Annotated in this window: 48 protein-coding genes, 2 tRNA genes and 1 pseudogene (2 of these 51 only partly in view); 28 read left to right on the plus strand and 23 right to left on the minus strand. The window is 52.7% G+C overall.

Annotated features, from left to right (window positions below; all coding sequences use genetic code 11):
- Nucleotides 1–476, plus strand: the 3' portion of a protein-coding gene (locus tag EC840_RS02760; RefSeq protein WP_112287873.1) for a LuxR C-terminal-related transcriptional regulator. 175 nt of this gene lie to the left of the window's left edge; the window shows 476 of its 651 coding nt (coding positions 176–651); the start codon falls outside the window, past its left edge; the stop codon is at nt 474–476.
- 131 nt (nt 477–607) lie between these two features.
- Here the strand turns inward: EC840_RS02760 and EC840_RS02765 are convergent, their stop codons facing one another.
- A complete protein-coding gene (locus tag EC840_RS02765; protein ID WP_129638704.1) occupies nt 608–1,159 on the minus strand; it encodes a tyrosine-type DNA invertase in 552 nt (183 codons plus the stop codon).
- A 585-nt stretch (nt 1,160–1,744) separates the two neighbouring features.
- On the opposite strand from EC840_RS02765, the gene flhB reads away from it, so the two are divergent.
- The 4 genes from flhB to EC840_RS02785 all read left to right on the plus strand — a co-directional run bounded on the left by flhB (nt 1,745) and on the right by EC840_RS02785 (nt 7,172).
- On the plus strand, nt 1,745–2,899 hold the full coding sequence (flhB, locus tag EC840_RS02770) for a flagellar biosynthesis protein FlhB (protein ID WP_120162748.1): 1,155 nt from the start codon (nt 1,745–1,747) through the stop codon (nt 2,897–2,899).
- On the plus strand, nt 2,892–4,976 hold the full coding sequence (gene flhA / locus EC840_RS02775) for a flagellar biosynthesis protein FlhA (RefSeq protein ID WP_112287876.1): 2,085 nt from the start codon (nt 2,892–2,894) through the stop codon (nt 4,974–4,976). Before flhB ends, flhA begins: the two co-directional genes overlap by 8 nt.
- A 1-nt stretch (nt 4,977) precedes the next feature.
- Nucleotides 4,978–5,394 carry a flagellar protein FlhE gene (locus EC840_RS02780; RefSeq protein WP_129638705.1) on the plus strand — a complete coding sequence of 139 codons (417 nt, stop codon included), beginning with the start codon at nt 4,978–4,980 and terminating at the stop codon, nt 5,392–5,394.
- A gap of 200 nt (nt 5,395–5,594) precedes the next feature.
- A complete protein-coding gene (locus EC840_RS02785) occupies nt 5,595–7,172 on the plus strand; it encodes an ABC transporter substrate-binding protein (protein ID WP_132963929.1) in 1,578 nt (525 codons plus the stop codon).
- A gap of 199 nt (nt 7,173–7,371) precedes the next feature.
- Here the strand turns inward: EC840_RS02785 and putA are convergent, their stop codons facing one another.
- Nucleotides 7,372–11,358: a trifunctional transcriptional regulator/proline dehydrogenase/L-glutamate gamma-semialdehyde dehydrogenase gene (gene putA, locus EC840_RS02790; protein ID WP_132963930.1), complete on the minus strand. Its 3,987-nt coding sequence runs from the start codon at nt 11,356–11,358 to the stop codon at nt 7,372–7,374.
- A 524-nt stretch (nt 11,359–11,882) separates the two neighbouring features.
- On the opposite strand from putA, the gene putP reads away from it, so the two are divergent.
- The 8 genes and pseudogenes from putP (at nt 11,883) to phoH (ending at nt 19,948) form a co-directional block, all read left to right on the plus strand.
- Entirely contained in the window at nt 11,883–13,367 is a 1,485-nt protein-coding gene (gene putP / locus EC840_RS02795; RefSeq protein WP_132963931.1) for a sodium/proline symporter PutP, read from the plus strand.
- 293 nt (nt 13,368–13,660) lie between these two features.
- Nucleotides 13,661–14,512 carry an iron uptake transporter permease EfeU gene (gene efeU / locus EC840_RS02800; RefSeq protein WP_112287884.1) on the plus strand — a complete coding sequence of 284 codons (852 nt, stop codon included), beginning with the start codon at nt 13,661–13,663 and terminating at the stop codon, nt 14,510–14,512.
- A 32-nt stretch (nt 14,513–14,544) separates the two neighbouring features.
- Nucleotides 14,545–15,684: an iron uptake system protein EfeO gene (efeO, locus tag EC840_RS02805; protein ID WP_132964101.1), complete on the plus strand. Its 1,140-nt coding sequence runs from the start codon at nt 14,545–14,547 to the stop codon at nt 15,682–15,684.
- A gap of 157 nt (nt 15,685–15,841) precedes the next feature.
- Entirely contained in the window at nt 15,842–17,149 is a 1,308-nt protein-coding gene (efeB, locus tag EC840_RS02810; RefSeq protein WP_132963932.1) for an iron uptake transporter deferrochelatase/peroxidase subunit, read from the plus strand.
- A gap of 272 nt (nt 17,150–17,421) precedes the next feature.
- A pseudogene (locus EC840_RS25715) lies at nt 17,422–17,649 on the plus strand (AMIN domain-containing protein); the annotation flags it as partial.
- Entirely contained in the window at nt 17,647–18,477 is an 831-nt protein-coding gene (locus EC840_RS02815; RefSeq protein ID WP_243701011.1) for an N-acetylmuramoyl-L-alanine amidase, read from the plus strand. The pseudogene EC840_RS25715 and the gene EC840_RS02815, both read left to right, overlap by 3 nt.
- A gap of 205 nt (nt 18,478–18,682) precedes the next feature.
- Nucleotides 18,683–19,096: a hypothetical protein gene (locus tag EC840_RS02820; protein WP_120163465.1), complete on the plus strand. Its 414-nt coding sequence runs from the start codon at nt 18,683–18,685 to the stop codon at nt 19,094–19,096.
- 63 nt (nt 19,097–19,159) lie between these two features.
- Nucleotides 19,160–19,948 carry a phosphate starvation-inducible protein PhoH gene (phoH, locus tag EC840_RS02825; RefSeq protein ID WP_112289210.1) on the plus strand — a complete coding sequence of 263 codons (789 nt, stop codon included), beginning with the start codon at nt 19,160–19,162 and terminating at the stop codon, nt 19,946–19,948.
- 74 nt (nt 19,949–20,022) lie between these two features.
- Here the strand turns inward: phoH and EC840_RS02830 are convergent, their stop codons facing one another.
- From EC840_RS02830 to EC840_RS02845, 4 genes are read right to left on the minus strand one after another with little or no spacing between them, the layout of a single operon-like run.
- Complete coding sequence (locus tag EC840_RS02830; RefSeq protein WP_243701002.1) at nt 20,023–20,868, minus strand: amino acid ABC transporter ATP-binding protein; 846 nt, start codon at nt 20,866–20,868, stop codon at nt 20,023–20,025.
- Between the two features lie 12 nt (nt 20,869–20,880).
- Nucleotides 20,881–21,798 (minus strand): amino acid ABC transporter permease, encoded by a 918-nt coding sequence (locus tag EC840_RS02835; protein ID WP_129638710.1) that lies wholly within the window; start codon nt 21,796–21,798, stop codon nt 20,881–20,883.
- A 27-nt stretch (nt 21,799–21,825) separates the two neighbouring features.
- Nucleotides 21,826–22,329 (minus strand): GNAT family N-acetyltransferase, encoded by a 504-nt coding sequence (locus tag EC840_RS02840; RefSeq protein WP_132963933.1) that lies wholly within the window; start codon nt 22,327–22,329, stop codon nt 21,826–21,828.
- A gap of 15 nt (nt 22,330–22,344) precedes the next feature.
- Complete coding sequence (locus EC840_RS02845; protein ID WP_181955548.1) at nt 22,345–23,274, minus strand: ABC transporter substrate-binding protein; 930 nt, start codon at nt 23,272–23,274, stop codon at nt 22,345–22,347.
- 364 nt (nt 23,275–23,638) lie between these two features.
- On the opposite strand from EC840_RS02845, the gene ispG reads away from it, so the two are divergent.
- The gene (ispG, locus tag EC840_RS02850) at nt 23,639–24,760 is read left to right on the plus strand and encodes a flavodoxin-dependent (E)-4-hydroxy-3-methylbut-2-enyl-diphosphate synthase (protein WP_132963934.1); all 1,122 of its coding nucleotides are present in this window, start codon (nt 23,639–23,641) and stop codon (nt 24,758–24,760) included.
- A 172-nt stretch (nt 24,761–24,932) separates the two neighbouring features.
- Here ispG and EC840_RS02855 read toward each other — a convergent pair whose 3' ends face one another.
- Nucleotides 24,933–26,165 (minus strand): M20 peptidase aminoacylase family protein, encoded by a 1,233-nt coding sequence (locus EC840_RS02855; RefSeq protein WP_129638712.1) that lies wholly within the window; start codon nt 26,163–26,165, stop codon nt 24,933–24,935.
- 250 nt (nt 26,166–26,415) lie between these two features.
- Between EC840_RS02855 and EC840_RS02860 the strand changes: the two genes are divergently transcribed.
- The 5 genes from EC840_RS02860 (at nt 26,416) to EC840_RS02880 (ending at nt 31,787) form a co-directional block, all read left to right on the plus strand.
- Nucleotides 26,416–27,402, plus strand: coding sequence for an MsnO8 family LLM class oxidoreductase (locus EC840_RS02860; protein WP_132963935.1), 987 nt, complete (start codon nt 26,416–26,418; stop codon nt 27,400–27,402).
- 9 nt (nt 27,403–27,411) lie between these two features.
- Complete coding sequence (locus EC840_RS02865) at nt 27,412–28,767, plus strand: LLM class flavin-dependent oxidoreductase (protein ID WP_132963936.1); 1,356 nt, start codon at nt 27,412–27,414, stop codon at nt 28,765–28,767.
- A 153-nt stretch (nt 28,768–28,920) separates the two neighbouring features.
- Nucleotides 28,921–29,898 (plus strand): oxidoreductase, encoded by a 978-nt coding sequence (locus tag EC840_RS02870; protein WP_132963937.1) that lies wholly within the window; start codon nt 28,921–28,923, stop codon nt 29,896–29,898.
- 197 nt (nt 29,899–30,095) lie between these two features.
- Nucleotides 30,096–31,067 (plus strand): chemotaxis protein, encoded by a 972-nt coding sequence (locus tag EC840_RS02875; protein WP_120163458.1) that lies wholly within the window; start codon nt 30,096–30,098, stop codon nt 31,065–31,067.
- Nucleotides 31,068–31,166: 99 nt separating this feature from the next.
- Nucleotides 31,167–31,787 (plus strand): hypothetical protein, encoded by a 621-nt coding sequence (locus EC840_RS02880; protein WP_132963938.1) that lies wholly within the window; start codon nt 31,167–31,169, stop codon nt 31,785–31,787.
- Nucleotides 31,788–31,833: 46 nt separating this feature from the next.
- Here the strand turns inward: EC840_RS02880 and EC840_RS25430 are convergent, their stop codons facing one another.
- The 4 genes from EC840_RS25430 to EC840_RS02900 all read right to left on the minus strand — a co-directional run bounded on the left by EC840_RS25430 (nt 31,834) and on the right by EC840_RS02900 (nt 33,966).
- Nucleotides 31,834–32,022: a hypothetical protein gene (locus EC840_RS25430; protein WP_243701003.1), complete on the minus strand. Its 189-nt coding sequence runs from the start codon at nt 32,020–32,022 to the stop codon at nt 31,834–31,836.
- Nucleotides 32,023–32,494: 472 nt separating this feature from the next.
- Complete coding sequence (locus EC840_RS25435) at nt 32,495–32,662, minus strand: hypothetical protein (RefSeq protein WP_243701004.1); 168 nt, start codon at nt 32,660–32,662, stop codon at nt 32,495–32,497.
- A gap of 16 nt (nt 32,663–32,678) precedes the next feature.
- Nucleotides 32,679–33,602, minus strand: a complete 924-nt coding sequence (locus EC840_RS02895) for a hypothetical protein (RefSeq protein WP_132963939.1) — start codon at nt 33,600–33,602, stop codon at nt 32,679–32,681.
- 288 nt (nt 33,603–33,890) lie between these two features.
- Nucleotides 33,891–33,966 (minus strand) — tRNA-Asn (locus tag EC840_RS02900).
- A 264-nt stretch (nt 33,967–34,230) separates the two neighbouring features.
- Here EC840_RS02900 and EC840_RS02905 point away from each other — a divergent pair.
- Both EC840_RS02905 and katG read left to right on the plus strand, forming a co-directional pair.
- Complete coding sequence (locus tag EC840_RS02905) at nt 34,231–35,256, plus strand: LLM class flavin-dependent oxidoreductase (RefSeq protein WP_132963940.1); 1,026 nt, start codon at nt 34,231–34,233, stop codon at nt 35,254–35,256.
- A 263-nt stretch (nt 35,257–35,519) separates the two neighbouring features.
- Nucleotides 35,520–37,730: a catalase/peroxidase HPI gene (gene katG, locus EC840_RS02910; protein WP_243701005.1), complete on the plus strand. Its 2,211-nt coding sequence runs from the start codon at nt 35,520–35,522 to the stop codon at nt 37,728–37,730.
- Nucleotides 37,731–37,816: 86 nt separating this feature from the next.
- On the opposite strand, the gene EC840_RS02915 is transcribed toward katG, so the two are convergent.
- From EC840_RS02915 to EC840_RS02950, 8 genes are read right to left on the minus strand one after another with little or no spacing between them, the layout of a single operon-like run.
- Nucleotides 37,817–39,217: an FAD-binding oxidoreductase gene (locus tag EC840_RS02915; RefSeq protein WP_132963941.1), complete on the minus strand. Its 1,401-nt coding sequence runs from the start codon at nt 39,215–39,217 to the stop codon at nt 37,817–37,819.
- A 26-nt stretch (nt 39,218–39,243) separates the two neighbouring features.
- On the minus strand, nt 39,244–40,059 hold the full coding sequence (locus tag EC840_RS02920; protein ID WP_129638730.1) for an ABC transporter permease: 816 nt from the start codon (nt 40,057–40,059) through the stop codon (nt 39,244–39,246).
- Between the two features lie 4 nt (nt 40,060–40,063).
- On the minus strand, nt 40,064–40,891 hold the full coding sequence (locus EC840_RS02925) for an ABC transporter ATP-binding protein (protein WP_120163445.1): 828 nt from the start codon (nt 40,889–40,891) through the stop codon (nt 40,064–40,066).
- A complete protein-coding gene (locus EC840_RS02930; protein WP_112289233.1) occupies nt 40,888–41,871 on the minus strand; it encodes an ABC transporter substrate-binding protein in 984 nt (327 codons plus the stop codon). Before EC840_RS02930 ends, EC840_RS02925 begins: the two co-directional genes overlap by 4 nt.
- Nucleotides 41,872–41,884: 13 nt before the next feature.
- Entirely contained in the window at nt 41,885–42,766 is an 882-nt protein-coding gene (locus EC840_RS02935) for a creatininase family protein (RefSeq protein WP_132963942.1), read from the minus strand.
- A gap of 21 nt (nt 42,767–42,787) precedes the next feature.
- The gene (locus tag EC840_RS02940; protein WP_132963943.1) at nt 42,788–43,258 is read right to left on the minus strand and encodes a RidA family protein; all 471 of its coding nucleotides are present in this window, start codon (nt 43,256–43,258) and stop codon (nt 42,788–42,790) included.
- Nucleotides 43,248–44,528, minus strand: a complete 1,281-nt coding sequence (locus tag EC840_RS02945) for a cytosine deaminase (protein WP_132963944.1) — start codon at nt 44,526–44,528, stop codon at nt 43,248–43,250. Before EC840_RS02945 ends, EC840_RS02940 begins: the two co-directional genes overlap by 11 nt.
- A 20-nt stretch (nt 44,529–44,548) precedes the next feature.
- Complete coding sequence (locus EC840_RS02950; protein ID WP_132963945.1) at nt 44,549–45,523, minus strand: PDR/VanB family oxidoreductase; 975 nt, start codon at nt 45,521–45,523, stop codon at nt 44,549–44,551.
- 212 nt (nt 45,524–45,735) lie between these two features.
- On the opposite strand from EC840_RS02950, the gene EC840_RS02955 reads away from it, so the two are divergent.
- From EC840_RS02955 to EC840_RS02980, 6 genes are all read left to right on the plus strand, one after another.
- Nucleotides 45,736–46,659: a LysR family transcriptional regulator gene (locus tag EC840_RS02955; RefSeq protein WP_132963946.1), complete on the plus strand. Its 924-nt coding sequence runs from the start codon at nt 45,736–45,738 to the stop codon at nt 46,657–46,659.
- A 260-nt stretch (nt 46,660–46,919) separates the two neighbouring features.
- Nucleotides 46,920–47,909: an ABC transporter substrate-binding protein gene (locus EC840_RS02960; RefSeq protein WP_132963947.1), complete on the plus strand. Its 990-nt coding sequence runs from the start codon at nt 46,920–46,922 to the stop codon at nt 47,907–47,909.
- 11 nt (nt 47,910–47,920) lie between these two features.
- A complete protein-coding gene (locus tag EC840_RS02965; protein ID WP_132963948.1) occupies nt 47,921–49,348 on the plus strand; it encodes an amidohydrolase family protein in 1,428 nt (475 codons plus the stop codon).
- 27 nt (nt 49,349–49,375) lie between these two features.
- Nucleotides 49,376–50,380 carry a 2OG-Fe(II) oxygenase family protein gene (locus EC840_RS02970; RefSeq protein WP_132963949.1) on the plus strand — a complete coding sequence of 335 codons (1,005 nt, stop codon included), beginning with the start codon at nt 49,376–49,378 and terminating at the stop codon, nt 50,378–50,380.
- Between the two features lie 168 nt (nt 50,381–50,548).
- A complete protein-coding gene (locus tag EC840_RS02975) occupies nt 50,549–51,088 on the plus strand; it encodes a DUF2058 domain-containing protein (RefSeq protein ID WP_112289242.1) in 540 nt (179 codons plus the stop codon).
- A 278-nt stretch (nt 51,089–51,366) separates the two neighbouring features.
- Nucleotides 51,367–52,719 carry a DUF262 domain-containing protein gene (locus tag EC840_RS02980; RefSeq protein ID WP_132963950.1) on the plus strand — a complete coding sequence of 451 codons (1,353 nt, stop codon included), beginning with the start codon at nt 51,367–51,369 and terminating at the stop codon, nt 52,717–52,719.
- Nucleotides 52,720–52,928: 209 nt separating this feature from the next.
- On the opposite strand, the gene EC840_RS02985 is transcribed toward EC840_RS02980, so the two are convergent.
- From EC840_RS02985 to EC840_RS02995, 3 genes are all read right to left on the minus strand, one after another.
- A tRNA-Asn gene (locus EC840_RS02985) sits at nt 52,929–53,004 on the minus strand.
- 145 nt (nt 53,005–53,149) lie between these two features.
- Complete coding sequence (gene mtfA, locus EC840_RS02990; RefSeq protein ID WP_120163434.1) at nt 53,150–53,926, minus strand: DgsA anti-repressor MtfA; 777 nt, start codon at nt 53,924–53,926, stop codon at nt 53,150–53,152.
- 239 nt (nt 53,927–54,165) lie between these two features.
- Nucleotides 54,166–55,725: an EAL domain-containing protein gene (locus EC840_RS02995; protein ID WP_240783304.1), complete on the minus strand. Its 1,560-nt coding sequence runs from the start codon at nt 55,723–55,725 to the stop codon at nt 54,166–54,168.
- A 347-nt stretch (nt 55,726–56,072) separates the two neighbouring features.
- Here EC840_RS02995 and EC840_RS03000 point away from each other — a divergent pair, with 347 nt between their 5' ends.
- Entirely contained in the window at nt 56,073–57,101 is a 1,029-nt protein-coding gene (locus EC840_RS03000) for an alpha/beta hydrolase (RefSeq protein WP_132963951.1), read from the plus strand.
- An 87-nt stretch (nt 57,102–57,188) separates the two neighbouring features.
- Here EC840_RS03000 and EC840_RS03005 read toward each other — a convergent pair whose 3' ends face one another.
- A protein-coding gene (locus tag EC840_RS03005) for a phenolic acid decarboxylase (RefSeq protein ID WP_112289251.1) crosses the window boundary here: on the minus strand, nt 57,189–57,671 show its 3' portion. The gene runs 24 nt beyond the window's last position; only the last 483 of its 507 coding nucleotides appear in the window; its start codon lies off the right edge, out of view; it ends in the stop codon at nt 57,189–57,191.

Consider the following 57,671-nt stretch of genomic DNA (forward strand, 5'->3'; position numbering starts at 1 on the left):
TGGTGACGGATCTGCAAAGCGCGCAGGAAAACCTGCACCAGGGGCTGGATATTCTGCTAAATCTCAGTGAGCAATTTCCCCGTCTGAATATGGTGGTCTATACGCTTTGCCATAACGGCAACGAACTGCGTAAGCTGGTAAACCAGCGCAATATCAGTCTGATTGCACGCGGTGAATCGCTGAGCGACACAGAGGATTATTTCAGACAGGCATTTGCCCGAAAGCGCGTTTTAAGCCCGCGGATCTGTTGCGACCTGGTGCGTCTGACTGAGCAAAACATTCAGGTTTCCGCGCGGATCACGCGAAGCGAAACTGAGGTGCTGCGACATCTTTATAACGGCATGGATCTGCGTGAAATTGCGCAAGCTAAGCAGCTGAGCATCAAAACCATCAGTGCGCACAAATGCAATGCGATGCGTAAGCTGGGAGTGAAAACCGATTCCGAGCTGTTCCTGATGTTGAAAAACATGTGCTAAAAAACAGGTCTTAGAAAAAGTCTTCAAAAAGGTGATGAACAGGCCGTGAAGGGGAGAGGTCTGCGGGCGGGGGGAAATGCCCCTTCATAATTAAAAGCGGGCATTTCCGTTTGGGGCGCAGATCAACACGGCTAAATATTGATGGCCCTGAACCGCTCTGCATTACTTGCCGTATAAATAACGGTATTTTGAATATTTCTGTGGCCGAGATAATCCTGAATCAGCCGGGTGTCACATCCTTTATCTGCCAGCGCAAACCCGCAGGCATGGCGGAGCATATGAGGATGAACATTGACATTGATACCGGCTTGCTTTCCATAGTTGCGTATTAAACGATAGATCTGCTGGCGGGAGATCTGACCACCGTGTCGTGAGAGAAATAACCACTCAGTGTCTGAATCAAGATATTGCGAACGGACTTTCAGCCAGTCTTTAATTGCCTTTACCTCGCGGATTTGTAACGGGTGATGAACCGAAAAACCATTTTTCAGCCGGGAAATGTGAATTATATTCGTTGCCAGCTCAATGTCGTTTACCCGTAACTTTATTAATTCACTGACGCGAAGGCCATGAATGAAACACATTAATAACATGCATTTATCTCTGACTGCGTTCTTTCCGACCGCAGTTGCGGCGACCAGTTTCTCAATTTCCAAATGAGTGAGATATTTTCTCCCTGCCATTGTCCTAATCCTTTGAGCAATTCTTTTATTTTACAGGTTGTTGTGCTTCATACGCGATGGTGAGCTATTTAAGCATTAGATTATACATTCAGCAAATGAATTATTCAGACTATGTATTATTCGCCGGCTTATGTAATTAAATTTCGGGATTTAGATCCCAAAAATATAATGTAATAAGGAAATCATTATGCATGAAATTAGTTTTTTTGCCTGCGTCGTTTAATTTAAAAGTTATTTAAACAGGCCCCATAATTAATTGTTTTGTTTATCAATCTTAGAGGATCCCAGGATTATTCCTATTACGCGAGCCCCGTCTGACTGGCGGGTAAATCATAAGCGTCCGGCGCGATGATATTTCCGTGATTGTCACAAAATAGCCAAATGTAAATTTTACCGGCGACGACTCAGCACCCTACGCTATTTTCACTTTCCTGAACCAGGCACGCCGTCCCGTTTGATTTAGGGAAAAGACCTCAAAACCTCCCTTTGTTCTCCCCATCGAACCTGCTGATGTTTGTCATGCTAAGCCTGAAATTGTGCCTGTCGCGTTTTTATGCGCCGGGTAAATGCTGACAGGAACCGCCGGTGGCTGAAGAAAGCGATCTCGAAAAAAGTGAGGCCCCCACCGCACACAGGCTTGAAAAAGCACGTGAAGAAGGGCAAATCCCGCGCTCGCGCGAACTGACGTCCGTTCTGATGCTCGGCGGCGGTTTAACGCTGCTGTGGATGTCCGGTGAATCGATGGCTCGCCAGCTTGGCGTGATGATTTCTCAGGGGCTGAAATTCGATCACGGCATGGTCAGCGATGACCGTCAGGTTTTGCAGCAGATGGCGACGTTGCTCGGACGCGCGGTCTGGGCGTTACTGCCGGTGATCGGCGGTCTGATTTTGATCGCCCTTGCTGCACCGTTACTGCTCGGCGGCCTGATGTTCAGCGGTAAATCCTTTGAATTCAAATTCAGCCGGATGGATCCGATTGCCGGTTTCAAACGTTTATTCTCCGGACAGGTGCTGGCCGAACTGCTGAAAGCCATCCTCAAAGCATTACTGGTAGGTACCGTCGCCGGATTGTATTTGTGGCATAAATGGCCGGACATGATGCGCCTGCTGGCGCAACCGACCATCCCGGCGCTCGGTGAAGCACTGAATATGGTGGTGTTCTGCGGACTGATGGTGGTACTCGGACTGACGCCGATGGTCGGATTCGACGTGTTCTGGCAAATCTGGAGCAACCTGAAAAAACTGCGCATGAGTAAGCAGGATATCCGCGACGAGCATAAAAGTCAGGAAGGCGACCCGCACGTGAAAGGACGTATCCGTCAGCAGCAACGTGCCATGGCAAAACGCCGCATGATGGCCGATGTGCCGAAGGCCGACGTGATTGTCACCAACCCGACGCACTATGCCGTCGCGTTGCAGTACAGCGAAAACAAAATGAGTGCGCCGAAGGTTCTGGCGAAAGGTGCAGGTGAAGTGGCGCTGCGCATCAAAGAACTCGGTGCCGAACATAAAATTCCGATGCTGGAAGCGCCGCCTCTGGCACGTGCGCTTTACCGGCATAGTGACATTGGTCAGCAGATCCCGGCGGCATTATATGCGGCTGTGGCGGAAGTGCTGGCCTGGGTTTATCAGCTCAAACGCTGGAAGCGTGAAGGTGGTCTGATCCCGAAAAAACCTCAACATTTGCCAGTGCCTGACGGCCTGGATTTTGCAGCAGGAGAGAGTGATACCCATGGCTAATCTGGCCGCGATACTGCGTTTACCCGCCAACTTTAAGTCCGGACAATGGCAGGTGCTGGCAGGCCCCATTCTTATCCTGATCATCCTGTCGATGATGGTGCTGCCGTTGCCACCGTTCATCCTCGACTTGCTGTTTACCTTCAACATTGCACTTTCCATCATGGTGCTGCTGGTGGCGATGTTCACCCAGCGTACGCTGGACTTCGCCGCGTTCCCGACCATTCTGCTGTTTTCCACCTTATTACGTCTTTCGCTGAACGTGGCCTCGACGCGTGTGATCTTAATGGAAGGTCACACCGGCGGCGCGGCAGCAGGACGGGTCATCGAAGCCTTCGGCCACTTCCTGGTCGGCGGGAACTTCGCCATCGGTATTGTGGTGTTTATCATCCTCGTGCTGATCAACTTCATGGTTATCACCAAAGGTGCCGGACGTATCGCCGAAGTGGGTGCGCGTTTCGTGCTCGACGGGATGCCGGGTAAACAGATGGCAATCGACGCGGATCTTAACGCCGGTCTGATTGGCGAAGACGAAGCGAAAAAACGCCGCAGCGACGTGACGCAGGAAGCGGACTTCTACGGCTCGATGGACGGTGCGAGTAAATTCGTGCGCGGTGACGCCGTTGCCGGTCTGATGATAATGATCATTAACGTGGTCGGTGGCCTGCTGGTCGGTGTGCTGCAACACGGTATGGATCTCGGTCATGCGGCGGAAAGCTACACCCTGCTGACCATCGGTGACGGTCTGGTCGCGCAGATCCCTGCGCTGGTTATCTCCACCGCTGCCGGTGTTATCGTCACCCGCGTTGGTACCAACGAAGACGTCGGCGAGCAGATGGTCACCCAGCTGTTCCGCAATCCACGCGTAATGATGCTGAGCGCCGGTGTTCTGGGCTTGCTCGGTATGGTGCCGGGAATGCCAAACCTGGTGTTCCTGATGTTTACTGCCGGTCTGTTAGCACTGGCGTGGTGGACGCGCGGACAGGAGCAGAAAAAACCTCAGGCGAAAGAAGCAGTTCCGGCGGCGGCTGAAAGCGGCAAACAGATGGTGGAAGCCAGCTGGCAGGACGTGCAGCTTGAAGATCCGCTGGGGATGGAAGTGGGTTACCGCCTGATCCCGATGGTGGATTTTGCGCAGAACGGCGAGCTGCTGGGACGTATCCGCAGTATCCGTAAGAAATTCGCGCAGGAAATGGGCTATCTGCCGCCGGTCATTCATATCCGCGACAACCTCGAACTGCCGCCAGCGGGCTATCGCATTCTGATGAAAGGCGTGGAAATTGGCACCGGCACCGCACATCCGGGGCGCTGGATGGCAATTAACCCGGGCAGCGCGATTGGCGAACTGCCGGGCGAACCGACGGTGGATCCGGCATTCGGGCTGGCGGCGGTGTGGATTGAACCCGCCATGCGCGAACAGGCACAAATTCAGGGCTTCACCGTGGTGGAAGCCAGTACCGTAGTCGCGACGCACCTCAATCACCTGATCAGCCTGCACGCTAAAGAGCTGTTTGGCCGTCAGGAAACGCAGGAACTGATGGAGCGCGTCACCAAAGAAATGCCGAAGCTGACGGAAGATTTCATTCCGGGCGTCATTTCCCTGACCAACATGCATAAAGTGTTGCAGAATCTGCTCTCCGAGCGGGTCTCTATCCGCGACATGCGTACCATCGTTGAAACGCTGGCAGAGTACGCGCCGAATCAGCCGGATCCGAACGAACTGACGTCCGTGGTCCGTGTTGCGCTGGGACGAGCCATCACTCAGCAATGGTTCCCGGGTAATGGCGAAGTGCAGGTCATCGGCCTTGATACCTCGCTGGAACGCCTGCTGTTACAGGCCTTACAAAGCGGGGGAGGCCTCGAGCCGGGGCTGGCCGAACGGTTGCTGACCCAATCCGAAGCCGCGTTACAGCGTCAGGATATGCTTGGCGCACCGCCGGTTCTGCTGGTCAATCATGCGCTGCGTCCGCTGTTGTCGCGCTTCCTGCGCCGTTCGCTGCCAAATATCGTGGTGATGTCGAATCTGGAAATGACCGACAGCCGTCAGATCCGTATGACTGCCACCATCGGCGGGGAATAATATGCGCCGCCTGGTGATGTTGCTGCTGGGAACACTGAGTCTGTCTGCGATGGCCGCGACAGGCTCATGGTCTGACACCCGCCACGGCGTCACGCTGCAAAATCGCGGTGTGATGATGTCCTCGGCGGCACTGGCAGCGACCCGCTCCGCGCCCGTCAGACAGCGGACGTCAGCGACCATCACCAGCATCAGCTGGAAATATGAACTGTTCGGCGCAAGACCGGCGGGCTTACAGGTGCAGTTGTGTAATACGCAAAATCACTGCGTGATGCTGGATGCCGAAGGCGGAATGACGAAATCCTTTTACGGTCAGGCCGCCATTTCCCCGCTGAGATTCGTGTATTTCGTGCCCGGTTCCGGTGCGCTGAATACGCCGCTGCGGGTGGTAAGCAATCAGGTGATCGTGAACTATCAGTAAGGCAGGGCACAATAACTTAGGGCGTATTGCGGTGCGCCACATATCCCGTTGGTACAATCCTTCATTCCCGGTTCTGTTTTCGTAATCCAGCGTCTTAATCTATTTTCCTGAAATACATAGCGTTATTTCATGGTTCTGGCGGTGCCGCCGACACTCTACACTCGAAAAAATTGCCTTTTCACCTGTGGAGTATGACCTCAATGAAAGTCCGTGTTCCTTCCCTGTTATTTTTGCTCATGATGGCGGTTACCCGCGTGGACGCCGCAACGCCTGCGGATACGCTGGTGGTGGCCGGTTCTCTCGAAGGTATTATCAGCCTGGATCCGGCTGAAAGTTTTGAAACGGTCAGCTCCGGTAATCTGGTCAATCTGTATCAGCAGCTGGTGGCGTCTGACCGTCAGCATCCTGATAAGCTGGATCCCGATGCTGCCGCCAGCTGGCAGCCGGGGCCGGACGGACACAGCCTGATCTTTACCCTCAAGCCCGGCCAGAAATTTGCCAGCGGCAATCCGCTGACCGCAGACGACGTGATTTACTCGTTTACCCGCGTGGTCAAACTCAATAAAAGCCCGTCATTTATTCTGGGGGAACTGGGCTGGACGCAGGAGAACGTCGACGGCAATCTGAAAAAACTGAGCGGCGATAAAGTGCAGCTCAGCTGGCCTGCCGATATCGGCAGCGGGTTAGTGCTGAGTATCTTATCCGCGCCTGTCGCCGGTATCGTGGACAGTAAACTGCTGAAAGAACATGCCGAACAGAACGATTTCGGCAACAGCTGGCTGCGTTCGCGTTCAGCAGGTAGCGGTCCGTTTGAGGTGCGCAACTATGTGCCTCATGAGGCGTTAATCCTCAAGCGAAATCAGAACGCAAAGCCGTTAGCCAAACTTGAAAACGTGCTGTTTAAAAACGTCGGTGACCCGTCCACCCGCCGGTTGCTGGTGCTGAACGGAGATGCGGACGTCGCGTATGATCTGGGGGCAGACCAGTTCAGCTCGCTGCAAAAAGAGAAGGGCGTGCATGTCGCGCAGTTCCCGGCAGCAAAAGTGTTCTATCTGGCGTTTAACGTCGGCGATACCACTCAACCGGCGCTGGCGAATCCGGCGTTATGGGAAGCCGCCCGCTGGCTGGTGGATTATCAGGGGATTTCGACTGACCTGCTCAAAGGCCAGTACGGTATTCATCAGACCTTCCTGCCAGACGGTCTGGCCGGTGCCATTGATGACCAGCCGTTTAAATATGATGTGGCGAAAGCCAAAGCCATTCTCAGCAAAGGCGGTATCGCGCCGGGCACTAAAATCGATTTAATCGTCATTAATCAGCCGCCATATTCTGATATCGCGCAGGCATTGCAGGCCAGTTTTGCCAAAGCCGACATCAATTTAGTGGTACATCCGCTGGTAGAAAGCGACGTGCTGACCCGTATGCGGGCGCACAAATTCCAGTCCATCTTCACCTACTGGGGCGCGGATTATCTCGATCCTAATACCAACGCCAGCACCTTTGCGTATAACGTGCCGAATGGCCCGAAAACGCTGGCTCAGCGTATTCAGTGGGTGATCCCGGAAATCAGCAAACAGACACGCGCCGCTGCCGCAGAATCTGACCCGGAAAAACGCAAGGCGCTGTACGCCGATTTACAGCGTGAGCTGCAAAAAAGTTCACCGTTCGTGGTGGCGTTACAGAGCAAATTGCTGGTGGCAATCCGTGACAACGTGAAGGGCGCGAGTCAGAACGTGGCGGGCAGTCAGCTGTATCTTGATACGGTGAGCAAGGAGTAAATATCCGGTTATCTGTTGCTGTTTTATTGGATATTTTACCGGTCGGACTGATCGAGCGCCTTTCGGTTTACACCATTACCGGCTGGCAAATCGCCACCGGAACAGGGCTCAGAACGCAGTTGCGGTACAAAAAATCGTGCTCCTGCCGTAATAATCAGCGGAAGGAGCACGTCAGTTTTTCCTGATGTTTTACCCGTGGTTAGCCGATGGTCATCAGGCTGGCATTCCCGCCCGCCGCCGCCGTGTTCACGCTTAATGAACGCTCATGCAGCAGACGTTCCAGCAGGATGTTGTCTTCCCCACGCGCAAAACCCTGTACCGAGATAATCGGCCCGGAACGCTGGGCGATGGTCTGGCACAGTTCGCGCAGCTGATCGGCGTCACCGTGATAAACCACCGCATCAAACACCAGCGCGTCGTTCTGCCAGTCTTTGGTGAAATCAACGCGTTCCTGCACGGCTTTCGGCAGGGTATTGAACAGGTCGCGTTGCAGCGGTGCATCTGGCCACAGAATTCGGCAACCGGTAGCTGTTACTGCTGCGAGCTGGGTCAGCGCATCTTCCTGATTATCGGCCAGCGCCAGAACACGTTCACGCGGCAGCAATGCGTAAGTGTTGCGTTCGCCGGTCGGCCCCGGCAGGGTGCGCAATGTGCCGCCCTGACTGGTCTGCGCGAACCGCTCGCAAACTGCCACTAACTCCTCGCGGTGTTTCTGCTCCGTTGCCCATTGTTGCAGGGCGCGGTGCGGTGCCAGCAGCACTTCGCGTACGGACGTATCCAGCGGCAGCTCTCTGTCCTGACGCAGCAACGTTTGCTGCACGGCATTCTGCGGACGGCTGCTCAGCAGGCGATACAGATACAGCGGCCCCCCGGCTTTCGGGCCCGTGCCCGACAATCCTTCGCCACCGAATGGCTGCACGCCAACCACTGCGCCGACCATATTGCGGTTCACGTACATATTGCCGACGTGCGCCTGCTGCGTGACACGATGAATGGTTTCATCGATGCGGGTATGAATACCCAGCGTCAGGCCGTAACCGGCCGCATTAATCTGACCGATCAGCTTATCCAGATCCTGACGGGCATAACGCACCACGTGCAGTACCGGTCCGAAAATTTCTTTCTTCATCTCATCGAAACTTTCCAGCTCGATAAGCGTAGGTTTCACAAAGGTACCGTGCGGCCATTCCTGCTGATCGGCAGCAAATTCCTGCGACGCCTGATACACGGTGCGGCCTTTGGCGCGCATCGCATCGATGTGTTTTTCGATACCCGCTTTGGCTTCGGCGTCGATCACCGGGCCGATATCGGTACACAGACGTTCCGGATTGCCCATGCGGCATTCCGCCATCGCACCGCGCAGCATTTGCAGCGTGTGATCGGCTACGTCGTCCTGAATACACAATACGCGCAGGGCGGAACAACGCTGACCGGCGCTGTCGAATGCTGAGGCAACCACATCCGTCACCACCTGTTCGGTCAGTGCGGAGGAATCGACAATCATCGCGTTCAGACCGCCGGTTTCGGCGATAAGCGGCGTCGGGCGCCCCTGCGGATCCAGACGACCGGCAATGTTGCGTTGCAGGATACCTGCGACATCTGTCGAGCCGGTAAACAGCACGCCGCGCACACGTTCGTCATTCACCAGTTGCGAACCGACGGTTTCACCCTTACCCGGCAGCAGTTGCAATACGCCAGCCGGAACACCGGCTTCATGCAGAATGCCCACGGCTAATGCAGCAATCAGTGGCGTCTGTTCAGCCGGTTTTGCCAGCACGCTGTTACCGGCAGCAAGTGCCGCCGCAATCTGACCGGTGAAAATGGCCAGCGGGAAGTTCCACGGGCTGATACATACGACGGGGCCCAGCGGACGGTGGGTGTCGTTAGCGAAATCTTCACGGATCTGACCGGCGTAATAATGCAGGAAGTCCACGGCTTCACGCACTTCGGCGATGGCGTTATTAAAGGTTTTTCCGGCCTCACGCACCAGCACGCCAAGCAGGTTTTGCAACTGCGCTTCCATCAGTTCTGCACCGCGTTGCAGGATTGCGGCACGCTCTTCGGGAGGCGTCGCAAACCAGATGGCACCGGCGGCGGCAGAAGCGTCCAGCGCACGGCTGATTTCAGCTTCCGTGGCTTCGCGCACGTACCCGACGATGTCGCTGTTTTGCGCCGGGTTGCGCACCGGCAGGAACTCGCCGTCGTCAGTTTGGGCATCGATAATCGGCTGGGCTTTCACCGGATGACTGGCGCTTTGCAGCAGGGCACTGGAAAGGGAAGCCAGACGGTGCTCGCTGGACATATCCAGACCGGCGGAGTTCACGCGTGCTGTACCATAAGAGCTGCCGTAAAGATTACGCGGCAGGGCAATACGCGGGTGCGGCAATCCGACCTGACCTTCGCTGGCGGCCAGCGCTTCAACGGCCAGCACCGGATCGGCAACCAGTTCTTCAATCGGCAATGTGGCATCGGCGATACGGTTAACGAATGAAGTGTTCGCGCCGTTTTCCAGCAGACGACGCACCAGATACGCCAGCAGCGTTTCGTGCGTGCCGACCGGTGCATAAATACGGCAAGGGCGGTTCAGTTTGCCTTCGGTAATCTTACCGACAACCTGCTCGTACAGCGGTTCTCCCATGCCGTGCAGGCACTGGAACTCGTACTGACCCGGATAATAGTTATTACCCGCCAGCTGATAAATGGCCGCCACGGTGTGGGCGTTGTGCGTCGCGAACTGCGGATAAATCAGGTTCGGCACCGCCAGCAGTTTGCGGGCGCAGGCCAGATAAGAAACGTCGGTGTAAACCTTGCGGGTATACACCGGGTAATCTTCCAGACCTTCAACCTGCGCGCGCTTGATTTCGCTGTCCCAGTACGCGCCTTTAACCAGACGGATCATCAGACGACGACGGCTGCGTTGTGCCAGATTGGTCAGATAATCAATCACCATCGGGCAACGTTTCTGATAAGCCTGGATCACAAAGCCGATGCCGTTCCAGCCAGCCAGTTCCGGTTCGAAGCAGAGTTTTTCCAGCAGGTCGAGAGAGATTTCCAGACGGTCAGCTTCTTCGGCATCAATGTTAATGCCGATGTCGTAACTGCGCGCCAGCAAGGTCAGGGAAAGCAGGCGCGGGTATAACTCGTCCATCACACGTTCGTACTGCGCGCGGCTGTAACGCGGATGCAGGGCGGAAAGTTTGATGGAAATTCCGGGGCCTTCATAAATGCCGCGACCGTTAGAGGCTTTACCGATGGCATTAATGGCCTGCTGATAAGACTGCAAGTACGCCTGCGCATCTTTTTCCGTCAGCGCCGCTTCACCCAGCATATCGTAGGAATAACGGAAGCCTTTTTCTTCGTGCTTGCGGGCATTGGCCAGCGCTTCGGCGATGGTTTCACCGGTCACGAACTGTTCGCCCATCAGACGCATCGCCATATCCACGCCTTTGCGGATCAGCGGTTCGCCACTTTTACCGATAATGCGGTTGAGGGATGTCGACAGGCTGGCTTCGTTATGTGTCGCCACCAGTTTACCGGTGAACAGCAAACCCCAGGTGGCGGCGTTGACGAACAGCGACGGGCTGCGGCCCAGATGAGAATGCCAGTTGCCGTTGCTGATTTTGTCGCGGATTAACGCGTCACGCGTTGGTTTGTCCGGAATACGCAATAAGGCTTCGGCGAGACACATCAGCGCCACGCCTTCCTGAGAAGACAGGGAGAATTCCTGCAACAGGCTTTGCACCATCCCGGCGCGACCGTTTGCACTCTTCTGGTTACGCAGTTTTGTGGCGATGTCGGCGGCCAGTTTCAGCGCAGCGTCGCCAAGCGGGGCAGGTAAACGGGCCTGTTCCAGCAGCATAGAAACCGCTTCAGGCTCGGGACGACGATAGGCGGCGGTAATGGCGGAACGGCTGACCGACTGCGGTAAAATCTGCTCGGCAAAATCAAGGAACGGCTGATGCGTTTCCTGAACCGCCGGTAATGCAGCCTCGTCGATTTCGCCAGCAGTGGCGCCGTTCAGCGCCGGGATCTCCGGCAAAGCATCGCCATTTTCCAGACGTTCCAGATAGGAAAAAATCGACTGCTTAATCAGCCAGTGCGGCGTGCGGTCAATTTTAAGCGCCGCCTCTTTTAGCCTGTCGCGTGTGCTCTCGTCCAGCTTCACGCCCATCGTTGTCATACCCATGCGCAACCACTCCATATGAAAAGGTTCAGGTGAATTCATTATCTTTATGGCAAGCAATATCTTCTATGTTGCAACCTTGTGCAACCCTGTTAATGCACGAAGTATGCCTGATGTGATTTATTTGGCATTTTTAACAAAATGCGGCGTCTGGAAAAGCCTGTCTGACTGATATCACGCTAATCAGAAGGGATACAGCGGGTGCAACTTACGCAGTTGCAACGTGCAACCCGGATACAAAATAACTGTGATGGAGAGTGAATTTTAAGTATCGAAATTGTTAAAACAATTGAAAAGTCGTTGCCGCTGAACCAGTATCCGGCACGACAGGATTTTTGAATAACAACCCTACTTAAGACGCTGACTAATGACGCGTAACGATAAAAATATGGAGAGTAATGCTGAAACCTTTGCCGGTTTCAGCCATCATCTCGCCCCGGCAGGCTTTTGACAGTCTTTCATAAGAAGGGCGTCAGGACAGACAGGTGCCGGACAACATCGCAAATAAGAAGAAAGTGGAGAATGGAATGACAATGAACACACCGATGCTGGTGACGTTTTGTGTTTATATTTTCGGGATGATTTTGATAGGACTCATCGCGTATTTACGAACCAAAAACTTTGATGATTATATTCTGGGTGGACGCAGTTTAGGCAGCGTGGTCACGGCGCTTTCAGCCGGGGCTTCTGATATGAGCGGCTGGCTGTTAATGGGGTTACCGGGCGCGATTTTTATTTCCGGAATTTCCGAAAGCTGGATCGCGATTGGTCTGACGATCGGCGCCTATCTGAACTGGAAACTGGTGGCGGGGCGCTTACGTGTGCATACCGAAGCCAACAACAACGCACTGACGTTGCCGGATTACTTCACCCATCGTTTTGAAGATTCCAGCAAGCTACTGCGTATTATCTCGGCGATCGTGATTTTGGTGTTCTTCACCATTTATTGCGCTTCCGGCATCGTGGCCGGTGCGCGTCTGTTTGAAAGCACCTTTGGCATGACGTATCAGACGGCGCTGTGGGCCGGTGCGGCAGCGACCATCATTTATACCTTTATCGGCGGTTTTCTGGCGGTCAGCTGGACAGATACCGTGCAGGCCAGCCTGATGATTTTCGCGCTGATCCTCACGCCGGTGATCGTTATCCTCGCCGTGGGCGGCATTGATACCTCGATGATGGTGATCAAGGCCAAAAACCCTGAGTACACCGATATGTTTAAGGGCATGAATCTGGTGGCGATTTTGTCACTGCTGGGCTGGGGACTGGGCTATTTTGGTCAGCCGCACATTCTGGCGCGTTTCATGGCCGCCGATTCTCATCACACTATCCGCAGCGCACGTCGCATCAGTATGACCTGGATGATTCTGTGTCTGGCAGGCACCATCGCGGTGGGCTTCTTCGGTATTGCGTACTTCAGCAATAATCCGGGCGAAGCGGGCAACGTGACGCAAAACGGTGAGCGCGTATTCATCGAGCTGGCGAAAATCCTGTTCAACCCGTGGATCGCCGGTATCTTGCTGTCAGCCATTCTGGCGGCGGTGATGAGTACCCTGAGCTGTCAGCTGCTGGTATGTTCGAGTGCGATCACCGAAGACTTGTACAAAGCGTTCCTGCGTAAGGGCGCGAGTCAGCGTGAACTGGTGTGGATTGGTCGTCTGATGGTGCTGGTTGTTGCGCTGGTGGCGATTGCGCTGGCAGCCAATCCTGAAAACCGGGTGCTGGGTCTGGTGAGCTACGCGTGGGCCGGTTTCGGTGCGGCGTTTGGTCCGGTTATCCTGATTTCGGTGATGTGGAAACGCATGACGCGTAACGGCGCGCTCGCGGGCATGATCGTCGGTGCGGTCACGGTTATCTTGTGGAAACAATATGGCTGGGCTGAACTGTACGAAATCATTCCGGGCTTTATCTTTGCTTCGCTGGCTATCTGGATTGTCAGCCTGATGGGACGCAAACCTTCTGCTGCGGTGGAAGAGCGTTTCACGACGGCAGAAGCAGAATACAACACCATTTAATACGCGGCTTATTATGCCATTATAATAAGGCAGAACGGGGTCGTCTGACCCCGTTTCTCTGACTCTCCCGCCACACTTTCCCCCATACTTCTCACCACGTGTTTCACCAGGCGTTTCATTAAAGAAAGTCCCGCTCTGTCATTTCATGCGCATTTCCACGGACGCCTGCAAAAAAGGGTCGGTTACCTCTTGTATTTCTTTTGGCAAGAATGATAATCACTATCGTTTCTTTTTACTTTTCTTTACAGAGCCCTTACAGTTTTTGCCGATTCACGGGGTCAGGAGTTATCGCTATGTTCGTTCCGTTTCTCATTATGTTTCGCGAAGGGCTGGAAGCGGCGCTGATTGTCAGCCTGATCGCCAGCTATTTAAAACGGACGCAACGCGGGCAGTGGCTCGGTGTGGTCTGGATTGGCGTGTTCGTTGCTGCGGCGTTATGTCTGGCGCTGGGTCTGTTCATCAACGCCACCACCGGTGAATTTCCGCAAAAGCAGCAGGAATTATTTGAAGGCATCGTTGCCGTGGTCGCGGTATGCATTCTGACTTACATGGTGTTCTGGATGCGCAAAGTGTCGCGTTCCATCAAGGTGCATCTGGAAGGCGCGATTGATAACGCGCTCAGTTCCGGGCGCGGGCAGGGCTGGGCGCTGGTGGCGATGGTGTTCTTTGCTGTCGCGCGTGAAGGCCTGGAATCGGTGTTTTTCCTGCTGGCGGCTTTCCAGCAAGACGTAGGAATAGCCGCACCCATCGGCGCCATGCTGGGGCTGGGCGCGGCCATCGTGCTGGGTTTCCTCATCTATTACGGCGGTGTGAAACTGCATCTGGCAAAATTTTTCAAATGGACCAGCCTGTTTATCCTCTTCGTTGCGGCCGGTCTGGCGGCAGGTGCGATCCGCGCGTTCCACGAAGCGGGGTTGTGGAACGGTTTGCAGGACATTGCATTTGATTTGAGCAATACGCTCTCCACGCATTCCCTGTTCGGCACCTTGCTGGAAGGGATGTTTGGTTATCAGGAAGCGCCAAGTGTGAGCGAAGTGCTGGTCTATTTCCTGTACCTGATCCCGGCGCTGTTCTTCTTTTTCATGCCTCAGGGAAAATCCTCTGTGGCCGCCGCGGCCTCTGCCGGGCAAAAAACACCACGTTGATTTCATTTATTTTTCATCACCTTGCCTTTGCCATGGAGTTGTACATGCCACATTTTCGCCGTAAAGCTTTACAGATTGCACTGCTGTCTCTGCCGGCTTTTGCGCTGAGCGCAAACGTACTGGCAGCCGACGTTCGTCAGGTCAAAATTACTGTGAATGATAAACAGTGTGAACCGATGGCGCTCAGCGTCCCGGCCGGTAAAACACAGTTTGTTATCCACAACGACAGCCAGAAGAACCTGGAATGGGAAATTCTGAAAGGCGTGATGGTGGTGGAAGAGCGTGAAAACGTCGCGCCGGGCTTCACTCAGAAAATGACTGCCAATCTGGAGCCGGGCGAATATGACATGACCTGCGGCCTGCTGAGCAATCCGAAGGGCAAACTGACCGTGACCGCAGAAGGCGCGGCGGCTTCCGCTAAACCGGACGCGATGGCGCTGGTCGGGCCGATTGCAGAATATAAAGTGTATGTGACTCAGCAGGTTGGCGAACTGGTTTCCCACACCAAAGCGTTCACCGATGCCATTAAGAAAGGCGACCTGGCGAAAGCGCAGTCTCTTTACACATCGACCCGCGTTTACTATGAGCGCATCGAGCCTATCGCGGAATTGTTCTCAGATCTGGACGGCAGCATTGATGCCCGTGAAGACGATTTCGAGAAAAAAGCGGAAGATCCAAACTTCACCGGTTTCCACCGTCTGGAGAAAATCCTCTTCGCAGATAAAACCACCAAAGGCGCGGAGCCTTTTGCTGACAAGCTGTATACCGACACGGTTGATCTGCAAAAACGTATCACTGACCTGACCTTCCCGCCGAGTAAAGTGGTCGGCGGTGCAGCAGGGCTTATCGAAGAAGTGGCAGCCAGCAAAATCAGCGGTGAAGAAGATCGTTACAGCCGCACCGACCTGTGGGACTTCCGCGCTAACCTCGACGGCGCGCAGAAAATCGTAAACCTGCTGCGTCCGCTGCTGGAAAAAGCCGACAAGCCGCTGCTGGATAAAATCGACGCGAACTTCAAAACTGTCGATTCCCTGCTGGATAAATACAAAACCAAAGACGGTTACGAGAACTACGAAAAACTGTCAGATGCCGACCGTAACGCCATGAAAGGCCCGATCACCACGCTGGCCGAAGATCTGGCTAAACTGCGCGGTGTGCTTGGTTTAGATTGATACTCTTAAGCTCCCTCCCCTGCGAAGGGGAGGGTTGGGGTGGGGTATTAAAGTAAAATTCAGCGGCTAAAGTGTGCCTAACCCCCAGTTTTGTTATTAATACCCCCTCCCAACCTCCCCCTTCGCAGGGGGAGGAGCGTTGCACCGAGGCATAGCAATGAGCAATAAAAACGATAATAAGTCCGTTAATCAGGACGACATTTCTTCTTCACGCCGCAGCTTGTTAAAAGGCGTGGGATTGTTAGGCGGGGCATTTGCCCTGGGCGGCGCAGCGACTGCGCAGGCTGAGAAAGCACCCGGAGCAAAAAAAGAATACACGCCAGGCACCGTTTCCCCCGATGAACGCTGGGGCAAGCAACCGTATTATGGCGAACATCAGGCGGGGATTTTAACGCCTCAGCAGGCCTCGATGATGCTGGTGTCCTTCGATGTGCTGGCCACCAACAAAGCCGATCTGGAGCGTTTATTCCGTCTGCTGGATTCCCGTTTTGCATTTCTGACCACCGGCGGCACCGCGCCGTCACTGGATCCGAAATTCCCGCCGATGGATTCCGGAGTGATGGGCGCTGAAATTTATCCCGATAACCTGACCATGACATTGTCCGTCGGCGAATCGCTGTTTGATGAACGCTTCGGGCTGGCGCCGCATAAACCGCTGAAATTAAGCCGCATGACGCGTTTTCCGAATGATTCCCTTGATGCGAAACTGTGTCACGGTGACCTGTCATTGCAAATCTGCGCCAACAACAGCGATACCGTGGTTCACGCATTGCGCGACATCATTAAATACACGCCGGATTTACTCAGCGTGCGCTGGCGTCGTGACGGCTTTATCTCTTCTCATGCCGCGCGCAGTCAGGGTAAAGAGACGCCGATTAACCTGCTGGGCTTTAAAGACGGCACGGCCAATCCGGATTCAAGAGACAAGCCGCTGATGGATAAAGCCATCTGGGTGACGCCAGATCAGGCAGAGCCAGCCTGGACAACGGGTGGCAGCTATCAGGTGACGCGTCTGATCCCGTTCAAAGTGGAATTCTGGGACCGCACGCCGTTACAGGAACAGCAATCCATTTTTGGTCGCCATAAAGCCACCGGCGCGCCACTGGGCATGGAAAAAGAGCACGATGTGCCGGATTACACAAAAGACCCTGACGGTAAAGTGATCCCGCTCGACGCGCATATCAGGCTGGCCAATCCGCGCACTAAAGAAACCGACGACAATCTGATGCTGCGCCGTGGTTACAGCTATTCGCTGGGCGTGACCAATTCAGGCCAGCTGGAAATGGGGCTGATTTTTGTCTGTTATCAGCATGATCTTGAGAAAGGGTTCCTGACGGTGCAAAAACGCCTGAACGGTGAAGCGCTGGAAGAATACATCCGCCCGAATGGCGGCGGCTTTTTCTTCACGCTGCCGGGGAATAAAGATGAAAGTCACTACCTCGGACAATCTTTGATCGAAGCATAATTGAGCTCCTCCCGCTGAGAAGGGGGAGGAACTCAATCCTGAAATGCTTTTTACGCCTGGTTACGCAATTCACGACCTGTTAATACTCCGCTTAATTCCTGAAAATCTCAGTAATGTCATGATGATAAATCGCGTAAATGATTTATCACGATGCCAGTTCTGAGATTGCTATGACCATCAACCATTCCCGCAGAAAACTGCTGATTTTCGGTATCGGGCTGTCGCTGACGGCGCCGCGGCTTTACGCTGCTCAAAAAGCGGTACGCATCACCATGACGTCGGATGCCAGTCAGATCCACGTTGAATTACCCGCAGCCGATAAGCGTTGTCGCGTGTTTATACTCAGCGCGCCGGAGCGGGTGGTGATCGACATGCCGGTGACGTCTTTCCCGCCAGAACTGGAACATGCGCTGACCGTAGTGCGGCAGAAATTCCCGTGGGTGGCAGAAGGGCGTCTTGCCCATTTCAGCCCGGACGTGGCGCGTATTGTATTGCAGGTGAAGGGTAAACCAGTGATTACGCGCAGTACTGAGAATGGCGTGCTGAAAGTCTCGATCACAGAACAGAATGCCGCGCAGAATTTGCCGCAGGTAATCCCCGTCACCACCACCACGCCGCGCGCAGAGAAACCGCTGCTGGTGATGATCGATCCCGGTCACGGCGGTAAGGATCCGGGGGCGATCGGCAATGAAGGCACTTACGAAAAACACGTGGTGTTGCACATCGCCAGACGGCTGCAAACGTTGCTGGATAAACAGCACGGTATTCATGCAGTGCTGACGCGTCAGGACGACGTATTTATCCCGCTGTATCACCGCGTCAGTCTGGCGCATCAGCACCAGGCGGACCTGTTTATTTCCATCCACGCCGACGGGTTTACTAACGATCAGGTGTCGGGCGCGTCGGTTTTTGCCCTGTCAGAGCACGGCGCAGGCAGCGCGATGGCGCGGTATTTATCGCAAAGTGAAAACAGCGCAGACGTGCTGTACGACAACGATTTTAAGACAGACGATCAATATCTTAAAGAAACGCTGTTTGATCTCGACCAGCACGAAACCATTCATCGCAGCATGAATTTTGGCACGCATCTGGCGGCGAATATCGTCAAAGTCCATCACATGCACAGCCCGCATCCGGAGCAGGCAGGTTTTGCGGTTTTAAAATCTCCACGCATTCCCTCGGTGCTGGTGGAGACCTCTTTCATCACCAATAAACAGGAAGAAAAACTGCTCGGCGAACCGGTCTTTCAGGAGAAAATGGCCCGTGCGCTGGCAGATGGCATTAACAGTTACTTCGTCAATGAAAAGAAAAACAATCTGCTGAGCTGAGTAAAATTCAGCGTGCTTGCGGAGGATCTGAAAAAGATCCGCGTGATCCTATTGACGCCAGCCACAAACTTTTTTACATTTTGGTAACGCAAATATTTCAGCTGTCATTATACTGAAATTATAAAGCGATAGTTTTTAAGATGTACAAGACAGGTTTTCACAAGGTGTACGGCAGGTGCCGTTAATAACACTGCGGGGAGCGCGAATGGTAAAGTCCATGTTTGGGCTGGTGAACGAAAATAACATGCTTCACTGCCTGACTCGTTGTTGTCGCTTAAATGCAAACGAGGGCAAGGCCACCGTCTCTCCAATATTGACGTCATCATTTTCAGTTTATTCCTGCCGCTTTTTACAACAATCATCATCCACGCAACCTCAACCCTGTTCTTTAAATGACCCCTCAATTGTTGATAAAAATGATGTGAATATCACTGGCTTTTATCCTGGATATCTCATTTTATGGGTCAGCGGTTTGTCATTATTGACGACATTGGCAATGCCTCCTCGTGAACAGAAAACAACCAGGAGATTATTATCCAATCGCTTTGGTTTATTTTCCTCTTCACGTTATTCATTGGCTCTACTTGGTCTAAAAGGAGACCAAAACCTCATTTGTTAGTGAAACATAATCGTGCGGGCATTATGCCTTAGCGTTAAGTGAATCAAACTGTAAGGTGCCACTATGGGAAGACAGAAAGCAGTGATCAAAGCTCGTCGTGAAGCAAAACGTGTTATTCGTAATGATTCACGCAGTCACCGCCAGCGCGAGGAAGAGTCTGTGACGTCACTGGTACAGATGGGCGGTTTGGAATCGATCGGAATGGCTCGCGACAGTCGCGATACTTCCGTCATCGAAGCGCGTACTGAAGCTCAAGGTCATTACTTATCAGCCATAGAGAATAAGCAGTTAATTTTTGCCACCGGCGAAGCGGGCTGCGGCAAAACATTTATCAGCGCTGCGAAAGCGGCAGAGGCATTAATTCATAAAGAAATCGACAGAATTATAGTGACACGTCCGGTATTGCAGGCCGATGAAGATCTCGGTTTCTTACCCGGCGATATTTCTGAGAAGTTCGCGCCTTATTTCCGTCCGGTTTACGACATCTTATTACGTCGACTGGGTTCATCATTCCTGCAATATTGCTTGCGACCGGAAATAGGCAAAGTTGAAATTGCGCCATTCGCTTATATGCGCGGGCGAACTTTTGAAAATGCAGTGGTTATTCTGGATGAAGCCCAGAATGTCACGGCCAGTCAGATGAAAATGTTCCTGACCCGTCTCGGTGAAAACGTGACGGTGATCGTTAACGGTGATATTACCCAGTGCGATTTACCACGTGGCGTAGTATCGGGTCTCAGCGATGCAATGTCCCGCTTCGAAGAAGACGAGATGGTTGGCATCATTCAGTTTGGCAAAGAGGATTGCGTGCGTTCAGAACTGTGTAAACATACGCTGCACGCGTACTCTTAATTCCTCCCTCATTTCTGTAAAAAGCCCGGCGACTGTCCGGGCTTTCATCTCTTCACATCACCAGCAACCCGTATTTACAGCACTTTTTCCAGAAACCTGCGGGTACGCGCATGACGTGGACGGTCGAGCACCTGCGCCGCGCTGCCGGTTTCCACTACTGCGCCATCCACCATAAACACCACCTGATCGGCCACCTGACGCGCAAAGCCTATTTCATGCGTCACTACCACCAGCGTGACGCCTGACTGCGCCAGTTTTTTGATCACGTCCAGCACCTCGCCGACCAGTTCGGGATCCAGCGCTGATGTGGGTTCATCAAATAACATCACTTTCGGATTGAGTGCCAGCGCGCGGGCAATGGCGATGCGTTGTTGCTGTCCGCCTGACAGATGGCGCGGCCATGCCAGTGCTTTTTCACGCAGACCGACGGTGTCGAGCAATTCATATGCACGGGCGATGGCCTGTTTGCGGCTCAGCAATCCATGAACCACCGGCGCTTCGATAATGTTATCCAGCACGGTCATGTGCGGGAATAAATTGAAATTCTGGAACACATACCCGACGTGAGTACGTTGCTTGAGAATGGCGCGTTCTTTCAGTTCATACAGCGTGTCGCCTTTGCGCCGGTAACCAATGTAATCGCCATCAATCTGGATAAAACCTTCATCAACCCGTTCCAGATGATTAATGGTGCGCAGCAGGGTAGATTTTCCCGAGCCGGAAGGGCCGAGGATCACCGTCACCGTACCCGGTTCGATGCTCAGACTGACGTGATCCAGCGCCTTGTGTGCGCCGTAATATTTACTCAGATTGCTGATGTCGATGCGCCCGACGGTCGCACTGTGCGGTTTAGGCACAAATTGCCGTTCTGCGGGAGCATCTGCCGGGCGGTTAACGAATAAATCAAAGGCTTCGGACATAGGATTTTCCCTTTAATGAGGACGGGCAACGCGCCACTGACGCAGACGCTGCAAAGGAGTCGGCGCGACCTGACGAACGGTGCCACGGGAGAAATAACGCTCGACGTAATACTGCAATACAGACAGCACGGTGGTGATCAGCAGATACCAGATCGTCGCCACCATCAGCAACGGAATGACCTGCTGCGTGCGGTTGTAAATCACCTGCACGGTATAAAACAGTTCCGGCATCGACAGCACATAAACAATCGACGTGCCTTTCGCCAGGCTGATCACTTCATTAAATCCGGTCGGCAGAATGGAGCGCAGCGCCTGCGGCAAAATAATGCGGAAGGTGCGGCGGTAAGCCGGTAATCCCAGCGCGGCGGCGGCTTCATGCTGCCCGTGCTCAACGCCTAAAATCCCGCCACGGATAATTTCTGCGGTATAGGCGGACTGCACCAGCGAAAGGCCGAGAACGGCAACCGAAAACTGATCCAGCAAGTCCACCGTCGGGGTGCTGAAAAAGGAGAGGGTGGTGAACGGAATGCCCAGAGACAGGTTGTCGTACAGATAGGAAAAGTTGTAGAGGATGATTAATACCAGCAACAGCGGCAATGAGCGGAACAGCCAGATATAGCCCCAGGCCAGCGCATTCAGCAGATAAGATTTCGACAGACGGGCGAGGGCGAGAGCCGTGCCGAAAATGACGCCAAACAGGGTGCCCAGCAGGGTGAGTAACAGCGTCTTGCCCAGACCCGATAAAATCACCGGATCAAAAAACCATTGCCTGAACACGCCCCATTCCCAGCGGGAATTTGTCGCAATCGACTGAATAATCCCGAGCAGAATAAACGCCGAAAAGACGGCACCGGCCAGCCGCCACGGATAACGCGCCGGCACCACTTTCAGCGGGGGATGATTCACAGATGAAGGGGCATTTTCGCTCATAGTCTTTCTCTTTCTGTTTGCTGCTGATTAAGACACCGGAACGTCGGCGGTCAGTTTCTTGGTAAACGGCAGACGACCGTCATAAGGAGGCCGGGAATAGACTTCCGGATCCAGTCGCGTATCGAACTGCGGCTGATAACCGTGAGATAAGTACAACCCGACCGCTTCCGGCTGGCGGAAACCGGTGGTGAGAAACACCTGCCGATAACCGTAAGCGGCAGCGCGGCGTTCCAGTTCATGCAAAATTTTCTGTGCCAGCCCCTGGCGGCGCAGCGAGCGGTGCGTCCAGATGCGTTTCAGCTCGGCGGTTTCGGCGTCGTACCGCTTATACGCGCCCATCGCAATGGGCGCTCCGTTTCTTAGCAGAACAATAAATGCGCCGTCGGGCCGGGCGAACACGCTGTCATCTTCAGGTTCCTTGCTGGAAAAATAGTCGCCGTAACGTTCACGGTATTCGCCGAATAAACCCTGAATCACCGGCGCAATCAGCGGATCTTCCGCTACGGTCTGGATAAATACGTCTTCGCTCATCGTGGCCTCCTCTGATTAATCGCCCAGTCCCGGCGGGTTAATTTCTGAATGGTCGATCTTCTCAACGCTTTCACCCCAGCGGTCCAGCACTTTGATATAAGCCCCGCTGGCAATGGCGCTGTTCAGCGACGCCTGCACGGCATCCACCAGTCCGTTACCTTTTTTCAGCGTCACCGCGATATTGGCGGTTTTCGGCCAGCCGCCCGGCACCGTGCCGACCAGTTTGGTTTTGCCGGTCAGCAGTGCTTTATACGCACCGGTGACGTTAGGCCCAAAAGTGGCATCAGCGCGACCGGACTGGATCGCCAGCGTGGCAGCGGCGTCATCGGTGACATATTGCGGTTTCAGTGCCGGTAATCCCTTGGCCTGATTCTCTTTGTCCCAGGCCAGTAACACGGCTTCCTGATTGGTGCCGGAACCGACGATGATGCGTTTACCGGCGATATCCGGCGCGGAAGTAATGGATGTGATTTTGCTGTCGCTTTTCACGTAAAAGCCCAGCGTGTCCTGACGATAGGTCGCGAAATCAAACTTGGTTTTGCGATCTTTAGTGACGGTGATGTTGTAGATGGCAGCGTCGTATTTCCCCGACGTCACGCCCAGCGGCCAGTCTTCCCATGAAGCCGGCACCACTTTGAGTTTCAGGCCTAAACCGTCCGCCACCAGACGGGCGATATCGGCTTCGCTGCCGATCACGGTTTTGTTATCGCGGGCATACAGCCCGAACGGCGGGGCGCTCCCAAGAACCGCCAGTGCCACGGTCAGGGTGCCCGGCTCGACAAACTTAAAGTTCGCCGGGATTTTTGCCACGGCTTCCGGGCTTTTCGGCGTATTAATGGGGGTTTCATTGGCAATCAGATCAATTCCCGGCGCGGCGTATGCCGCTGATGAAAAACTTAATATTGCCGCGATGGCGGTGGCTGTGATGGTTGCGCTATGTTTCATCATTATTATTTTTACCCTGCATTCTTATTTTAAGGGGTGATGACCGTGAGGTGACGCTTTCACTATTCCCGAGTGTTACAGGGATGTAAAACAACAAAATTAAATAATCAAAGAGATAAAATAGAAATGCCATACGCAAAGGGCTTCGACGAAACATAAGTGATAAAGGCCAGCAACATTATTGATACCTTTTGGGGTGAGTTTTTCAAAAACGAAAAATAAAGAGGCACATGTTATTTTTGAGATTCACCTTAAAATATTCACATTTATCGGTGTATGGGGATCCCCTGAAGCACGTAGAATAAACTTTCATTCGGAAGTGGTTTTTTAAGTTTTCCTGATTTTTATTTATAAGGATATATCCATGAGCGATGCTCAAAAAAGTCCAATCGTAAGACGTAAATCAACATTACTTTATGTGGGCAACGTGCCTGTTGGCGGAGATTCGCCAATAACGGTACAGTCAATGACGAATACCAATACGAACGACGTGAATGCCACGGTGAGTCAGATTAATGCTCTTGAAAAAGCAGGCGCAGACATTGTTCGTGTATCAGTCCCAACTATGGATGCGGCGGAAGCATTCAGAATGATTAAGGAACAGGTGAATGTTCCCCTGATCGCAGATATTCATTTTGATTATCGGATAGCGTTGCAGGTTGCAAAATACGGTGCTGATTGCCTGAGAATAAATCCCGGTAATATTGGTAATGAAGCCCGTATTCGCTCGGTCGTGGACTGCGCACGTGACAAAAATATTCCCATCCGTATCGGCATCAACGGCGGTTCACTGGAAAAAGATATTCAGGAAAAGTATGGCGAACCCACACCGGAAGCCTTGCTGGAGTCTGCGATGCGTCACGTAGATATTCTGGATCGCCTGAATTTTGATATGTTTAAAATCAGTGTAAAAGCGTCAGATGTTTTTCTGGCGGTACAGTCATACCGTTTGCTGGCGGCACAAATTGTTCAACCTCTGCATCTGGGGATCACTGAAGCAGGCGGATTGCGCAGTGGTTCCGTAAAATCGGCGATTGGACTGGGTATGCTGCTGTCAGAGGGGATTGGCGATACTCTGCGTGTCTCTCTCGCCGCTGATCCTGTCGAAGAAGTAAAAGTAGGATTCGATATTTTAAAATCCCTGCGTATTCGCTCCCGTGGTATTAATTTCATTGCCTGTCCTACCTGTTCCCGGCAGGAATTTGATGTGATTAAGACAGTAAATGAACTGGAACAACGCCTGGAAGATATTACCCTGCCGATGGATGTGTCAATTATTGGGTGTGTCGTGAATGGTCCGGGTGAAGCATTGGTATCAACCTTAGGCGTTGCCGGAGGTCATAATAAAAGCAGTTTTTATGAAGGAGGCGTACGTCAGAAAGAACGTTTTGACAACGATAAAATAATTGACCAGCTTGAAAGTAAAATACGTGCCAGAGTCGCAATGATGAATCATAAAAATCATATTGATATGGTAAATGGATAATCCCAATAAAATTCGCAATGTTAATGTTTAAATAACAATGATTTTGCCGACGGGCAGTCCTGTTGCTGACAAATTTATAAATATTACAGATTTCATTTAAGCCTTTCTTTTAAGTCAAAGAGGTAAACGCCCGGAATAGCCGGGCGTATCTTCGCCAAAATACAAACAAACTTTATTTTTCCCTTGTTAATTCCTCCAGTGCTTTTTCAGCCAGTTGCTGGAAATATTCTGCCGCCGGATAAATAGCCGATTCGTCGGGATTAAATTGCGGATGATGCAAACCGAAATCACTCGCCGAGCCGATGCTGACAAACGCACCCGGTACATGATGCAGGTAAAACGCAAAATCCTCACCGCCCATTTGTGCCTGCGCAACTTCGGTTTTATAGCCAAATTCAGCCGCTGCTTTCAGGCTGAACTCGGCCCAGCGCGGCGTATTGACTACCGCCGGTGGCCCGCCAAACCAATGCAGTTCGGCTTTAGCGCCCAGTGCGTCCGCGACACCCGCGATGACTTTACGAATACGCTGCGGAATTTGTTCACGGATTTCGCTGTTGTGCGTGCGAACCGTGCCTTCGAGTTCGACGGTTTGTGGTAACACGTTCCAGGTATTGCCGCCTTCAATGCGTGTGACGCTGACCACCGCCGCCTCCTGCGCGCTGACATTGCGGCTGACCACCGTTTGCAGCGCGGTCACGATGTGGCTGGCGGTGACGATACTGTCGACGCCTTCTTCCGGATGCGCGGCGTGCGCGCCTTTGCCGGTCACGGTTATCTGGAAGCGGTCAACATTGGCGTAAAATGCGCCGCCTTTGGTGGAGAAGGTGCCGACCGGCAATTCAGGCGCATTGTGCAGACCAAAAATAGCATCCACGTTTTCCAGCGCACCGGCTTTTATCAGTTGCGACGCGCCGCCGAACCGTTCTTCCGCTGGCTGGAAAAACAACCGCACGCGGCCCGGAAGCTGGTCTTCACGCGCTTTAAGCAGATGGGCGGCACCCAGAATAACCGAGGTATGGAAGTCGTGTCCGCAGGCGTGCATTACGCCGGGCTGTTGTGAACTGAACGGCACGCCGGACGTTTCTTCAATCGGCAGGGCATCGATGTCACCGCGTAACGCCACCACCGGACCGTGTTCAGGGCCGATTTCCGCCACCACACCGGTTTTCAACCCGAGGGATAAAATGCGGATCCCGGCTGCATTCAGCCACTGGGTAATTTTTTGCGTGGTGACAAACTCCTGATTGGATAATTCCGGATGCTGATGTAATTCACGGCGCCAGGCGATGAGTTGTTCTTCTAATCCTGATGGATTGTCTGCTGATGAAATGTCTGCTGATGAATTGTTTGCTGATGAATTGTCAGGTGCGATGTTTTTCGTGTCTTCGGCAAGTGAAATGCTCATGGCGAAATAACCTTATTGTCTGAAAAGGATTGTTAATTGTCTGAAAGTGATCGTTACCCGGATGTAGCGGTTCATTTCATGCTAGCCAGAGCGAGGGAAATAACTAAATACTCAGTCGCTATAATTTATAGTCATTTTGCACACACGATTGCATAGCAAATTACTGACTATAGAAACGTGTTTTTATTATTTAGCTTTGGTCGTATTTCATGGAACTCTTTTTGTCACAATGAATAAAAGGGATGCCCAGGTGAATTACCGACTGAGTTTATTAGATCAAAGCCCGATCCACGACGGGCAGACAGCGGCACAGGCACTGGAAGCGACGCTCACATTCGCGCTAAAAGCCGAAGCGCTGGGTTATCACCGCCTGTGGGTTTCTGAACATCACGACACCGAAAGGCTGGCAGGCAGCTCGCCGGAAGTGCTGATTGCCTGGCTGCTGGCGCGTACATCCCGGCTGCGGATCGGTTCAGGCGGCGTGATGTTGCAACATTACAGCCCGTATAAAGTGGCCGAGAATTTCCATCTGCTGGCCTCGCTGGCGCCGGATCGCGTGGATATCGGCATTGGCAAAGCGCCCGGCGGATTGCCGCTTTCTACCAAAGCCCTGCGCGGTCATACACCGGCAGATTCGGCACCCGGATTTCCCGCGCAGTTACAGCAACTGACGCATTATCTCACTCATCTTGATGACCATCTGGCTGGCACGGAAGCCCGTGCATTGCCGCGTCCGCCGGTCAGTCCGCAGCGATTTCTGCTGGGTGCCAGCCCGGAAAGCGCGCGGCTGGCCGCATCGCTCGGCTGGAATTTTGTGTTCGCCGGTTTTATCAATACCTCGGAACAGGTGATGACAGAATCCGTGCTGGCCTTTCACGAATATTCTGCCGGACAGGGGCACGCGCTGGTCAGTCTGGCGGTACTGGCAGCAGAAACCCGCGAACGGGCGGAAGCGCTGGTGGCTGAGCAACATAATTTTCGGGTCACGGTGGGCGACCGGCATGTTACGGTCGGCACCCGCGAACAGGCGGAGGCCTTTGTGCAACAGGCGGGCGCAACGCACTACCAGATTGAGCAGCAGAAGCTCAGCGTGTTGCACGGCACACCCGGCGATATCCATCAGCAACTGCGCGATATTCAGCGCCGTCTTTGCGTGAATGAATTTGTGATCCACACCCCACTGACAGATGCCGCGGTGCGTCTGAAGTCCATCGAATTGCTGGCGGGCCAGCATTAAGGAGTTTTCATGAGCCATTCAAGTCATTCAGGCAATTCAAAAAGTATAAAGCTGGGTCTGATGCTGCACGGTGCGGGCGGACATATGAATTCGTGGCGACATGAAAAAGCGCCTGCGGATGCCAGTGTGAACTTTCCCTATTTCCGCGATTTAGCCTTGCGCGCTGAAGCCGCAGGATTTGATTTTCTGTTTGTCGCCGACGGTCTGCACATCAACGAAAAATCGCTGCCGCACTTTCTGAACCGTTTCGAGCCGGTGGCGCTGCTGTCGGCGCTGGCATCAGCCACGCACAGCATTGGTCTGGCGGGCACCATTTCAACCTCTTACAGCGACCCGTTCACCGTGGCGCGTCAGCTGGCGTCCATCGACAATATCAGTCAGGGACGTGCGGGCTGGAATGTGGTGACATCGCCGCTGGCCGGTTCCGCGAAAAATTTCGGTAAAGATCATCCTGAACACGCGCTGAGATATCAGATTGCGGAAGAATATATCAATGTGGTGCAAGGGCTGTGGGATTCATGGGAAGACGGCGCGTTTGTGCGTGACCGTGAAAGCGGCGTGTTTTTTGATGCGGCGAAGCTGCACAAACTGAATCATCAGGGGCAATTCTTCTCGGTGGAAGGGCCGCTGAATATTCAGCGTTCGCCGCAGGGTCAGCCGGTGATTTTCCAGGCCGGTGCGTCTGATGCCGGTATCGCGCTGGCAGGCAAATCTGCCGATGCGGTGTTCACCAACGCCCGTACGCTGGAAGAGGCGCAGGAATACGCCGCGAAATTGCAGGCGCAGGTCGCGAAAAATGGCCGTCATCCGGTCGGGATTTTCCCCGGCATCAGCCCGATAGTCGGTAAAACCGAAGAAGAGGCTGAGGCAAAATATCAGTATCTGCTTTCCCTGCTTTCGCTCGATGACGCGCTGGCGTATCTCGGACGCTTCTTCGACCATCATGATTTCAGCCAGTATCCGCCGGACGGGCCGTTCCCGGAACTGGGTGATTTAGGACAAAATACCTTCCGTTCGACCACCGACAGCATCAAGAAACTGGCGCGGGAAGAGAACCTCACGCTGCGGGAAATCGCCTATCAGACCACGCTGCCGCGCGGTGAATTCTTCGGTACGCCGGAACAGGTGGCTGACCGCCTGATCCGCTGGGTGGAAGAGGGCGGTGCCAGCGGCTTTATCATCAGCGGGCCGGTGCTGACGGAAGCGCTGGACGATATCACCCGGCTGGTTCTGCCGGTGCTGGCGGCGCGGGGTTACTGGCATCCGTCAGAGGCGCAAACCCTGCGCGAGCGGCTGGACATTCCTTTTAAAACTAACCGTTACAGCGTGCAGGAAATCCGCCGCGAGGCAGTGAACGAAAAATAGTTACAACATACTAAAACTTTTAACTGAGCCCGCTCCGGTAGCCCCGAGCGGGCTTTTTGCTTTGCAGGGATCGGCGGGGGTTGTCTCACAGAAAAAAGGGGCGTAGGTTTCGACAAAACCATAAGAAATCTTCGAACTGATAAAGGAAATGAAATGAAAGCATTAGTTCTCGAACAACAAGACAAAGCCACTCTGGCCGAAGTGAAAGACATCGCACTGCCGGAAATGGCCGCGGGCGACGTGCTGGTGGATATCAGCTGGTCAGGGCTCAATTACAAAGATGCGCTGGCGATCACCGGTAAAGGCAAAATCATCCGCCAGTTCCCGATGGTGCCGGGCATTGATTTCACCGGCCATGTAAAACGCAGTAACGATCCGCGATATTCAGCGGGACAAGCGGTGATCCTCACCGGCTGGGGCGTGGGCGAAAACCACTGGGGCGGACTGGCAGAACAGGCCTGCGTCAAAGGCGACTGGCTGGTCGCACTGCCTGAAACGCTGCCTGCACGCAATGCGATGATCATCGGCACCGCCGGTTTCACCGCCATGTTATGCGTGATGGCGCTCGAAGACGCAGGCGTGACGCCGGAAAGCGGCACCGTGCTGGTGACCGGTGCCAGCGGTGGCGTCGGCAGCACCGCCGTGGCACTGCTGCATACCCTCGGTTACACTGTCACGGCCGTGACGGGACGTGAATCCACGCATGATTACCTGCGCAAACTGGGTGCCAGCGAAATTCTGTCCCGCGATGAGTTTGCCGAAACCCGTCCGCTGGAAAAACAGCTGTGGGCCGGTGCCATCGATACCGTCGGTGACAAAGTGCTGGCTAAAGTGCTGGCACAAACCAATTACGGCGGCTGCGTGGCGGCCTGCGGTCTGGCGGGGGGCTTTGGTCTGCCAACCACCGTGATGCCGTTTATTCTGCGTAACGTGCGTTTACAGGGCGTGGATTCCGTCTCTGTGCCCGCTGAACACCGTGCGGCGGTGTGGGAACGTCTGGCGAGTACGCTGCCGGAAAGCTTCTATCAGCAGGCCGCGACGGAGATTACGCTGGAGAAGGCACCGGCGTATGCCGAAGATTTTCTGAATAATAAAATTCAGGGCAGAACGCTGGTGAAAATCGGCGGTTAACCCTGTTCAGCCCCGGCATTTTCACGATGCCGGGGTGTTTCTCCGCTCAATTTTCCCGCCGCGCTAAAGAATTTCCCCAAACCAGCCGATAAATACAACGTCCCTCTGAGACAAAAAGAGAACGGAATTCCTTATTTTCCGAACGACGCACAGCGCAAACACCGATAAAAACGAATAACGACAGGCATGGGGAAAGTATGGATAATTTTCAGAAAGAAATTGATGAGAGAACAAATCTCACTTCATCAAACCGGTTTGAGCTTTTGCTGTTCCGTCTTGGAACCTCGCCGGAAGACGAACAATCTGAACTCTTTGGTATCAACGTCTTTAAATTGCGCGAAATCGTGCCGATGCCGGCACTGACCAAAGCCGCAGGCATGTCATCGCCGATGATGGGCATGGCGAATATTCGCGGTGAAATTATTCCGGTGATTGATTTGCCCGCGGTGGTCGGCTGCGTGCCGAAAACCGGGCTGAACATTTTGCTGGTCACGGAATATGCCCGCAGCACGCAGGCCTTTGCTGTGGAATCCGTGGACGATATCGTGCGTCTCGAATGGAGTCAGGTGCTGGCTGCCGAATCCGGCGTCAAGAGCCGCAACATCACCAGTATCGCGCGTCTGGATAGCGATAAATCCAGCACCCGTCTGGCGCTGGTACTCGACGTCGAGCAGATCCTGCATGACATCATTCCGAACAGCAATATCGACATGGACAAGAAGAAAACCAGCGCGTTCAAACTGAAACCGGGCACGGTGGCGATTGTCGCGGAAGACTCGAAAGTCGCGCGTCAGATGCTGGAAAAAGGCCTGAACATGATGGAGATCCCGGCACAGATGCACGTGACCGGTCTCGAAGCCTGGAATAAAATCCGCAAACTGGCCGAAGAGTGCAAAGCAGAAGGGCTGCCAATCGCCGATAAAATTTCCTTCGTTCTTACCGATCTGGAAATGCCGGAAATGGACGGTTTTACGCTGACGCTCAATATCAAGCGTGATGAATTCCTGAAAAATATTCCGGTGATTATCCACTCCTCATTATCCGGCAGCGCCAACGAAGATCACGTGCGCAAAGTCGGTGCCGACGGTTACGTGGCTAAATTCGAAATTAACGAACTGGAAGCGGCGATCCATAAAGCGCTGGATGCGAAGAAGATTGCGCACGTGTAGTGATGCAGTGGTGATGCCACTTCTTGCGTGCTGTACAAATTAATTGTTTATTTAACCCTGTCGTGAACGGCAGGGCAGATCAAAAATTAAGGAGCTTTGATGGCTGCGGTATCAATGGAAAATATCTGTGGGGCAGTTATTTCAGGCATTGAAAAAGCACAGATCGATTATGAGGAGATGTCAGGCGGAGAATGGCTATGGACGGCTGCAGAATACATGCTCACCACTTATATCGCTAAGGAAATCCATGAACTTGAGGGGAGCAAATTTGTTACTGTCGAAAGTAATGGATTAAGCACGATGGATTTTGCAGGTGCCAGAGCGCCGGGCCCCAAACCCCGAAAAGCACGGCTTTCTGGCCGGTTTGACTTATTGGTGTGGTGGGCAAACTCAAAACCACGCGGTGTCATCGAGGTCAAAAATCAGCCGGGTGGCCCTTCTGGCTGGTACCACGACATTGACCGTATTACATCAGTTTTAGACATTGGCAAAGGTGATTCATCAATCAAATTTGGCTCATTTGTTTACTACTATTCGGCGCGGGATGGTTCACGCTATAGCGCAGAAGAGAAGGTCGATGCAAAATTTCGACGAGTTGAAGCACTTGTCAAAGAACGAACAAAAAATAAATACCGAGTTCGTCAGGTTGTATCCGAAATACACAACGAAGGTGAACTGGGAGCCTGGGGCGCAGCTTGTCTGACTATCCAGCCCGCCTGAATAAACAATAACGCCCGCCTGTCCAGCGGGCTTTATTGTTTATAGATTAATGTGCGTCGCCGCTTAATTCCTTACGGGCGCGGGCTTTCAGTACATGCGTGGAAATCGCAGGCTGGAACACTTTAAACATCAGACCATTAATAAAAGTGGCCAGGGTGAGTGTCAGGAATGCGGACACCAGCCAGTCAGCAATAATGTAATTGCTGCTAATAATCAGCGGGTGGTATATCACCATGCCTACAAAAACTACCTAGTGGCTGAAACAATAAAAACATTTAAACAAATGGTCGAGCGTACTGTTTTTATTTTCAACCCAGTCACGCATGGGCTAAATAATTCTGCCTGCGTAATACTCATGGAAATACTGCTGGCGGCAAGCGCAATGATCAGGCAATTCCACAATGCGGAAAGCCCGTGTGCGATGTTTATATCCATACTGACCTCAGTTTTAATTGTGTGGAGGGTTATTTAAGAATTCTGTACCGATCTCCTCGAGAGTTTGTTGTTTGAACTGACCGATGATCAGCTCATAGGCCTGAGTGAAAGCCCATTCATTGTTCGGTTTACCCCCTGTTCGATCAGGCATTCTGGCGCGTGATTGCGGTTGCCGATAGCAAACAGAGAAGGGGAGCCCAGCGCCAAATAGACGTCATACAAATTGATGCTATTCAGCGCGCGCCAGCTTCCAGCCACCGCTGTGGCCCTTTTCAAACGTAACAATATTGCTCGCGCAGTCCTGCCAGCATCTTACGCACCACGACAGGATTCGTGTCGAGGAAAGCCGCCAGCTGTTCCGAAGTTAGCGGCACGCCTGCGTCAGGCATATGCAGCAGGATGCGGGGCATTGAAGAAAGTAATAAGCCTAAGGGATACAAAATATATCCTAACTATTTATTTCTTACAATTTATCTGAGTTAGATCTTTAGCTGTAAATAAGAATTCAGCAGAATGCTCTTTATTCTGAGAGATATATATTTTTCCGTCAATATCAGCGATAATGAAAAGTTGCGTTCTGTTATTATCTAGCTTGGTTGCCATGTTATTTGGGATTTTATATTTTTTGAGATCTTCAGTATAGTAACAACGGGCCTGAAAACCTAATCCAATCATCCGGGTTACATTTTCTGAAATACTGCTTGAGAATGCTGTTGATAGATAAGTAATTACAAAAAATAGTAGTACAAGATAGAAGTATAGGGTTGTTTTAGTATCTTTCTTTTTTGTTTTCAACGAACTTAACCCAGACATGGAGAATATTAACGGTAATACAATCAAGACTAATATTTTGATTGCGCTATTTACGGAGTTTCCAGGTTCCAGAGTGAAGTTTAAAAGTCTTGAGAATAGTAGGAATATAACATAGGTCATTATGAGGTAAGTGAGTGTGATAAAGGAGACAATCCCCAGTTGTTTTAGGTAGTTTAAAAATGTATGCCTTTGAAATGTAATGTAAGAAACAGTCATAAAACCTATTAAGTATAATCCAATGCCGATTTTCCATTGCTGGTATAATACACCATTTAAGATACTCATTGCCAAAGAGTACGTTATGTATATTTTAATTCGTTTGCGTTTATCGTTAACTCTGGATTTCATTAGAGCTTTTTTATAAAAATACAGTGTTATTTTGGGTGAGATAAAGACCGCGAAGGATAATACATAAGAAATAATGGCGAGAGTGAAAAGAGAAAGAGCTCCATAGCTGATAATGAGATCTGTTTTTATTAAATCAATGAAGCTCACCCCGTGGCTATTGGCATAGTTAAATAAAAACCACGCGCCTGAGAGTGTGCAAATAAAGATAATCAACGCCATGGCTTTATCTATGTTCTTCATAAGGATATGAAACAACTTCTTTATGAAACTTATCATTTTTATTTTAATCCTTTAAATTACTTATACCTATCATAGATTGAAAAAATAAACGCAAACATACTAGCTTAAAAGTGGAGGGGGTACCAATGAAAACGTCATAATATAATAAACGAAAGTTATTATTAACTGAGGTACATTCATTGCTATGACGTGATATAAATTTCATTGAAAAAGAAAGCCAAACACAAAAAGCCCGCCTAAGTTTCCTTAGGCGGGCTTCTCTAAATTTGGCTCCTCTGACTGGACTCGAACCAGTGACATACGGATTAACAGTCCGCCGTTCTACCGACTGAACTACAGAGGAATCGTGTGAACGGGGCGCATGATAACGGGGGATGAAGTCGGGAGCAACGGTTTTTTTACTTCTGCGTTTCGATGGGAGAGTTTTTGTTCAGGTTACTAAAAAATAAGCAAAAATGACCCATGTCCTTCAAATAAACTGAACCGCTTTGTTAAACAACTGATATTTATTCTCATCCTGAGGCGCGTAAAGTAAACGTATCATTGCGCCAGTCCTCAAACGAGCGGGCTGGCACATCGCTTTGCGCACTTTGAGGATGCATTTACGATGAAAAATATTGGGTTTTTATCATTTGGTCACTGGACACCGTCGCCTCAGTCAGGCACCCGCTCGGCGGCGGATGCGTTGCTGCAATCTATCGATCTGGCTGTCGCAGCCGAAGAACTGGGCGCGGACGGCGCGTATTTCCGCGTGCATCATTTTGCCCGTCAGCTCGCTTCACCGTTCCCGCTGCTGGCGGCGGTCGGCGCGAAGACCAGCAAGATTGAGATCGGCACCGGCGTTATCGATATGCGTTACGAAAATCCGCTGTATATGGCGGAAAGCGCCAGCGCGGCAGATCTGATCTCCGGCGGGCGTTTACAGCTGGGTATCAGCCGGGGTTCGCCGGAACAGGTGATCGACGGCTGGCGCTATTTTGGCTATCAGCCGGCAGAAGGGGAGACGGAAGCGGATATGGCGCGGCGTCACACCGAAGTGCTGCTGGATGCGCTGCGTGGCGAAGGTTTTGCGAAACCGAATCCGCAACCGATGTTTCCAAATCCACCGGGAATGTTGCGTCTGGAACCGCATTCTGAAGGCTTGCGTGATCGTATCTGGTGGGGCGCGGGTTCGAACGCCACTGCCGTATGGGCGGCGAAACTGGGGATGAATCTGCAAAGCTCGACGCTGAAAGATGACGAAACCGGCGAGCCGTTCCACATTCAGCAGGCGAAACAAATTCGCGCCTATCGCGAAGCCTGGGCCGAAGCGGGACACACGCGTACGCCACGGGTATCGGTCAGTCGCAGCATTTTTGCCCTGATGGATGACCGTGACCGTGCTTATTTCGGTGGCAGTAGTAACGACGGCGATAAGGTCGGTTTCCTCGACGAGAAAACCCGGGCAATTTTCGGACGCAGCTACGCGGCTTCTCCTGAGTTTTTGATCGAACAGCTCAAAAAGGATGAAGCGATTGCCGAAGCCGATACGTTATTGCTCACCGTGCCGAATCAGCTCGGCGTGGATTACAACGTGCATGTGATTGAATCGATTCTCAAACACGTTGCGCCTGCGATGGGCTGGCGTGAGTAACCGCTGAAGAAAGTTTTAAGAAAACAAAAGCCCGCCTTTGGAAACTCAGGCGGGCTTTTTTCATTTTGCGACACTCGCAAAGAAGCCTCGGCGATTAAGTGGCTATTCTATAATCATAGCAAAAAGCATTTTGATGATTAAACACGCAAAAATCGCACATAAGTCCTAAGGCAAAGTCTATCAAATACATAGGGTGATTCAGATGTGAGTTGTTTAAAACCGCGTATAGAGTAGCAATGAGACTACATAACAGGAGTGTGAGCATGAGCAGTTCTATTGATGAAGAAGCAAACGACGCAAAGCCAATTGTTGAAGCAGACAGAGAAGCCAGTGCCGGTAAATGTCCTTTCCATGAAGGAAACACCAATAAAGCCTCTGGCGGCGGGACCAATAATCGTGACTGGTGGCCTAACCAGCTCAGGGTTGACCTGCTGAACCAGCACTCAAATCGCTCAAACCCGTTGGGCGAAACTTTTGATTACCGTAAAGAATTCGCCAAATTAGATTACTCCGCATTAAAAGCCGACCTCAAAGGGGTGCTCACTGCGTCGCAGCCCTGGTGGCCGGCGGACTGGGGCAGTTACATCGGTCTGTTCATTCGTCTTGCATGGCACAGCGCCGGAACCTATCGCTCCGTTGACGGGCGCGGCGGTTCAGGTCGCGGGCAGCAACGTTTCGCACCACTCAACTCCTGGCCGGATAACGTCAGTCTGGATAAAGCACGCCGTCTGTTGTGGCCGGTGAAACAAAAATACGGTCAGAAAATTTCCTGGGCCGATTTGTATATTCTGGCCGGTAACGTGGCGCTGGAAAACTCCGGGTTCCGCACCTTCGGTTTTGGTGCCGGTCGTGAAGATGTCTGGGAACCGGATCAGGACATTAACTGGGGCGACGAAACCACCTGGCTGGAACACCGTCATCCTGAGGAACTGGCGAAATCGCCGCTGGGCGCTACGGAAATGGGGCTGATTTACGTCAACCCGGAAGGCCCGAATCACAGCGGTGATCCGGCTTCCGCTGCGCCGGCCATTCGTGCCACGTTCGGCAATATGGGCATGAACGATGAAGAGATCGTCGCGTTAATCGCCGGTGGTCACACACTCGGTAAAACGCACGGCGCAGGTCCTGCCGATCAGGTGGGTGTTGACCCTGAAACCGCACCGATTGAATCACAAGGTCTGGGCTGGAAAAGCAGCCACGGCAGCGGCGTCGGCGCGGATGCCATCACCTCCGGTCTGGAAGTGATCTGGTCGCAGACCCCGACGCAGTGGAGCAATTACTTTTTCGAGAACCTGTTCAAATACGAGTGGGTGCAGACCCGCAGTCCGGCGGGTGCGATTCAGTTCGAAGCCGCCGATGCGCCGGATATTATTCCTGATCCGTTCGATACGTCGAAAAAACGCAAACCGACCATGCTGGTGACTGACCTGACGCTGCGTTTTGACCCGGAATTCGAGAAGATTTCCCGTCGTTTCCACGGCGATCCGCAGGCCTTTAACGAAGCCTTTGCCCGCGCATGGTACAAACTGACCCACCGCGATATGGGGCCAAAAGCCCGTTATATCGGACCGGAAGTGCCTAAAGAAGATCTCATCTGGCAGGATCCGTTGCCGGTTCCGGTGTATCACCCGACAGGTGCGGATATCGCGCAACTGAAAGAGAAAATTGCCGCGTCAGGTCTGAGCGTCAGTGAGCTGGTGTCAGTGGCGTGGGCGTCGGCGTCAACCTTCCGTGGCGGCGACAAACGCGGAGGCGCGAACGGTGCGCGTCTTGCGCTGCGTCCGCAAAGAGACTGGGACGTGAATGCCGTTGCAGCCCGCGTGCTGCCGGCTCTGGAATCTATCCAGCAGTCCGTGCAGAAAGTGTCACTGGCGGATGTGATCGTGCTGGCCGGTGTGGTCGGTGTTGAAAAGGCGGCGAAAGCGGCTGGCGTTGATATCGAAGTGCCATTTACGCCGGGTCGTGTGGATGCGCGTCAGGATCAGACGGATGTTGAGTCGTTTGAATTGCTGAAACCGAAAGCGGACGGTTTCCGAAACTACCGCGGTGAATCAGCCAATACCTCGACGGAGAATCTGCTGATCGACAAGGCGCAGCAACTGACCCTGACCGTGCCGGAATTAACGGTACTGGTGGGCGGATTACGTGCGCTGGGGGCTAACTACGACGGCAGCAATCTGGGCGTGTTCTCGGAAAACACCGGTGAACTGAACACCGATTTCTTCGCGAATCTGCTGGATATGCGTACCGAATGGAAACCGACGGATAGCACCGGCGAACGTTTCGAAGGCCGTGATCGTGTCAGCGGAGAAGTCAGATTCGCCGCCACGCGTGCCGATCTGGTGTTTGGCTCGAATGCCATATTACGTGCCAACGCTGAGGTTTACGCCAGCAGTGACGCCAAAGAGAAGTTCGTGAAAGACTTTGTCGCGGCGTGGACCAAAGTGATGAATCTGGACAGATTCGAGCTTTGATCTGAACCTTGATCTCAAGTCTGATCTGAACTCATCGTTTGAAAGCAAAAAGCCCGCTTAATGTTGTTAAGCGGGCTTTTTTTCATTCATTCATTCAATAACAGAGGATCGTTATCTAATATCAGGGTGTTACGGACATCCCAGCCACGGAGCTTGCCGGGGTTGAGTAATCCACTGGGATCAAGGCACTTTTTAACCGAAACGACGTCAGGTTTAATTTCTCCCTGTTTGCCATCTTCAATTTGATAAACATGCGGGTTATTTATTTTTACGTCATTATCACGGAAGGTCATCATTATTTCGTTCAATCTTTCTTCGGTGGAATAACGCACTAATTGTAAACCGCTGGCGGTTATATTTCCGTCGTTGTCGCGCAGGAACTCTATATGTGAAATAACTTCATCGCCAAATAAATTCGCCATATCGATAATCTGCTGGCGATAGTTCGTATAATTAAACGCCGTCTGTAAATAGGTCAGGGTGCTGTCGATTTTCAGCGCGTGCAAGGTGGTGTGGTTCCAGCAATATTCCATCAGCGACGCATTGGCCTCGCGTGCTTCAGCGGCGGACTGGCGCACGGCGCTGTGGCCGCGGTATTTTTCCAGCAGAGAGGCGCAAAAACCTTCGCTTTCCTGCGCAATCACGCTGATCACCGCGTGCTGGCTGGCCTGATAGTGTCCGTTCAGATGGCTGAAATATGACGGAATTGGCGCGGCGAAAAGCGCCAGCTGGCGTTTAACCAGCCCCGGTGAACGGGCAAAGGCGTTGGCGTAATCCAGTGCATCGGTAAAATCATCGAAAACGTCCAGCCGTTCAATCCACTGATGAACCGGTGCCAGCGCCAGTTCAACCTCGAGCACAATGCCGTTGCTGCCGTAGGCATGATGCAGCAGCAGTGCCTGCGGGGCAGGAACGTGCAAAATGCGCGGTTCGGCTTCCATGGTCATGACTTTAACGCTGAGCACATTGCCCTGTGCGCCGAGCGGGCCGTAGTTGATTGAGCCGATACCGCCAAAACCGCCGCCGTACAAGCCGCCGAGGCTGGCGAGCCGGTAAGTGGAGGGCATACAGCGCAGCTCCCAGCCTGCCGGACGGGTCAGGTTTTCAATCTCTGCCAGCCGGATCCCCGCCTGGGCGCGCACCACGCCGTCAGCCATTTCACAGACCTGATTAAAGCCGGTCATATCCACCAGAATGCCGCCTTCCAGCGGCACCAGCTGGCCGTAGTTGCCGGTCGCGCCGCCGCGCAAAATCAGCGGTAACTGGTGCTGAACGCAGGCTTTCACCAGCAAAATGAGCTCTTCTTCGCTGCGCGGCCTGACCACCGCATCGGCCTGTTTATCTTCCAGCTGCTGTTTGAGAACGGGACTGAACCAGTGAAAATCGCGCGAAAGGCGTTTGACCTTTGTCGCCTGCAAAGTCCAGTCGAGATCGGGAAGCGCCTGCTGAATCAGGGCAAGCGCCTGCTGACGTTGTTCACTGTTCATATTCTTCCTGCCTGAATTAAATGAGGTTAATGAGATTGCACGGCTTCGCTTTCATGCCACGCGCTGAGGACGCGTTTCGAAATCCACGACATCACGCCAAACAGGGCGATACCAGTGAGTGAAATGAGCAGCAGCGCGGCAAACATCAGCGGAATGTCCAGCTGATATCCCGCCTGCAATATCTGATAGGCCAGACCGGTGTTATTGCCGCCGGTGCCCGCCACGAATTCAGCCACGACGGCACCGATCAGCGACAAGCCGCTGGAAATGCGCAGCGCGCCGAAAAAATAAGGCAGGGCAGAAGGAATGCGTAAGCGGATGAGGATCTGCAGACGGCTGGCGTGGTTCAGCTGGAAATAGCTCAGCAGGCCCGGTGATACGCTGCGCAGCCCCTGCGTGGTATTGGAAATAATCGGGAACACCGCCATCAGTGTCGAACACACCACCAGCGACAGCGTGGTGTCCTTGACCCAGATGATGATCAGCGGCGCGATGGCCACGATCGGCGTCACCTGCAAAAACACGATGTACGGGAACAGTGCGGTTTCCACAAAGCGGTTCTGCACCAGCACAAAAGCCACTAACGAACCGATGACGATCGAGAGCAAAAACGAGATCAGGGTAATTTTCAGCGTAAACAGCAGCGACATCGTCAGTGAACCCAGATTGGTCCACAGGCTTTGCAGCATTACCACCGGTGACGGCACCAGAAACTGGGGGATTTTGAAATAGCTCACCCAACCCTGCCACAGCAAAATCACCACCACGGCGACCACCGCCGGATACAGCACTTTGCGAAACGTGGGGTTGTTGATCCACGGAGAAGTTTTTTGAGTTTGCATACCGTTACTCCATACCCGATTGGCTGGCTTGCAGCAGGCTGTCTTGTAACTGCTTCGCATAGCGTGAAAACGCCGGACTGACGCGGAAATCTTCGCTGCGCGGGAAGGGTTCGGTAATGGCGATATCTTCCACCACGCGCCCCGGACGGGCAGCCATCATGATTACCCGCTGCGAAAGAAACACCGCTTCGTGGATCGAGTGGGTGACGAACACCACCGTCAGCCCCTGTTCCCGCCACAGGCGCAGCAGATCGCTGTCGAGCTTGTTGCGGGTGATTTCATCCAGTGCGCCAAAGGGTTCATCCATCAGCAACAGTTTCGGACGCGTCACCAGCCCGCGGGCAATCGACACGCGCATCTGCATACCGCCCGACAATTCGCGTGGCAGGACGCTGGCAAATTTACCCAGACCGACCAGTTCCAGCGCCTCACTGACGCGGGTGTTGGCTTCGGCGCGGGGAACACCGGCGAGATCCAGCGGCAGGCGCACGTTATTTTGCACATTGCTCCACGGCATCAGCGTGGCTTCCTGAAACACGAACGACAGCGGCACCTGTGTTTTTTCCCGGCTGTCGCGCCGCCACAGCACCAGCTTGCCGTCGCTGGGTTCTGTCAGCCCGGCGACCATTTTCAGCAGTGTACTTTTGCCACATCCTGACGGGCCGAGCAGGGTGACGAATTCGCCCTGATTGATGGTCAGATTGACCGGCAAAAGAGCGCGCGTGCCGTTGCTGTAAATTTTCTCCGCCGACAGCACTTCGATAGCCGGAACCGGCGGAGGATTGGCTGAGCGGACATCGCTCATCACGGTCAGTTTGGGGGCTGAATTCATGGCATTACCTTCGCGTCTTTGATCATGTCGAGGGTATAAGTCTGCTCAAACGGCACTTTATCCGCGTCGATCAGTTTGTTTTTCACCAGCATGTCCCAGGTCTTTTTCAGACGTGGTTCCGTGATGATGCCGATACCGCTGGTTTGCGCGTCGCCGCCGGTCACCAGCTCATACTTCTTCATCTGCGCGATACCGAAGGCAATCTGGTCGGCTCCCATACGCGGGTTGGCCTGGGTGATTAGCTGGTTGCCCGCGGTCGGATCCTGCAAATATTCTTTCCAGCCCTGCATCGAGGCTTTCACGAAAGCCGCCACCGCTGCCGGGCGTTTTTTAACGGTATCCGCCATGCAGATAATCGAGTTGCCGTACGGCGGATAACCCCAGTCGCTGAGCATGTAGACGTAGAACGGTTTGCCGCCTTTTTCGATCGAGAAAGGCTCGGAGGTGACATACCCCTGTTGCACCAGATTATTGTCCGCCAGGAAGGGCTGCACGCTGAAGGTGTAAGGGCGGATTTTGGCGCTCCCCAGCCCCAGTTCACTCTTCGCCCACGGCCAGAAAGAGGTATAAGCCTCGGTCGCCAGCAGGAAGGTTTTGTCTTTCAGCGCCTGACCTTTCTCCACTTTGTCATGGCTGATAAACACCGTCGGCGAATGCTGGAACACTGTCGCCACGGTCACCGCATGTACGCCTGCCTGCCAGGTTTCCAGCGCCTGACCGTTGTCGCCGAGCGTACAGTCAGCCTGTCCGGCGGCCATCAGTTGCATCACGTTAACCTGCGGGCCGCCCATTTTGATGCTGACATCCAGACCGGCGGTTTTGTACAACCCTTTGGCCTGCGCCTCGTAAAAACCACCATGCTCCGCCTGCGCGTACCAGTTGGTCAGAAAGGTAAATTTCTCTTCCGCCATGCCGGAGGTGGAAACCCCGGCCAGCAGCACGGCCAGCAGGCTGTAAGTGAAGGGATGCTGTGTTTTCATCGTGAGAATTCCTTTATTCAGAGGCCAGAGAAGACGAAGGAGGAGTGAAGCTGGTTTGCACAAAGCCGTTCCAGTGGTGTTTTCCCCAGGTGGGCTCGCTGCGGGCTTTCCATTGCATGTGATGGATTTCGGTGATCGCCTGCGCCCAGCTCGCCGCCAGCGAATCAAGGATTGCATGACCCTGTTCAGCGGTCGCGCCGGTCGGGTCGCCGATCACGCCACTCGGGCCAAAATCATAGGAAGCCCAGGCGGCGGCAGGACGGCCTGATGACAGCGTCGGGCACGGGAACTCCGGCGGATAATTGGCGACCGCGTGTTCGATGTGGACACATTCCGGTGCCAGCGCCAGCATCACCGCGGTTTCGCTGTGACCGGCGTGCATCGCCATTTTTTGCTCCAGCGGACTCAGGAACTGGTTTTCCACATTCGGCACGCGGAACACGTCGTGCGGGATCATGATCATGTCGCCGTGACGCAGGCGCATTTCCCGCGAGGCTATTTGCAGCACCTGCGGTTGTCCGCCATGACCGTTAATCATCAGCAGCTTGCGGAATCCGGCGCGGTACAGCGATTCGGCAATTTCTAAAATCGTCTGCAACAGCGTGTCGCCGGTTAAGGTCAGCGTACCGGGGAAATTCAGGTGTTCGTCAGATTTGCCGTAGGTGATCGGAGGAATGGCGTAAGCCGGAATATCTTGCGCCAGCCGCGCCAGCGCATGACCCGCCACACCGGAGGAGATCACGCTGTCCACCGAACACGGCAGATGCGGGCCGTGTTGCTCAATCGCGCCGGTCGGCAGAACGATCACCGTATTGGCTTTATCAGGCAGGGCAGCGATGGCCGTCCAGCTCAGAAAAGGGAGAAAACGATTTGCAGGAATATAACCGTTAATCATGCTGTGCCTCGAGGTCTGACATTATTGGGTTGAGCGGGATTGCGGTAACCAGGCGGTGGCTTCGACTTCAATCAGCACCCCGGCATCTGGCAGCATTTCACTGACCTGCACCACGGTGGAAACCGGCGGTTGTCCGGGATAAAAAAGTTTTCTGACCCGGCTGTAATACGGGAAGTGATCGAGATTGCGAAAATACTGCACCAGCTTGATCACATCGCTCATTTGCCCGCCCGCGTCTTCAATGGTGTGGCGGATGCTTTCCAGCACATACCAGCTCTGAGCGAGGATCGGCCCCTGCTTGGCATCGGTGGAGAATTCGCCGGTTTCGCCCAGCAGCAGCCGCGCTTCAGCGGGGATATCCTGAAAACCACGCACGATAGTTGCTGTCTGCGGGTTGACGGGAATGATGCCGGAGAGAAAAACGAAATCACCGGCGCGACGCCATGCGGCATATTGGGCGAGCGGTTTGCCCGCTCCTGCTTCAAGACTCATGGGATAACTCCTGATTCCAGGTGCGTTGGTGGGTCAGCCTGCCGTGGCGGATAACCAGGCGGGCTGCGCTGTGTAAAGGCCAGGTCAGGCTGTCGCTGTCCGGAAAGAGAACCAGACTGGCATCGCTGCCGGGGGAAAGCGGCAGGGCGGCTGGCGCCTCACCGGTCAGTGCGCCGGCATCGCATATAAGCCGTGACTGCTGATCAAAAATGTCATTCAGCTGAAGCGCGAACAGGGCGCAGCTCAGCGTATCCAGCGGGTCATAACTGCCTGCCGGACAAAAAGCGTCCTGCACGTTATCGCAACCGAGCAGCAGCGGAACGCCCGCCGTCTGCGCTTCTTTCAGCAGGGTGATGCCGCGCTGGCGCGGCGTGCGGCCGGTGACGGCATCCTGTAACAACAGGTTGGTCATCGGCAGCGCAATCAGGGTGACGCGCTGCGCCGCCAGCAAACTCAGGATCTGCTGCGCCTGTTGTTTACTGCCCGAAGCCAGCGCACAGCCGTGGCTGCAACAGATGTGGCCGCTGAAATCAGTTTGTGACAGGTAATCAGCCAGCCAGCTCAGGCCGTACGCCACCGGCGAAAGCTCCTCATCGATATGCAAATCCAGATTCAGTTTCCAGCGTGAGGCGCTTTGCATCAGATTGCGCATCGCCGCCGGATCCCAGTTTGAGGAGTGAACAAATCCGCCCAGCAGACAATGCTTTCCGCTTTCTGCGACTGCGCGGGCAATACGGTCAGCCGTGCTGGCGTCGGCGAAAAGGCTCAGCGGCGCCAGCGCGACCCGTTCCAGCGTGACGCCGGAGTGCCCCATCTCGCCCAGTTCAAGCCAGGCCAGCGGCGGAGCCACGTCGAACCAGTCTATGTGGGTGCGTAAACGGGTCACACCATTCGCCGCTGCCCACGCCAGACCCTTGCGGGCACGCTGACGCAAATCATCCGCCGTCCAGTGCTGACGATCCTGATGCAGGGTTTCAATCGCCGCCAGCAGACCGGGTGTCGACGGGCTACTGCGGGCAATGGTGAAGGTTTTATCGAGATGGGCGTGGGGTTCAATCAGCCCCGGCAGCGCCAGTGTGCCGTGTGCGTTCCACAAATCATGTTGGCCTGGCTGATAAGGCGTCACGGATGCAATTTTGCCTGCGTCAAAACGCAGATCTGCCGTAACTGGTTCGCCAGCCTGTAAAGGCCATCCGGCGGGAAGCAGCCACGCGGGCAGACGAGCGTTGGCAATGCCGTTCAGCGATGTGGTGGGATCGGGCAGGTTCATTGTGTCGCTCCGTGTTGACATTACAGGTCGAGAACCAGAACGGGACTTTTGGATCGAGAACAGCACAGCGTTATTTGCGTGTTCTCGGCTTTCTCTTCTTCTGTCAGCACGCAGTCGCGGTGATCGGGAATACCGTCGATCACGTCAGTAATACAGGAACCGCAAATACCCTGTTCGCAAGACAGCATAATATCGACTCTGGCGCTTAATAAGACTTCAGCAATGCTCTGTTTCGGGCCGACTAAATAACGTTGCCCGGTGGAGTTAAGCTGGATATGAAATGCCTGATTTTCTGCTTCCTTACCAATATTCGCATTACTGAACCGCTCGAAAGATAATTGATTTTCCTGCCAGTGATGGGTGCGCATAATGTCTTCAAGGCGCTGAATAAATCCGTCCGGCCCGCAGGCCAGTACCCGCGTATTCTCATCCGGCTGACATAAACTCAGCGGCGTGTTATGGCGCAGGGAATCGTTTGCGCTGCTGTCATGTATAAAGACATTTTTCGCTAAGGCGGGCGCAGTTAAGCGCGGCAGAAACGCGATGTGTTCACTGTCTGAAACAGAGTAATGCAGTTCAAATTCAATCTGTTGCTTCGCAACGTGTTCCGCCATTGCCAGCAGCGGCGTGATGCCGATACCACCGGCAAAGAAGAGATATTTACCGGCGTCAGGCAAAGGGAAATGATTGCGCGGCGCCGAAATGGTCAGGCTGTCACCGGGGCGGAAATGATGATGAATAAAGTGCGATCCGCCGGTGGAGTATTCTGCCAGTTTCACGCAGATTTCGTAATATTCCCCGTTGCCGTTTTCACCGCAAAGAGAATATTGCCTCGGGCCGAGTTTCGGAATAAAAACGTCAATGTGCGCGCCGGGAAAATAAGGCGGTAATAGATTTTCGTCCTGCGAAATAAGCTGCACGGAAATATTACCCTTACCATTTAACTTCACGGTTTTAATTGTGACAGGAATTAATCCGGCATCTTTCATCGTCATTTACCGTATTTTCTCTGATGAATCATTCATAAAAGGGGCGTCGATCCGTTCACCGCAAAACCCGCTGTCTTACGCAAATGACTGCGCAGAGCCGGGCTGATAAGCGGTGAAACGATTGTTCCCGTTGCATTGAAAGCTACGTTATTGTTATAAAACTGTTGCGTCCAGCGCTTTGATTCGCACATCCCGTTGCATAAAAGAGAGCACTCCCTATGTTCGCATTCTCCCGATTTCTGCTGTACTTCACCGAGGTTGCCCGTCAGGGATCGTTTCGTAAGGCGTCCGAAACCCTGCATGTTGCCGCATCGTCAATTGACCGGCAGATATTGCGGGTTGAAAAGGAACTGGCGATGCCGCTGTTTGAACGTCATCCCACAGGTTTACGGTTGACGGCGGCGGGGGAGCTGTTGCTGCATGCTGCCAATAACTGGAAAAAGGATTTTTCGCGTGTTCTGGAACAGCTCGACGATCTGCGCGGGTTGCGGCGCGGGCACGTACGGATTGCCACCATCGATGCCATCAACCGGCAATTTTTCTCGTCGATGCTCAAAAAAGTGCACGTCGATTATCCGAATATTTCGTTCACGCTGACCACCATGAACAACGTGGATATCCAGCAGGCGCTGATGTCCGGCGATGCTGACTTCGGACTGATGCTGAATCCGCAAAGTTCCCGTGAGTTGCAGGTGCGCGCTTTCGCCGAAATTGAGCTGGGCATTGTGGTGCCGAAAGGGCATCCGCTGGGCGACAGAAGCGGCGTGCGTTTCAATCAGTGCATGGAATATCCGTTTATCCTGCCCGCCGCACCGCTGATGCTGGCCGAACCGGTGCAGGCGCTGATGAATATCAACGGTGACATGGTTCGCGAAGTCGCGGTGTCCAATAACATCCACATGATCCGTTCGCTGATTAAAGAGAAAATGGGCATCGGCATTCTGTGCTGGCTCGATATCATGGATGAAGTGGAAAGCGACGAGTTGCAGTTTATTCCGCTGACCGATCCGCAATTAAAAACCTTCACGCTGTCCCTGTGCGTTGCCCCTTCACGGCAGCTTTCTCTTGCCGCTTCGATGATGCTCAAACAACTGGAGATGTTATTCAGCCAGATCCAAACGGCGGGGCGTGAACGGCACTGATTGCACGCTTTTGGTGCTTCACGCTCTGTGATGAATCAAAGGTTGCAGGGCGTGAGACGTAATTATCCCGACAAGGCGCAGGGAAAGCGCATCTGCGAAGTTGGCATCGTTTTTGTATAGTTAAAAGTGAGTAGAAGCGGTCAGTGCAGGCAACTGCGCGGGACATTGCTCAGCAACCATTTCGCGGTTCATTTTGAGCTGGTCAGGGGGCTGAGCCGCGTTTGCTTATCCTCCCTCCGGCGATGATTAGGAGAGGAGCAATGAAGTCAATTTCCCGCATTCCCCTGTCTTGCTGCGTGCTGAGCACGCTGATCACTGGCGCTTTCTCCCTGTCGGCGCAGGCCGATGAGAAAATCGCACTGCTGACTTCCTGGTACGCGCAGGCTGAACAGGGCGGCTATTATCAGGCGCTGGCGACGGGCATTTACAAACGTTACGGACTGGATGTCAGCATTCAGTCCGGCGGCCCGCAGATCAACGGCATGCAGTTGCTGTTATCAAAACGCGCTGACGTCATCATCGGTTATGACCTGCAGTTGCTCGAATCGGTGCAGCGTGGTTTTCAGGCCAAAGCCATCGCGGCGCCTTTCCAGTTCGACCCGCAGGGGTTACTGACCCACGCTTCCGTGACGTCGCTCGACGGCCTGAAAGATAAAACTATTCTCGTTTCCAGCTCCGGGCAATCGACCTGGTGGCCGTGGCTTAAAGCACGCTATCAGCTCAGCGATTCGCAGGTTCGCCCGTATACCTTCAATATTCAGCCCTTTGTCGCGGACGAGAACGTAGCGCAGCAGGCGTACGTCAGCTCTGAAGTGTTTCAGGCGCAAAAGGCAGGTGTGAAATCCAATTTCTTCCTGTTCTCGGAGCACGGCTATCCGCCTTATGGCGGCATTCTGATCACCCGTCCTGACCTTATCAGCAGCCGCAAAGAGGCAATGGCGAAATTTGTGCAGGCATCGATGGAAGGCTGGGTGAGTTATCTGCAAAACCCGGCGGCCGGTAACGCGCTGATCAAAAAGGATAACCCGAAAATGACCGACGACCTGCTGGCCTGGGGCGTTCAGCAAATCAAAGAGCATCACCTGATTGATGGCGGCGATGCGGCGACGCAGGGCTGGGGCACCATGACGGAAACGCGCTGGCAGAAAACCCGCGATTTCATGGTCAACGCCAAACTGCTAAACGCGGATACCGACTGGAAACAGGCGTATACCACCGAATTTGTTGAGCACATGCAGGTTAAACCCTGAGGAGCGTTGCGATGTCATCTGACTCTTTACTGATTAAAAATGCTCACGCCATCCTGACCGGCCTGCCGGGCGACGGGGCGCGTTACGCCGGGCCAGATATTCGTGTGCGTCATGGCGTGATTGAGGCGATGGGCTCCCTGACGGCATTGCCGGACGAGCGGCTGGTTGATGCCCGCGACTGCGTGGTGTATCCGGCGTGGGTCAACACTCACCATCATCTGTTTCAGTCATTACTGAAAGGCGAACCTCAGGGGCTGAACAAAAGCCTGACCGCGTGGTTAAGCGCCACGCCTTATCGCTTTCGCGCCACGTTCGATGAATCCACATTTCGCCTCGCGGTACGTATCGGTCTGACTGAGTTGCTGCGTTCTGGTTGCGCGACGGTGGCGGATCATAATTACCTTTACTGGCCGGATATGCCGTTTGATACCTCGGAAATCCTGTTCAGCGAAGGGGAAGCGCTGGGAATGCGCATTGTCTTATGCCGTGGCGGTGCAACGCAGGGACGGGCGATTGAGAAAGATTTACCGCAGGCGCTGAGACCGGAAAATTTCGATGATTACATGGCGGATATGGAACGGCTGGTGGGGCGTTATCACGATCCGAAACCGACGTCTCTGCGCCGCGTGGTCATGGCACCGACCACCTTGCTGCATTCTGCGCCCGGTGCGCAGTTGCGCGAAATGGGCAAACTGGCGCGCAGTTTAGGGATACGCCTGCACAGCCATCTGTCGGAAACGGTGGATTATCTCGATGCGGCACGCGCTAAGTTCGACATGACGCCGGTGCAGTTTTGCGCGGAACACGACTGGCTGGGGGACGACGTCTGGTTTGCGCATCTGGTCAAGTTGCTGCCGCAGGAGATCGCCATGCTGGGACAAACCCGCACCGGCATTGCGCACTGTCCGCAAAGCAACGGACGTCTGGGCAGCGGCATCGCCGACCTGCTGGCGCTGGAACAGGCGGGCGTGCCGGTTTCGCTGGGCGTTGATGGTGCGGCATCCAACGAAGCCGCTGACATGCAAAGTGAAGCGCATGCCGCGTGGCTTTTACAGCGCGCGCGTAAAGGCATGATGGCGACACCGCGCTATGACGGCGGCACTTTTGAGGGCGGCGGTGATGCGGCATCCATCGAAGATGTGGTGCGCTGGGGCAGCGCGGGCGGGGCGCAGATCCTCGGTCTGCAACAGAGCGGCACCGTGCAGGTCGGTATGCTGGCGGATATCGCCATTTACCGGCTCGACGACCCGCGTTATTTCGGCCTGCACGACATGGCAATCGGCCCGGTGGCCTGTGGCGGTCGCGCCTCACTGAAGGCGCTGATGATCAATGGCCGCGTGATCGTCGAAAACGATGTTATCCCCGGTCTCGATCTGGACGCCATGCGCCATGACGCGATGGCTGCCGTCCGTACCCTGCAACAACGCGCTGCGCGCTAACCTAATTGATAAATAAGGATAAGAATAATGACGCAATCAACTCAAACACCGTCAGCTCAAACAACAGGTTATGCATTACAGGAACTGGAAAAAGAAGCCGGAATGGGCGCGATGGGCGAAGAGACGTTTGCCCGTGAAGTGCGTTGTATAGACCTGTCCGATTTCGAAAAGCGTAAAAGTGAGATCGCCGACGAACTGTGGAATGCAGCCGTTGAAATCGGCTTCTTTCAGGTGAGCAATCACGGCATCGCACTGAGCAATATCCGTCAGGCATTCAGCATGACAGAAGATTTCTTCTCGCTGCCCGACGCGGTAAAAGCGCAGTATCCGCTGGCGCGTAACGCTGGCTGGGAGAATAAATCACAGGTGAGGCCGTCAACCAAAACGCCGGATCAGAAAGAGTCCTATCAGATCACCCGTCCGCTGATGGACAAGCTGTGGCCGCGCGAACAGGAACTGCCGGCGTTCAAAGACACCATGCTGAGTTTTGAATCGCAATGCTGGCAACTGGGCATGAAATTGCTTTCCTGTTTTGCGCTGAAACTGGGCTTCCCGGAACACTTTTTCGAGCAGGCGCATAATCCGGATCAGCAAACCTACCAGAGTACGCTGCGTATGCTGCACTACTATGCCACCGAACAGTCGGAGCAGGGCATGTGGCGCGCCGGTGCGCATACGGATTTCGACTGCCTGACGCTGCTTTTCCAGCGTCCCGCTCAGGGCGGATTGCAGGTTTGTCCGGGCAAAGACAGCGAAAGCCAGCAATGGACCAGCATCGAGCCGCGCGAAGAAGTGATCACCTGCAACATCGGCGACATGCTGATGCGCTGGAGCGACGACCAGTTGCCATCAAACTTCCATCGCGTCAGAAGCCCGTTGCCCGGTGAATATCAGGGCGCGCGCTACAGCCTGGCATTTTTCTGTCAGGCCAATAAAGACGTCGAAATTCTGGGGCCGCAGGCGAAGTATCCGGCCATCAGTGCCGAAGATTATCTGCAACAGCGCATTCAGGCGAACTTCGCTAAGGGATAAGCAGAACCGGTAAGCCTAAGCCCGCTGAAGTTTTCTGAGGCGGGCTTTTTATCGGGCACAATTCGACGCCGGAGAGCCTGTCACTCAGCATTCAGGTTCTCCGGCCTGTATAGGCTTAAAAATTACGGTTATAATCGCTGAAATTTTTCAACGGATTTAGAAACAACGATGTCAAAACTCACCTTACAAGAACAGTTGCTGAAAGCGGGATTAGTCAGCAGCAAAAAGATGGACAAAGTGCAGAGAACGGCAAAAAAGTCGCGCGTTCAGGCACGTGAAGCCCGTGCCGCTGTGGAAGAAAATAAAAAAGCCCAGCTTGAGCGTGATAAACAGCTGAGCGAAGAACAGAAGCAGGCGGCGTTGTCTAAAGAGTATAAAGCGCAGGTAAAACAGCTGATTGAAATGAATAAAATCGTCATTTCGAAAGGCAATATCGATTTCAACTTCACCGACGACAAACTGATCAAACGCATCGCCGTGGATAAAACCACTCAGGCGCAGCTAATCAGCGGCCGTCTCGCTATTGCGCGTCTGGTTTCTGAAAAAAGCGGCGAGAGCGAATACGCCATTATCCCTGCCAGCGTAGCGGATAAAATCGCGCAGCGTGATGCCAACAGCATTGTATTAAACAGCGCACTGAGTCAGGAAGAGCAGGACGAAGATGATCCGTATGCAGATTTCAAAGTGCCAGATGATTTGATGTGGTGATAAGTGGTTTGAGCTGATGATGAATAAAAAGCCCGGAAGGGCTTTTTATTTGGGTTGGCGTCAGGGTAAACAAGATTATTATAGTTAGTTTTAAAATCACCTTACTTATACAGAATTTTTTGTATTGAATTGCCGTTCATAACATTGAAAAATAGAAGCTTTAGAGTTAGATTCCTATTTGAAATGAAAGAAGGTAAAGATTCGCTCTATAAGCGTGAACCCTTCATTGAATCGTTAAAACATACAATAGACGTTATGCTAATAGCTGAGGATGCCGGATGCTACCTGAAGAAGAGAATGAACTTAGATTTGATGATGATGGTGAGGAAGAAGTACAAATTGCACCTGAGGACAATAGGATTCATACCTCAAGTGGCGATCTTGAAATTGAATCCCTTCATAATAAAAGGAATCGAGGACGGCTTATACTTCAGCCTGATTTTCAGCGTCAGTTCGTGTGGGACGCAAAGAAAGCGAGTAAGTTAATTGAGTCAGCGATTCTTCATATTCCATTGCCCATTATTTATTTATCGGAAGAAAAAGATGGCAAGGAATACGTTATTGATGGACAACAGCGTTTAACATCCTTCTTTTCCTTTATTGATGGTCACTTGCCAGATGGTAAAACATTCAAACTTAATGGCTTGAATGTCTGCACAGATTTAAATGGAAAGAAATTCAGCGATCTGTCAGATGAGTTACAAGATAGAGTCCGATATTACAAAATACGTGCTATCACATTTCAAAAGGATTCCAACGAAAACCTAAAGTTTGAAATATTTGAACGTCTGAATACAGGTTCAGTTCAATTGAATGACCAAGAGTTGAGAAATTGTCTTTATCGTGGAAACTTCAACCTTGCGCTGAAAGAGATGGCGGAAGATCCTGATTTCATGTTTATAGCTGGCCTGAAAGGGCCTGACAAACGGATGAAGGATATAGAGTTAGTTCTTCGTTTTTGTGCTTTCTATCACAAAACTTATCTCAACTATAAAGCACCAATGCGTAATTTCCTTAATTCAGAGGCATTAGAAAAAAGAGATATTTCAGATAAAGATATTCTCGAATTGAAATTAGCGTTCAAAAATTCGTGCCAAATAATTCGTTCGGCTTTTGGAGAGAATTCTTTCAAACGATTTTATAAGGGAAAAGAAGGTCAGCCAAATGGTTATTGGGAGCCGAAAAAGTTTAATGCCTCTTTATATGATGTATTAATATATTCTTTTTCTAAGGAAGATAAAAACAAGGTTTATCAGAATTTAGATTCTGTAAAAGAAGCACTGGTTTATCTAATGACTGAAGACCAAGAATTTATAGACTCTATAGAGTTGTCTACTAGTTCAGTACAAGCAGTAACTGTACGCTTCGACAAATGGCGATTGTCGTTGCAGTCTATCCTTGGCATCAATCAAAAAGAACCGCGTTGTTTCACTTTTAAACTTAAAGAGGAAATGATGTCAGTTGATCCTACGTGTGCAATTTGTAAGCAACACATTCAGTCAGTAGATGATGCCGCTCTTGATCACATAAAGCAATATTGGATAGGTGGAAGGACTATTCCTGAAAATGCCCGGCTAACACATCGTTATTGCAACTGGGCCAGACCTAAAGGTGACACCGGGTTGGTCTAATGATTCAGTCATCTAAGTATTATTTCGAGATGCCGATTAATTGATGTGCTGAACGAGTATCCGCCTCATAGCAGTTCAATAGTGAGTAGGTGTTGAGTGGGAGAGAATTGTTGATCGAAAGATTAAAAACCTGCTTTGTGTAACAAATTCGTAAAAACCACAGAAAGCAAAAAGCCCGCTTAAGTTTCCTTAAGCGGGCTCTTCTAATTTGGCTCCTCTGACTGGACTCGAACCAGTGACATACGGATTAACAGTCCGCCGTTCTACCGACTGAACTACAGAGGAATCGTGTGAACGGGGCGCATAATATCCAGAGGGATGTGGAGTGTCAATGGCAATTTCGTGAAAAGCAGTGCGACTGCTCAGCAACTAATCAATATAGCCGTAAAACTTCACTTTTTTGATAAGAAAAACCGTTTAATTCCGCCTTTTAACAATCACAACGCTGACCGCGAAGTTGCCTTGCCAGCGGGTCCTGTTGATAAAAACGGGTGAAATGACCGTATACCAGCGGAAAACGCTCCGAAAGCAATTCTGGGGCACTAAAGAAATATTCAGAAAGTACGGCAAAACACTCTGCCGGATCGGTCGCTGCGTAGGCATCCATGCTGGCCGCTTCTTCGCCAACGGTGTCAATTTCATCCTGCAAATTCTGCATCGCCGCCTGTAAGTCATGCTCCCAGGCCACCACTTCGCGTAACGGAATCGGCGGGATACCGCTCACTTCGCCACCGTTTCGCATATCAAGTTTATGCGCGGCTTCGTGGATGATCAGGTTAAAACCGGAGTTATCAAAGGAGTCTTCAATATCCTGCCAGTTCAGCACGATCGGACCCTGATCCCAGCTCTGACCGGCGTGAATTTGCGTACCGGCATGAACCAGTCCGTTTTCATCCTGCCATGGAGAATCGACAACAAAAGGGGAAGGGTAGAGCAAAATTTCATGAAAACCATCTAGCCACGACGCACCGAGTTCCATCACTGGCAGCGCAAAAAGTAATGCAATGCGTGCCTGCATCTGTTCAGTCAGCACAATACCCTGCAAAGGAACCAGTCGTTTCTGATGCAAAAGCTGGCTGGCGACCTGAATCAGACGTTGTTGCTCTTGCTCGTTCAGGGAGGACAACAGTGGGATATTCAGAGCGTCATTCCACGCGTCTGATTTCTCAATTTTCAGTTCATTCGCTTTCCACGGCCACTTAATCATCATCTTGCTCGCAAAGTGATCATTCAATTTATCAGCAGGGTTTGCCTCAGACTACACCAATACAAGTAACTTCAACAGGTTAGCAGCGTATCGGGACAATTCTGAATGGATGTTACACATCATAAGATTTTAAGCAAAATGCGCACACGTCTAATCAGACGTAGCTCACGTTATTATTCTAGTCACAGAGCGCGCAACGTGCCCGCCGCATCGAAACGCACGGCGGGCGCGGGGAAGGGTTAATGCCTGATCCACTTATCGATAAATTCAGATGGATCAACAGGCTTTCCAAAAAAGTAGCCTTGCAGGTATTCGAGGCGATAGGGGGCGAGATAATCCACCTGTTTTTGCGTTTCTATACCTTCTGCCACGATGACCATTTGCAGGCGTTTAGCCAGATCAATTACGTTATCGACAATATGCCCGGCCAGTGCGTCGGTGCCGATCCGGCCTATGAAACTCTGGTCGATTTTCAAAATGTCGATGTGGAATTTTTGCAGGTAAGCCAGGCTGGAATGGCCGGTACCAAAGTCATCCATGGCGACCAGCACGCCCATCCGGCGCAAGGCACTGAACAGGCTGTGGGTGGTTTCTGAAGGCTCTATGAGCTCGCGCTCCGTCAGTTCCAGAACCAGATTGATCGGGTTCTCCCGGAAGGCGTCAATAAAGGCTTTGCAGTCTTCGACCAGCGTCAGGTCTTTAAAGTGGCTGGCGCAGATATTGAACCCGAAATGGAAATTTTTTGGCAACTGAGCGGCCATCGGGCCGAACTGATCGCGCACCTGCGCCATCATCTGGCGGGTCATCGGCACAATCAGCCCGCTTTCTTCTGCCAGAGGAATGAACTGATAAGGCGGGATCAGCCCCATCTGCGGATGCTGCCAGCGCATCAAAACTTCAGCGCCGGTGATTTCATGGTTTGTTCCATCCACAACCGGCTGCAAGTAAGGGATAAATTGTTTTTTCCCCAGCGCGTTTTTCAGTGTAGCAACCGGGCCACCCAACCGGCCAAGCAGCGCATAGGTCATAAAAGCAATGAAGATGCTGATCAGCGGGAACAGGATCAGGCTGACAGTGGCGTAGTCGAAAATATAACCCCAGTGATCGCTCGGGCGGATAACCAGTTGCATTTCATAGGGATATAACGAGGATTTCAGAGACAACTTTTCGCCATCAGGCCAGATTTCAGAAGTATGAATTTTGCCCTGGCTGTCCATCCACTTGTCGCCGACTTGCAGGATCAGATACGCATGGGTGCTGAGCAATTGCAGAATATTATGCAGGAAATAACCATCGACCCCGACCAGGACGCCGCTGCCGTTAACATCATGACGATAGGCAATCAGCGGGTGATCGGGCGTCACTATATTGCCGCTCATCAGCATCAGTTTTCCATCGACGTAATTTTGAGTGGAAATCGTATCGTCTCGCTCACCGAATAAAGAGGCGCAATAAACTTTATGCTGGCGATATAAATTGACGGTGCGCACGTTGGGAACTTTGGCGACCTGCCAGCGCAGCGCCTGAATGGTCGGCTGATCACAAGGTGCACCAATCAGATTTTCCACCGCGCCGGCGGCGATCGCGGCATTATCCAGCGTCATATCCACCAGTCTCACTGATTGTTGCAGGCTGGCGCTCACATCGCGCCGTAATCCCTGCGACGTTTGCCAGGAAATAGCCAGTATCCCGACTGCCGCGACCAGCGTGAACGCAAGCAGCGCGAGGCAAATCCGCATAGATGATCGGTTTAACCAGTTTGAGCCCAAAGAGATATCCACCAGTGAGAGACGGAGCAAGAAGTTTTGTTCTGTTAATATAACCCATAATGGTGTTAACCATTGTTACAGCTGGATAAGAAGGTTAATTTCACGCCATTGATAAGCCAGTCTTTTGATGCAAATCATGAATAATTCATTGCTTAACTATTTTTTGTGTCTATCAAATAGGGTCAGCGTGTTATCCCGGCTGAAGCACTGCGGTGCCGTTATTCCAGTGAACCGGGCGGTCTGATTTACCGTTTAAGCTGGATCTCAAGTCTGCGTCAGTTTGTGCGGTTTGAGTGATATCGGGTTTTACTGGCGGCATAAAGTTTGTAGCATAAGACTTTATGCCGTCTGTCCGTCACCGACACCAGGACTATCCGATGCTTCCCCGTTTTAAAGTGCTTCTTTCTGCCGCTGTGTTGTCTCTCTCCTTTTCAGGTGCAGTCTTTTCCGGCTCAGCGTTTGCTGCTGATGCGCCGAGCTACGGGCCGCAACTACAGGGTTTTGACTATCCTTTTCCGCTGAAACAATTCTCTTTTAATTCCCAGGGTGCTCCGCTGCAAATGGGCTATCTGGACGTACCGGCCACCGGGCATAAAAATGGTCAGACTGTCGTGCTGATGCACGGTAAGAATTTTTGTGCCGCGACCTGGGGCGACACCATTTCGGCGCTGGTGAGTAAAGGTTATCGGGTGATCGCGCCCGATCAGGTCGGGTTCTGTTCATCGACCAAACCTTCCCATTACCAGTACAGTTTTCAGCAACTGGCGACCAATACCCATGAGTTGCTGAAAAGCCTGAAAATAACCAAAGCCGTGATTGTCGGGCATTCTACCGGCGGTATGCTGGCGACGCGATACAGCCTGATGTTTGCACCGGAAGTATCGAAACTGGTGCTGGTGAACCCGATTGGTCTGGAAGACTGGAAAGCCAAGGGCGTGCCTTATCGCACCGTGGATCAGTGGTACGACCGTGAGCTGAAAACCACGGCAGAAAGCATTAAACAGTATGAACTCAAAACCTATTACGTGAATAAGTGGAAACCGGAATACGACCGTTGGGTCGATATGCTGGCAGGGCTGAATAACGGGCCGGGGCATAAACTGGTGGCCTGGAACTCAGCGCTGATTTACGACATGATTTTCACGCAACCGGTCTTTTACGAATTCAAAAACCTGCGCGTGCCGACCACGCTGATGATCGGCACTGCCGATACCACAGCGATTGGCAGCGACATCGCGCCGCCTGCGGTAAAAGCCAAAATCGGTCATTACAACGTGCTGGGCAAACAGGTCGCGAAACTGATCCCTCATGCGAAACTGATCGAATTTAAAGGCCTCGGCCATGCTCCGCAGATGGAAGAGCCGGAAAAATTTAACGCGGCATTGCTGAAAACGCTGTCACGCTGATTTCCACTGTTTTCCGTTTCAATAATGAAAAACCGCAGCCTGAATGAACGGGCTGCGGTTTTTTATTGGTATTGCAGAACTGCGTGATTAACGCAGATTATCCGGGAAATTGGCTGGCAGTTCGCTCGCAGCGCAGTCGATCACAGTGTCATTATCCGCACCGCAATCACGCACGAAGGTGATGGTCGCGAATTCGTCGATCACTTCAGTCGGATATGCCGGACCCGCATCACGGTAAGAATTCATCAGCGGAATGTGGTCGTTCTGGAAGCAGACGGTTTTTTCCGGATTATTCATCACCCAGCGTGGGAAGAAAATGGTGCCGTGGAACACGTTATCGCCCAGATTCACAATCAGGCTGACGTCAGTCCCGGTCGGTTCAGTCCAGGAAATTTTGTACACATCAGATGCTACCCGCACGATATACGCTTTCTGATCTTTCACCCAACGGTTGCCGACCAGCCCGCTATGAATACGGTAATCCAGGGTCTGCGCGTTTTTGACGTAGATTTCATAATTCCAGCCGTTGTCGTAGGTATAAACCACATGTTTGCCAACGAAACCACTCAG

Origin of the sequence: Rahnella sp. JUb53 (assembly GCF_004346065.1) — a bacterium.
Lineage (GTDB): Bacteria > Pseudomonadota > Gammaproteobacteria > Enterobacterales > Enterobacteriaceae > Rahnella > Rahnella variigena.

Excerpts from the sequence above, each read along its gene's own strand:
- EC840_RS02765 (WP_129638704.1), bottom strand. The coding sequence starts at position 1,159 with ATGGCAGGGAGAAAATATCTCACTCATTTGGAAATTGAGAAACTGGTC.
- flhA (WP_112287876.1), top strand. The coding sequence starts at position 2,892 with ATGGCTAATCTGGCCGCGATACTGCGTTTACCCGCCAACTTTAAGTCC.
- EC840_RS02780 (WP_129638705.1), top strand. The coding sequence starts at position 4,978 with ATGCGCCGCCTGGTGATGTTGCTGCTGGGAACACTGAGTCTGTCTGCG.
- EC840_RS02785 (WP_132963929.1), top strand. The coding sequence starts at position 5,595 with ATGAAAGTCCGTGTTCCTTCCCTGTTATTTTTGCTCATGATGGCGGTT.
- putA (WP_132963930.1), bottom strand. The coding sequence starts at position 11,358 with ATGGGTATGACAACGATGGGCGTGAAGCTGGACGAGAGCACACGCGAC.
- putP (WP_132963931.1), top strand. The coding sequence starts at position 11,883 with ATGACAATGAACACACCGATGCTGGTGACGTTTTGTGTTTATATTTTC.
- efeU (WP_112287884.1), top strand. The coding sequence starts at position 13,661 with ATGTTCGTTCCGTTTCTCATTATGTTTCGCGAAGGGCTGGAAGCGGCG.
- efeO (WP_132964101.1), top strand. The coding sequence starts at position 14,545 with ATGGAGTTGTACATGCCACATTTTCGCCGTAAAGCTTTACAGATTGCA.
- efeB (WP_132963932.1), top strand. The coding sequence starts at position 15,842 with ATGAGCAATAAAAACGATAATAAGTCCGTTAATCAGGACGACATTTCT.
- EC840_RS02820 (WP_120163465.1), top strand. The coding sequence starts at position 18,683 with ATGGTAAAGTCCATGTTTGGGCTGGTGAACGAAAATAACATGCTTCAC.
- phoH (WP_112289210.1), top strand. The coding sequence starts at position 19,160 with ATGGGAAGACAGAAAGCAGTGATCAAAGCTCGTCGTGAAGCAAAACGT.
- EC840_RS02830 (WP_243701002.1), bottom strand. The coding sequence starts at position 20,868 with ATGTCCGAAGCCTTTGATTTATTCGTTAACCGCCCGGCAGATGCTCCC.
- EC840_RS02835 (WP_129638710.1), bottom strand. The coding sequence starts at position 21,798 with ATGAGCGAAAATGCCCCTTCATCTGTGAATCATCCCCCGCTGAAAGTG.
- EC840_RS02840 (WP_132963933.1), bottom strand. The coding sequence starts at position 22,329 with ATGAGCGAAGACGTATTTATCCAGACCGTAGCGGAAGATCCGCTGATT.
- EC840_RS02845 (WP_181955548.1), bottom strand. The coding sequence starts at position 23,274 with ATGAAACATAGCGCAACCATCACAGCCACCGCCATCGCGGCAATATTA.
- ispG (WP_132963934.1), top strand. The coding sequence starts at position 23,639 with ATGAGCGATGCTCAAAAAAGTCCAATCGTAAGACGTAAATCAACATTA.
- EC840_RS02855 (WP_129638712.1), bottom strand. The coding sequence starts at position 26,165 with ATGAGCATTTCACTTGCCGAAGACACGAAAAACATCGCACCTGACAAT.
- EC840_RS02865 (WP_132963936.1), top strand. The coding sequence starts at position 27,412 with ATGAGCCATTCAAGTCATTCAGGCAATTCAAAAAGTATAAAGCTGGGT.
- EC840_RS02870 (WP_132963937.1), top strand. The coding sequence starts at position 28,921 with ATGAAAGCATTAGTTCTCGAACAACAAGACAAAGCCACTCTGGCCGAA.
- EC840_RS02875 (WP_120163458.1), top strand. The coding sequence starts at position 30,096 with ATGGATAATTTTCAGAAAGAAATTGATGAGAGAACAAATCTCACTTCA.
- EC840_RS02880 (WP_132963938.1), top strand. The coding sequence starts at position 31,167 with ATGGCTGCGGTATCAATGGAAAATATCTGTGGGGCAGTTATTTCAGGC.
- EC840_RS25430 (WP_243701003.1), bottom strand. The coding sequence starts at position 32,022 with ATGGTGATATACCACCCGCTGATTATTAGCAGCAATTACATTATTGCT.
- EC840_RS02895 (WP_132963939.1), bottom strand. The coding sequence starts at position 33,602 with ATGGCGTTGATTATCTTTATTTGCACACTCTCAGGCGCGTGGTTTTTA.
- EC840_RS02905 (WP_132963940.1), top strand. The coding sequence starts at position 34,231 with ATGAAAAATATTGGGTTTTTATCATTTGGTCACTGGACACCGTCGCCT.
- katG (WP_243701005.1), top strand. The coding sequence starts at position 35,520 with ATGAGCAGTTCTATTGATGAAGAAGCAAACGACGCAAAGCCAATTGTT.
- EC840_RS02915 (WP_132963941.1), bottom strand. The coding sequence starts at position 39,217 with ATGAACAGTGAACAACGTCAGCAGGCGCTTGCCCTGATTCAGCAGGCG.
- EC840_RS02920 (WP_129638730.1), bottom strand. The coding sequence starts at position 40,059 with ATGCAAACTCAAAAAACTTCTCCGTGGATCAACAACCCCACGTTTCGC.
- EC840_RS02925 (WP_120163445.1), bottom strand. The coding sequence starts at position 40,891 with ATGAATTCAGCCCCCAAACTGACCGTGATGAGCGATGTCCGCTCAGCC.
- EC840_RS02930 (WP_112289233.1), bottom strand. The coding sequence starts at position 41,871 with ATGAAAACACAGCATCCCTTCACTTACAGCCTGCTGGCCGTGCTGCTG.
- EC840_RS02935 (WP_132963942.1), bottom strand. The coding sequence starts at position 42,766 with ATGATTAACGGTTATATTCCTGCAAATCGTTTTCTCCCTTTTCTGAGC.
- EC840_RS02940 (WP_132963943.1), bottom strand. The coding sequence starts at position 43,258 with ATGAGTCTTGAAGCAGGAGCGGGCAAACCGCTCGCCCAATATGCCGCA.
- EC840_RS02945 (WP_132963944.1), bottom strand. The coding sequence starts at position 44,528 with ATGAACCTGCCCGATCCCACCACATCGCTGAACGGCATTGCCAACGCT.
- EC840_RS02950 (WP_132963945.1), bottom strand. The coding sequence starts at position 45,523 with ATGACGATGAAAGATGCCGGATTAATTCCTGTCACAATTAAAACCGTG.
- EC840_RS02955 (WP_132963946.1), top strand. The coding sequence starts at position 45,736 with ATGTTCGCATTCTCCCGATTTCTGCTGTACTTCACCGAGGTTGCCCGT.
- EC840_RS02960 (WP_132963947.1), top strand. The coding sequence starts at position 46,920 with ATGAAGTCAATTTCCCGCATTCCCCTGTCTTGCTGCGTGCTGAGCACG.
- EC840_RS02965 (WP_132963948.1), top strand. The coding sequence starts at position 47,921 with ATGTCATCTGACTCTTTACTGATTAAAAATGCTCACGCCATCCTGACC.
- EC840_RS02970 (WP_132963949.1), top strand. The coding sequence starts at position 49,376 with ATGACGCAATCAACTCAAACACCGTCAGCTCAAACAACAGGTTATGCA.
- EC840_RS02975 (WP_112289242.1), top strand. The coding sequence starts at position 50,549 with ATGTCAAAACTCACCTTACAAGAACAGTTGCTGAAAGCGGGATTAGTC.
- EC840_RS02980 (WP_132963950.1), top strand. The coding sequence starts at position 51,367 with ATGCTACCTGAAGAAGAGAATGAACTTAGATTTGATGATGATGGTGAG.
- mtfA (WP_120163434.1), bottom strand. The coding sequence starts at position 53,926 with ATGATTAAGTGGCCGTGGAAAGCGAATGAACTGAAAATTGAGAAATCA.
- EC840_RS03000 (WP_132963951.1), top strand. The coding sequence starts at position 56,073 with ATGCTTCCCCGTTTTAAAGTGCTTCTTTCTGCCGCTGTGTTGTCTCTC.